At 57.0% G+C, this 57,671-nt stretch carries 51 protein-coding genes and 2 pseudogenes (1 of these 53 cut by a window edge); 22 read left to right on the top strand and 31 right to left on the bottom strand.

All coding sequences use genetic code 11. From position 1 onward, the window contains the following. The first annotated feature begins 17 nt into the window (after positions 1–17). The 5 genes from BLM14_RS30390 to BLM14_RS30410 all read left to right on the top strand — a co-directional run bounded on the left by BLM14_RS30390 (position 18) and on the right by BLM14_RS30410 (position 7,045). A complete protein-coding gene (locus BLM14_RS30390) occupies positions 18–1,229 on the top strand; it encodes a glycosyltransferase family protein (protein WP_100003787.1) in 1,212 nt (403 codons plus the stop codon). Between the two features lie 17 nt (positions 1,230–1,246). Continuing rightward, positions 1,247–2,500 (top strand): glycosyltransferase family 4 protein, encoded by a 1,254-nt coding sequence (locus tag BLM14_RS30395; RefSeq protein WP_100003788.1) that lies wholly within the window; start codon positions 1,247–1,249, stop codon positions 2,498–2,500. Then, entirely contained in the window at positions 2,497–3,630 is a 1,134-nt protein-coding gene (locus BLM14_RS30400) for a glycosyltransferase family protein (RefSeq protein ID WP_100003789.1), read from the top strand. Before BLM14_RS30395 ends, BLM14_RS30400 begins: the two co-directional genes overlap by 4 nt. A gap of 175 nt (positions 3,631–3,805) precedes the next feature. Beyond that, on the top strand, positions 3,806–6,523 hold the full coding sequence (locus BLM14_RS30405; RefSeq protein WP_100003790.1) for an ABC transporter ATP-binding protein: 2,718 nt from the start codon (positions 3,806–3,808) through the stop codon (positions 6,521–6,523). Between the two features lie 57 nt (positions 6,524–6,580). Continuing rightward, a complete protein-coding gene (locus BLM14_RS30410; RefSeq protein WP_100003791.1) occupies positions 6,581–7,045 on the top strand; it encodes a cyclic nucleotide-binding domain-containing protein in 465 nt (154 codons plus the stop codon). A 48-nt stretch (positions 7,046–7,093) separates the two neighbouring features. Here BLM14_RS30410 and BLM14_RS30415 read toward each other — a convergent pair whose 3' ends face one another. Together BLM14_RS30415 and BLM14_RS30420 are read right to left on the bottom strand one after the other, a co-directional pair. Next, positions 7,094–8,293, bottom strand: a complete 1,200-nt coding sequence (locus BLM14_RS30415) for a ZIP family metal transporter (RefSeq protein ID WP_100003869.1) — start codon at positions 8,291–8,293, stop codon at positions 7,094–7,096. Beyond that, on the bottom strand, positions 8,293–9,414 hold the full coding sequence (locus BLM14_RS30420) for a multicopper oxidase domain-containing protein (RefSeq protein WP_100003792.1): 1,122 nt from the start codon (positions 9,412–9,414) through the stop codon (positions 8,293–8,295). The genes BLM14_RS30415 and BLM14_RS30420 overlap by 1 nt, the downstream gene beginning before the upstream one ends. 268 nt (positions 9,415–9,682) lie before the next feature. Between BLM14_RS30420 and mntR the strand changes: the two genes are divergently transcribed. Then, on the top strand, positions 9,683–10,096 hold the full coding sequence (mntR, locus tag BLM14_RS30425; RefSeq protein WP_237143767.1) for a manganese-binding transcriptional regulator MntR: 414 nt from the start codon (positions 9,683–9,685) through the stop codon (positions 10,094–10,096). Here the strand turns inward: mntR and BLM14_RS30430 are convergent. Next, positions 10,050–11,855: a metallophosphoesterase family protein gene (locus tag BLM14_RS30430; RefSeq protein ID WP_100003794.1), complete on the bottom strand. Its 1,806-nt coding sequence runs from the start codon at positions 11,853–11,855 to the stop codon at positions 10,050–10,052. The two genes, mntR and BLM14_RS30430, sit on opposite strands and share 47 nt — an antisense overlap. Positions 11,856–12,069: 214 nt before the next feature. On the opposite strand from BLM14_RS30430, the gene BLM14_RS30435 reads away from it, so the two are divergent. Next, positions 12,070–12,900, top strand: coding sequence for an MBL fold metallo-hydrolase (locus tag BLM14_RS30435; protein WP_100003795.1), 831 nt, complete (start codon positions 12,070–12,072; stop codon positions 12,898–12,900). Here the strand turns inward: BLM14_RS30435 and BLM14_RS30440 are convergent. The 4 genes from BLM14_RS30440 to BLM14_RS30455 are packed head-to-tail and all read right to left on the bottom strand — an operon-like array spanning position 12,897 to position 15,292. After that, entirely contained in the window at positions 12,897–13,658 is a 762-nt protein-coding gene (locus tag BLM14_RS30440; protein WP_100003796.1) for a polysaccharide deacetylase family protein, read from the bottom strand. The genes BLM14_RS30435 and BLM14_RS30440 overlap by 4 nt on opposite strands. Then, a complete protein-coding gene (locus tag BLM14_RS30445) occupies positions 13,655–14,749 on the bottom strand; it encodes a glycosyltransferase family 4 protein (RefSeq protein WP_100003797.1) in 1,095 nt (364 codons plus the stop codon). The genes BLM14_RS30440 and BLM14_RS30445 overlap by 4 nt, the downstream gene beginning before the upstream one ends. Before the next feature lie 19 nt (positions 14,750–14,768). Next, entirely contained in the window at positions 14,769–15,041 is a 273-nt protein-coding gene (locus tag BLM14_RS30450; protein WP_100003798.1) for a Txe/YoeB family addiction module toxin, read from the bottom strand. Beyond that, entirely contained in the window at positions 15,038–15,292 is a 255-nt protein-coding gene (locus BLM14_RS30455; protein WP_100003799.1) for a type II toxin-antitoxin system Phd/YefM family antitoxin, read from the bottom strand. The genes BLM14_RS30450 and BLM14_RS30455 overlap by 4 nt, the downstream gene beginning before the upstream one ends. A 223-nt stretch (positions 15,293–15,515) precedes the next feature. Here BLM14_RS30455 and BLM14_RS30460 point away from each other — a divergent pair. The 3 genes and pseudogenes from BLM14_RS30460 to BLM14_RS30470 all read left to right on the top strand — a co-directional run bounded on the left by BLM14_RS30460 (position 15,516) and on the right by BLM14_RS30470 (position 18,572). Beyond that, positions 15,516–17,221 (top strand): annotated as a pseudogene (locus BLM14_RS30460) (adenylate/guanylate cyclase domain-containing protein). A gap of 50 nt (positions 17,222–17,271) precedes the next feature. Further along, positions 17,272–17,640: pseudogene (locus tag BLM14_RS30465) on the top strand (Bcr/CflA family drug resistance efflux transporter); the annotation flags it as partial. A gap of 59 nt (positions 17,641–17,699) precedes the next feature. Continuing rightward, positions 17,700–18,572, top strand: coding sequence for an FkbM family methyltransferase (locus BLM14_RS30470; RefSeq protein WP_100003800.1), 873 nt, complete (start codon positions 17,700–17,702; stop codon positions 18,570–18,572). On the opposite strand, the gene BLM14_RS30475 is transcribed toward BLM14_RS30470, so the two are convergent. Continuing rightward, positions 18,552–19,034, bottom strand: a complete 483-nt coding sequence (locus tag BLM14_RS30475; protein WP_100003801.1) for a class I SAM-dependent methyltransferase — start codon at positions 19,032–19,034, stop codon at positions 18,552–18,554. The two genes, BLM14_RS30470 and BLM14_RS30475, sit on opposite strands and share 21 nt — an antisense overlap. Before the next feature lie 413 nt (positions 19,035–19,447). Here BLM14_RS30475 and BLM14_RS30480 point away from each other — a divergent pair, with 413 nt between their 5' ends. After that, a complete protein-coding gene (locus BLM14_RS30480; RefSeq protein ID WP_100003802.1) occupies positions 19,448–19,966 on the top strand; it encodes a sigma-70 family RNA polymerase sigma factor in 519 nt (172 codons plus the stop codon). Here the strand turns inward: BLM14_RS30480 and fhuB are convergent. The 8 genes from fhuB to BLM14_RS30515 form a co-directional block, all read right to left on the bottom strand. Next, entirely contained in the window at positions 19,953–21,947 is a 1,995-nt protein-coding gene (gene fhuB / locus BLM14_RS30485; RefSeq protein ID WP_100003803.1) for a Fe(3+)-hydroxamate ABC transporter permease FhuB, read from the bottom strand. The two genes, BLM14_RS30480 and fhuB, sit on opposite strands and share 14 nt — an antisense overlap. After that, positions 21,944–22,765: an ABC transporter substrate-binding protein gene (locus tag BLM14_RS30490; RefSeq protein WP_157929641.1), complete on the bottom strand. Its 822-nt coding sequence runs from the start codon at positions 22,763–22,765 to the stop codon at positions 21,944–21,946. The genes fhuB and BLM14_RS30490 overlap by 4 nt, the downstream gene beginning before the upstream one ends. Positions 22,766–22,808: 43 nt before the next feature. Beyond that, complete coding sequence (locus BLM14_RS30495) at positions 22,809–23,588, bottom strand: ATP-binding cassette domain-containing protein (protein ID WP_100003805.1); 780 nt, start codon at positions 23,586–23,588, stop codon at positions 22,809–22,811. 10 nt (positions 23,589–23,598) lie between these two features. Next, a complete protein-coding gene (locus BLM14_RS30500) occupies positions 23,599–25,752 on the bottom strand; it encodes a TonB-dependent siderophore receptor (protein ID WP_157929642.1) in 2,154 nt (717 codons plus the stop codon). 190 nt (positions 25,753–25,942) lie between these two features. After that, entirely contained in the window at positions 25,943–27,127 is a 1,185-nt protein-coding gene (locus BLM14_RS30505; RefSeq protein WP_100003807.1) for a PLP-dependent transferase, read from the bottom strand. Next, positions 27,124–28,326, bottom strand: a complete 1,203-nt coding sequence (locus tag BLM14_RS30510) for an MATE family efflux transporter (protein WP_237143752.1) — start codon at positions 28,324–28,326, stop codon at positions 27,124–27,126. Before BLM14_RS30510 ends, BLM14_RS30505 begins: the two co-directional genes overlap by 4 nt. Further along, on the bottom strand, positions 28,259–28,537 hold the full coding sequence (locus BLM14_RS32320; RefSeq protein WP_237143753.1) for a hypothetical protein: 279 nt from the start codon (positions 28,535–28,537) through the stop codon (positions 28,259–28,261). The genes BLM14_RS30510 and BLM14_RS32320 overlap by 68 nt, the downstream gene beginning before the upstream one ends. Further along, positions 28,534–29,556, bottom strand: coding sequence for a GNAT family N-acetyltransferase (locus BLM14_RS30515; RefSeq protein WP_100003808.1), 1,023 nt, complete (start codon positions 29,554–29,556; stop codon positions 28,534–28,536). The genes BLM14_RS32320 and BLM14_RS30515 overlap by 4 nt, the downstream gene beginning before the upstream one ends. Before the next feature lie 172 nt (positions 29,557–29,728). Here BLM14_RS30515 and BLM14_RS30520 point away from each other — a divergent pair, with 172 nt between their 5' ends. The 3 genes from BLM14_RS30520 to BLM14_RS30530 are packed head-to-tail and all read left to right on the top strand — an operon-like array spanning position 29,729 to position 35,372. Further along, a complete protein-coding gene (locus tag BLM14_RS30520) occupies positions 29,729–29,947 on the top strand; it encodes an MbtH family protein (RefSeq protein ID WP_237143754.1) in 219 nt (72 codons plus the stop codon). Positions 29,948–29,987: 40 nt separating this feature from the next. Then, entirely contained in the window at positions 29,988–33,983 is a 3,996-nt protein-coding gene (locus tag BLM14_RS30525; protein WP_100003809.1) for a non-ribosomal peptide synthetase, read from the top strand. 42 nt (positions 33,984–34,025) lie between these two features. After that, on the top strand, positions 34,026–35,372 hold the full coding sequence (locus BLM14_RS30530; RefSeq protein WP_418314290.1) for a lysine N(6)-hydroxylase/L-ornithine N(5)-oxygenase family protein: 1,347 nt from the start codon (positions 34,026–34,028) through the stop codon (positions 35,370–35,372). Positions 35,373–35,375: 3 nt separating this feature from the next. Here the strand turns inward: BLM14_RS30530 and BLM14_RS30535 are convergent, their stop codons facing one another. From BLM14_RS30535 to BLM14_RS30560, 6 genes are all read right to left on the bottom strand, one after another. Next, positions 35,376–36,131, bottom strand: a complete 756-nt coding sequence (locus BLM14_RS30535) for a 4'-phosphopantetheinyl transferase family protein (protein WP_100003810.1) — start codon at positions 36,129–36,131, stop codon at positions 35,376–35,378. A 23-nt stretch (positions 36,132–36,154) separates the two neighbouring features. After that, a complete protein-coding gene (locus BLM14_RS30540; protein ID WP_100003811.1) occupies positions 36,155–37,054 on the bottom strand; it encodes an alpha/beta hydrolase in 900 nt (299 codons plus the stop codon). A 130-nt stretch (positions 37,055–37,184) separates the two neighbouring features. After that, positions 37,185–38,465 carry a plasmid replication protein RepC gene (gene repC, locus BLM14_RS30545; protein ID WP_100003812.1) on the bottom strand — a complete coding sequence of 427 codons (1,281 nt, stop codon included), beginning with the start codon at positions 38,463–38,465 and terminating at the stop codon, positions 37,185–37,187. Between the two features lie 158 nt (positions 38,466–38,623). Beyond that, complete coding sequence (gene repB, locus BLM14_RS30550) at positions 38,624–39,631, bottom strand: plasmid partitioning protein RepB (protein ID WP_100003872.1); 1,008 nt, start codon at positions 39,629–39,631, stop codon at positions 38,624–38,626. Continuing rightward, complete coding sequence (repA, locus tag BLM14_RS30555) at positions 39,628–40,851, bottom strand: plasmid partitioning protein RepA (RefSeq protein ID WP_100003813.1); 1,224 nt, start codon at positions 40,849–40,851, stop codon at positions 39,628–39,630. Before repA ends, repB begins: the two co-directional genes overlap by 4 nt. Before the next feature lie 746 nt (positions 40,852–41,597). Then, on the bottom strand, positions 41,598–41,996 hold the full coding sequence (locus tag BLM14_RS30560) for an iron chaperone (RefSeq protein ID WP_100003814.1): 399 nt from the start codon (positions 41,994–41,996) through the stop codon (positions 41,598–41,600). Between the two features lie 424 nt (positions 41,997–42,420). Between BLM14_RS30560 and BLM14_RS30565 the strand changes: the two genes are divergently transcribed. The 3 genes from BLM14_RS30565 to BLM14_RS30575 all read left to right on the top strand — a co-directional run bounded on the left by BLM14_RS30565 (position 42,421) and on the right by BLM14_RS30575 (position 44,158). Continuing rightward, the gene (locus BLM14_RS30565; protein ID WP_100003815.1) at positions 42,421–43,122 is read left to right on the top strand and encodes a hypothetical protein; all 702 of its coding nucleotides are present in this window, start codon (positions 42,421–42,423) and stop codon (positions 43,120–43,122) included. Between the two features lie 157 nt (positions 43,123–43,279). Continuing rightward, the gene (locus tag BLM14_RS30570; protein WP_100003816.1) at positions 43,280–43,705 is read left to right on the top strand and encodes a hypothetical protein; all 426 of its coding nucleotides are present in this window, start codon (positions 43,280–43,282) and stop codon (positions 43,703–43,705) included. A gap of 78 nt (positions 43,706–43,783) precedes the next feature. Beyond that, entirely contained in the window at positions 43,784–44,158 is a 375-nt protein-coding gene (locus BLM14_RS30575; RefSeq protein WP_100003817.1) for a YbaN family protein, read from the top strand. A gap of 17 nt (positions 44,159–44,175) precedes the next feature. Here BLM14_RS30575 and BLM14_RS30580 read toward each other — a convergent pair whose 3' ends face one another. The 7 genes from BLM14_RS30580 to BLM14_RS30610 form a co-directional block, all read right to left on the bottom strand. Then, on the bottom strand, positions 44,176–45,270 hold the full coding sequence (locus BLM14_RS30580; protein ID WP_100003873.1) for a nucleotidyltransferase family protein: 1,095 nt from the start codon (positions 45,268–45,270) through the stop codon (positions 44,176–44,178). A gap of 141 nt (positions 45,271–45,411) precedes the next feature. Beyond that, positions 45,412–46,488: an ABC transporter ATP-binding protein gene (locus BLM14_RS30585; RefSeq protein ID WP_100003818.1), complete on the bottom strand. Its 1,077-nt coding sequence runs from the start codon at positions 46,486–46,488 to the stop codon at positions 45,412–45,414. Then, positions 46,485–47,420, bottom strand: coding sequence for a carbohydrate kinase family protein (locus tag BLM14_RS30590; RefSeq protein ID WP_100003819.1), 936 nt, complete (start codon positions 47,418–47,420; stop codon positions 46,485–46,487). The genes BLM14_RS30585 and BLM14_RS30590 overlap by 4 nt, the downstream gene beginning before the upstream one ends. Then, the gene (locus BLM14_RS30595; protein ID WP_100003820.1) at positions 47,420–48,442 is read right to left on the bottom strand and encodes an SIS domain-containing protein; all 1,023 of its coding nucleotides are present in this window, start codon (positions 48,440–48,442) and stop codon (positions 47,420–47,422) included. The genes BLM14_RS30590 and BLM14_RS30595 overlap by 1 nt, the downstream gene beginning before the upstream one ends. After that, the gene (locus tag BLM14_RS30600; protein ID WP_100003821.1) at positions 48,439–49,284 is read right to left on the bottom strand and encodes a carbohydrate ABC transporter permease; all 846 of its coding nucleotides are present in this window, start codon (positions 49,282–49,284) and stop codon (positions 48,439–48,441) included. Before BLM14_RS30600 ends, BLM14_RS30595 begins: the two co-directional genes overlap by 4 nt. Next, entirely contained in the window at positions 49,284–50,165 is an 882-nt protein-coding gene (locus tag BLM14_RS30605) for a carbohydrate ABC transporter permease (RefSeq protein WP_100003822.1), read from the bottom strand. The genes BLM14_RS30600 and BLM14_RS30605 overlap by 1 nt, the downstream gene beginning before the upstream one ends. 90 nt (positions 50,166–50,255) lie before the next feature. Beyond that, positions 50,256–51,494, bottom strand: coding sequence for an extracellular solute-binding protein (locus BLM14_RS30610; protein WP_100003823.1), 1,239 nt, complete (start codon positions 51,492–51,494; stop codon positions 50,256–50,258). Positions 51,495–51,715: 221 nt separating this feature from the next. Between BLM14_RS30610 and BLM14_RS30615 the strand changes: the two genes are divergently transcribed. Continuing rightward, positions 51,716–52,930: an ROK family transcriptional regulator gene (locus tag BLM14_RS30615; RefSeq protein WP_100003824.1), complete on the top strand. Its 1,215-nt coding sequence runs from the start codon at positions 51,716–51,718 to the stop codon at positions 52,928–52,930. Here the strand turns inward: BLM14_RS30615 and aptA are convergent. Beyond that, entirely contained in the window at positions 52,927–54,255 is a 1,329-nt protein-coding gene (gene aptA, locus BLM14_RS30620) for an omega-aminotransferase AptA (protein WP_100003825.1), read from the bottom strand. The two genes, BLM14_RS30615 and aptA, sit on opposite strands and share 4 nt — an antisense overlap. Positions 54,256–54,403: 148 nt before the next feature. Between aptA and BLM14_RS30625 the strand changes: the two genes are divergently transcribed. Further along, a complete protein-coding gene (locus tag BLM14_RS30625) occupies positions 54,404–54,952 on the top strand; it encodes a cupin domain-containing protein (RefSeq protein WP_100003826.1) in 549 nt (182 codons plus the stop codon). Positions 54,953–54,955: 3 nt separating this feature from the next. On the opposite strand, the gene BLM14_RS30630 is transcribed toward BLM14_RS30625, so the two are convergent. Next, complete coding sequence (locus BLM14_RS30630; RefSeq protein WP_100003874.1) at positions 54,956–55,459, bottom strand: helix-turn-helix transcriptional regulator; 504 nt, start codon at positions 55,457–55,459, stop codon at positions 54,956–54,958. A 221-nt stretch (positions 55,460–55,680) separates the two neighbouring features. On the opposite strand from BLM14_RS30630, the gene BLM14_RS30635 reads away from it, so the two are divergent. The 3 genes from BLM14_RS30635 to BLM14_RS30645 all read left to right on the top strand — a co-directional run. After that, the gene (locus BLM14_RS30635; RefSeq protein ID WP_237143768.1) at positions 55,681–56,346 is read left to right on the top strand and encodes a CoA transferase subunit A; all 666 of its coding nucleotides are present in this window, start codon (positions 55,681–55,683) and stop codon (positions 56,344–56,346) included. 1 nt (position 56,347) lies between these two features. Beyond that, a complete protein-coding gene (locus BLM14_RS30640; RefSeq protein WP_100003828.1) occupies positions 56,348–56,989 on the top strand; it encodes a 3-oxoacid CoA-transferase subunit B in 642 nt (213 codons plus the stop codon). A 496-nt stretch (positions 56,990–57,485) separates the two neighbouring features. Next, positions 57,486–57,671, top strand: the 5' portion of a protein-coding gene (locus BLM14_RS30645) for a helix-turn-helix domain-containing protein (protein ID WP_100003829.1). The gene runs 75 nt beyond the window's last position; only the first 186 of its 261 coding nucleotides appear in the window; it begins with the start codon at positions 57,486–57,488; its stop codon lies beyond the right edge, outside the window.

Below are 57,671 nucleotides of genomic sequence, written 5' to 3' on the forward strand. Positions count from 1 at the left end.
AACAGAGGGTTTTGACCATGATGCGGCGTTTCGAAGATGCTCGGATCCTGATGTACAGCCACGATACGTTTGGCCTTGGTCATTTGCGGCGGTGCAGGACAATTGCCCACTCGCTCGTCGAGGACTATCGCGGGCTGAATATCCTGATTATCTCCGGCGCGACAATCGCCGGCGCCTTTGATTACCGTGCGCGCGTCGATTTCGTGAAGGTGCCGAGCGTAATCAAGCTGCGCAACGGCGAATATACGTCGCTGGCCCGCCATATCGACCTGCACGAAACACTGAAGATGCGCCAGTCGATCATCCGGCACACCGCGGAAACCTTTCAGCCCGACATTTTCATCGTCGACAAGGAACCGATGGGTTTGAAGGGCGAAGTCGAGGAAACCCTTGCCTACCTGAAATCGCGCGGCACGACACTCGTCCTTGGCCTGCGCGAAGTCATGGACGCGCCGCATCTGCTCGAAGCCGAGTGGAAGAACAACAACGTGATGCGGAAGATCGATCAATTCTACGACACCGTGTGGGTCTATGGCCCGCCAGATTTCTACGACCCCCTGGTGGATCTCGACGTACCGGTCACGGTGCGCGACAAGATGAAATTTGTCGGGTTCCTTCAGCGCAGCCTGTCTAATGACCATGCTCCCAGCCATGTTCCGGAGGGCGATTATATTCTGGTGACAACCGGCGGCGGGGGCGATGGTGCCGATCTCGTCCACAATGTCATCCATGCCTATCAGCAGGACCCGACCCTTCAGCACAAGGCATTCATCGTGCTCGGGCCCTATATGCCGGCGAAGCAACGGGCCAAGCTGGTGAAGAAGGGCAGCAAAATTCCCTATATCCAGGTCATCGAGTTCGATAACCGCATGGAAGAACTGATCGCCGGCGCGAAGGCCGTGGTCGCCATGGGTGGGTACAACACCTACTGCGAGATCCTGTCATTCGACAAGCCGGCGCTTATCGTTCCCCGTGTCGCGCCGCGCGAAGAGCAGTTGATCCGCGCGCAGCGCGCCTCCGAACTTGGCCTGATCGAAATGCTCCTGCCTGAGGAGGCCGAGAACCCCTTGCTTCTGGCCGACGTGCTCAAGCGCCTGCCGGACCGCGCACCGCCATCACAAACCGGCAAGGGCGAAGGCATGCGGCTGGAAGGTCTCGTCCATATTTCCGAGATTGTCGGCGACTGGCTCGATGAACGTGAGCAGCCGCTTCCTGCTGTCGCGGAATAAGATCTGGTTTCATTTGCATGCACTCTCCTCTCATACGCCGCAAGACACTGGTCGTTCTCAAGGGATATCCGCGGCTGTCGGAAACCTTCATTGCCCAGGAATTGCTGGGGCTGGAGCGTGCCGGTTTCGACCTGACGCTCATCTCCATGCGCAAGCCGACCGACAAGAAGCGCCATCCTATCCATGACGAGATCAAGGCGCGTGTCGTCTATCTGCCCGAATATCTGCATGAAGAACCGATCCGGGTTTTTCGTGCACTCGTTGGAGGCTGGAAAAAACCGAACTTCAAGCCGCTGCTCAAACAGTTCTGGGCGGATTTGCGCCGCGATGTTTCGCGCAATCGCTTTCGCCGTCTCGGCCAGGCGCTCGTTCTGGCGCATGAATGGCCGGATGGCGGCGAATGGCTCCACGCACATTTCATTCACACGCCCGCTTCGGTCACGGCCTACGCAAGCATCATGACGGGCGTGCCGTGGACCTGTTCCGCCCATGCCAAGGACATATGGACATCGCAGGACTGGGAGCTGACGGAGAAACTCGCGGCGGCGCGATGGAGTGTCACCTGCACGCGTTCGGGTTTCGAGCATATGCGTGAGCTCAAGCACGCCAAGGACAGGGTGCATCTGAGTTATCACGGTCTTGACCTCGCCCGTTTCGGCCACTTCGATACGGCTCGCTCCAACCGCGACGGTTCAGACCCGGCAGATCCCGTGCAGATACTGAGCGTGGGGCGCGCCGTGCCGAAGAAAGGCTATGACATTCTCCTGCACGCCCTCGCCCTTCTGCCTGCCAAGCTCCACTGGCGGTTCACGCATATTGGCGGCGGCGATGAGCTGGTGAAACTCAAGCCACTGGCGGAAAAGCTCGGTCTTTCCGCCAGCATTACCTGGAAAGGCGCCCTCGCCCAGGAAGAGGTGCTTGAGCATTACCGCCGTGCCGATCTTTTTGCACTGGCCTGCCGTGTTGCCGCGGATGGCGATCGCGATGGACTGCCGAATGTCCTGGTCGAGGCATCCAGCCAGAATCTCGTCTGCGTTTCGACCAATATTTCAGGCATTCCGGAACTTCTGACCGGTGGCGAAAATGGTTTCGTCGTTCCACCGGAAGACCCGAGACTGCTTGCCGTCGCGCTTGAACATGCTATTCGCGAGCCTGCCCTTCGGCATCGTCTGGGACAGGCCGCCGAGGCCCGTGTACGCGAGCATTTCGATCACAATTCCAGCATCCGCCAGCTCACCCGTCTGTTCGAAAGCGAGTGGCAAAAGGCATGACCGCACGCTCAGTCTTTTTCTACGTCCAGCACCTTCTCGGGATTGGCCATCTCGCCCGCGCCAGCCGTGTCGCCTCGGCACTGGCCGACGACAATTTCGACGTCACGATTGTCACCGGCGGATCGCAGGTTGCGGGGTTTCCGGGAACTGGAGTCAAATCCGTGGTGTTGCCGGCGGTACTCGCCGGCAATGCCGGTTTTTCCGGACTTGCCGACCAGCATGGAAATCCGGTCAACGATGAATTTCTTGGCCGCCGCCGCGATCTGCTGCTGGAAGCATTCCACAGGGTCCGCCCGGACATCGTCATCATCGAGGCTTTTCCCTTCGGCCGCCGGCAGATGCGATTCGAGCTTCTGCCCTTGCTTGATGCCATCGAGGCTACGTCGCCTCGGCCGAAGCTTGTGACCTCCGTCCGCGATATCCTGCAGGAACGCACCAAACCCGGCCGGGACGAAGAAACCGTCAGCTTGATCAAGGCGCATTTCGACCATGTGCTCGTCCATGGCGATCCGTCCTTCGCCACCCTGCCTGATACATTTCCACTGGCAGCAGAGATTGCCGGCAAGATCGTCTATACCGGCCTTGTGGCAGGTGCCGTCCCCGCGCCACCTGCCGAAGTCTTCGATATTGTCGTCTCCACCGGCGGCGGCGCAGTCGGGCTCGACCTCATCCGCTCGGCACTGGAAACGGCGAGGAAGTCCACCTTCCACGGATCATGGTGCTTGATTACCGGGCCAAACTTGCCGGAAAAGGATTTTGCTGTACTTTCCGCTGAAGCACCGGATAACGTCAGTCTCGTGCGCTTTCGCAAGGATTTTCCGTCCCTTCTCAAAGGGGCGGAACTGTCGATTTCCCAGGCGGGTTACAATACCGTCTGCGATATTCTGCGAGCGCAATGCCGCTCCGTCCTCGTCCCCTTCACCGCCGGCGGCGAAACCGAACAGAGTGTCAGAGCCACACGACTGGAAGCCTTGGGCCTCGCAATCGCCTTGCCGGAAAACGGTCTTGACGCCGACATCCTCGGCAAGGCGGTCGAGACGGCCCTGTCTCAGCCGAAACCACCCGCGCACAGGCTCGATCTCAATGGTGCACAACGCACGGCTGAAGTATTGCGAGAGCTTTTTGATTAGCGGCCGCCTGACGAACCGAAGCGCCATTGACAAGGGAACTTGGGAACCCATGTCATATAGCGTTCATGGTTTGGATGCTGTAGGCTGAACCGATTCAATCATGGAGTCCGTCCATGTGCTCTTCAAACGTTTCGATATTTGAAATTCCTGCTGAATTCACAGCTCACGGTTGTCTATGGAAAAAAGTCTAGGTCGCTATATCTGGTCGAATACACGGCTGCAGCAGATATGGATTCTGTTTGTCGTGGCCGTTTCGATGATCCCATACTTCCTGTCGTTCGATCTGCCGAAACAGATCGTCAATGGTCCCATTCAGGGAACAGGGTTCGAAACGCCCGGCTCCACGCAGACCTTCATGCGCATGGAGCCCGATCTTCCCTATATCGGCAAGGTGGTGTTCTTCGACGGACTCGAGCTCACCCGCTTCCAGATGCTGATGGCGCTCAGTCTGGTGTTCCTGTTCCTCGTCATCATCAACGGTCTTTTCAAGCTCTATATCAACACCTACAAAGGCCGGCTTGGCGAGCGCATGTTGCGACGCATTCGCTTCGAATTGATCGACCGTGTGCTGCGTTTCCCGCCATCCCAGTTCAAGCGGGTGAAATCGGCCGAAATCGCCACGATGATCAAGGATGAGGTCGAGCCGATGGGCGGCTTTACCGGGGATGCCTTCGTCCAGCCGGCACTACTCGGCGGCCAGGCACTGACGGCGCTTGTCTTCATCATCATGCAGAACCTCTGGCTTGGCATGATCGCTGCCGGCATCGTTGCCGTTCAGGGTGTTGTGATCCCGCGCATGCGCAAGAGATTGCTTGATCTTGGCCGCCAGCGCCAGTTGACCGCCCGCGAGCTCTCCGGCCGCGTTGGCGAAATCGTCGATGGCATCGGCACTATTCATGGCAACGATACTTCGAACTACGAACGTGCCGATATCGCCGCTCGCCTCGGCCTGATCTTCTCCATCCGCTACGATCTCTATCAGTGGAAATTCCTGGTCAAATTCATCAACAACTTCCTGGCGCAGGTCACACCCTTCCTGTTCTATTCGATCGGTGGCTTTCTAGCGTTGCAGGGGCGGCTTGATATCGGTCAGCTCGTTGCAGTCATCAATGCCTACAAGGATCTGCCTGGACCATTGAAAGAACTCATCGACTGGGATCAGGCGCGTCAGGATGTGCAGGTGAAATATGCGCAGGTTGTCGAACAGTTCAATGTCGACCGCCTTGTCGATTCGCAAATTCAGGCTTTGGCCCCCGAATCCGTCGGTCCCCTTCAACATTCCCTGAATGCGGTCAATCTGACACTTTCTGACGACAGCGGTGCATCGCTCCTCGAGCACGTGTCACTGGAGATCAAACTTGGCGAGACGGTTGCCATCGTCGGCACCAGCGGCAGCGGCGGCGAAGCCCTCGCTGAAGCCTTCGCGCGGCTGATCTGGCCTGACCAGGGCCGCATTACCATCGATGGCAAGGACATTCTGGAACTGCCGGAATCGATAACCGGGCGACGCATCGCCTATGCCGCTTCCGATACTTATTTCTTCCACGGAACGTTGCGTGACAACCTTCTCTACGGCCTCAAACATGCGCCGCTGACCAAGGTCGAGTATGAAGGAAAAAGCGCAGCGCAGTATAAATGGAATATCAATGAGGCGCGCCGTGCGGGCAATCCCGAACTCGACCTCAACAGTGACTGGGTCGATTACGTTTCGGCTGGGGTCACAGGCCCGCAGGATCTTTTCAAGGTCGTGCGTCCGGTGCTCGATGCCGTGCTGATCTCGCAGGATATTCTCGACATGGCGTTGCGCTCGACCGTGAACACTGCAACCCATAATGACCTTACCGACCGCATCGTTGAATTGCGGCAGGCCCTGCGCAAAAGCCTGAAAAAGGAGGATCTTGACGATCTGGTCGTGCCGTTCAAGCTCGATGCCTATAATCAGCAGGCAACTGTCGGCGAGAATCTGCTGTTCGGCACTATGAAGCGGCCGATGATGACCAACAGGAAACTGGCGGCGAATCCCTATTTCCGTTCCGTTCTCAGGGAGACGGATCTTCATCTTGACCTTTATGCGATGGGTCTTGAGATCGCGGCCAATGCGGTGGAACTGTTCCAGGATTTGCCGCCGGATCACCCCTTCTTCCAGCAGCTCACATTCATGACTGCCGATGATATTCCGCATTATCAGCAGCTTCTGCAAAAACTGCAGGGCCGCGGGTTCGAAGCCGCATCACCGGATGAGCGTTCCAGCATCATCAGGTTGAGTTTTTCCTATATCGAGCCGAGACACCGCTTCGGTCTCTTGACCGATGAACTCATGACAAAGATCGTCGATGCACGCGCCCGGTTCCACAACAACATGCCGGACGACCTCAAGGCCGTTATCGAACGCTATGATCCGGAACGTTTCATCGCTTCGGCGACCCTGATGGATAATGTGCTCTTCGGCAGGATCGGCTTCACGCAGGCCGACGGCACTGAGCGTATCCGCGTCATCTTGCGTGATCTCTTCGACAGGCTCGACCTTTACGAGAGTGTTCTTTCCATCGGGCTGGATTTCGACGTGGGTTCCGGCGGCAAACGCCTGACCAATGTGCAGCGGCAGAAACTCAACGTCGCCCGGGCACTGCTCAAACGGGCAGATTATGTGATTTTCAATCGCCCGCTGCCCGCGCTGGACCAGCGCGTCCAGGATCAGATTACCCGCAGTATCATGCAAGACCTGCACGAGGAGGGCCATGCTCCGGCGATTATTTGGGTATTGGCCAATTCTGCGCTGGCAAATCTGTTCGACCGGATCATAGTATTCGATCGGGGTACTCTGGTCGAAGATGGAACGCACGCGACTCTTCTGGAGAAAAACGGTATATTCAAGGAATTGGTGTCATCATAAGCTGATACTAAAGGTCGGGGACATAGATGGAGCGCTATAAGGGGGTAGTGGACGTTCATGCTTCTGAAAGATGAAGTCGAGATGCTGCGGCGGGTTCCGCTGTTTTCCGGTGTTGCGCCAGCCAAGCTAAAGCTGCTGGCCTTTACGTCCGACCGCGTCAGTTACAAGGCCGGGCAGACCCTGTTCCGGCAAGGTGATCCAGCCGACGCTGCCTATGTCATCCTTACCGGCGCCGCCGATATCCTGTCGGATACTCCGAGCGGTGAAATCAAGGTCGCGGAAATCGAGCATGATTCCATCGTCGGCGAAATTGCCATTCTGTGCGATGTATCGCGTACCGCAACCGTCAGGGCCAATTCAGCTCTTGAAGCTTTGCGCATCAGCAAGGACCATTTTCTCAAGCTCCTGAGCGATTATCCGGAAATGACCATCGAGATCATGCGGGTGCTTGCCGATCGCCTGAGCCATACGACTACCGAGCTCAGCGAAGCGCGCAGCAAGCAGAAACAGGCCGCGAAGTAGTTTCCCGGCGCACGCGTTAGCGGCGCATGGCACTCACGCCATGCCCATTCAGATTTTGACCAGCATTGCCGTGATGTACATGAAGGCCGTTCCAGCAGCCAGCCCACCAAATGTTGCAGGCGCAAGCAAGGCGGAAATGCCGGCACCGCGCGACCGGACGATGAGGGCGCTGACCTCGACGATGACCTGAGCAATAGCTCCTGCGCCGATTGCCAGGGCAATTGCGGTCCATTGCGGCGCGTATGCCAGACTGCCAACCCATATTCCGACAACGGCGGGTCCTCCGGCCAACAGTGCCAAACCTGCGAATGAGGCTAGCGTCGGACTTTTCTTCAATATCGGCGCCGCGATTCCGATACCTTCGGTGATATTGTGCAAGGTAAAACCGAGGACAAGAAACGTTCCTAATCCAGCCGCGCCTGCAGTGAACGCCGCACCGATCGCCAATCCCTCGCCGAAATTGTGCAGACCGATACCAAGAGCGATATATGTCGCCAAAGCGAGGCCCGTCGGCGTTCCGTGCCGGCGTCCTATACTCATCAGCACAAGGAAGCTGGCAACAGCGACGAGCACGACCATGACGCTGCCCTGGAAAATTGCAGCGGACCTTTCTGCAAACTCAAGCGCTTCAACCAGGGTGTCTACCAGCAGGAATGCGAGAAGACCAACGGTCATAGCCAAAAGAAACGTCATCGTTCCGGGACCGGCACCGCGCAGCGCCGGATAACACATCAGGCCGATGGCGACAGGCAGAATTCCAACGAATGCACCGAGAATGGCCTGTGACCAGAGGCTTCCGGACGTGGCGACCGGTGTTGGCACTGCTACGGCGATCTCATGCTCGAACGTCGCTCCGGTATTTGTGACAAAATTGACCTTGTGCGTCTCGCCAAGCACCCACGGGAAAGGCAAGCTGATCCAGGCTGTATCGCCCCTCGCAATCGGGCCCTGCGGGTTTTGCTGGAATTCCCAATAGGCATCATCGACCTGAACCTGGGCAATCATCATCGGGTCGGAGCCCCCGGCACGAACGAGCAACTGCAATCCGTTGTGGTCAAGGATCGTTCGCTCGATGGTCAGGTTTTCGACTGGTGGTGCGCCGTTGTTGAAACTTTGGAGCGGGTTCGCCTGGAATAACCAGACGATTGCCGCTGCCAGAACGGCAACGGGAACGAGCAACCAGAATAAACGCGACAATCCCGACGATGCTGACGCGCGCGACGGGGTACCGTTGACAGGTTCGTGCATCATGACAGCGTCTCCGAGACATCGAACATGCCCATCCAGCCAAGTTCTGTAAATTCTGATTGATGGGCATGGAACATGTAGAGGCCAGGCTCGTGTTCCTTGAAAGTAAACTCGAGGATGCCGCGCTGCGCCTGACACTGCATGATCAAGTCGACGGTCTTCAGCGTAGGCGTCAATGTTGTTCCCTGATCGTAATAGTCGAAGAAATTGGCATGCAGATGGAACGAGTTGATCGGGTCAAACTCGGTGATATTGACCAGATAAATGCGAACGGGACGGTTGCGGTCGATCTTGATTGGTTCCTTGGCATAGCAATGAGCGATCGTATTGCACGCGTAGAATTCATTCTCGCCGTCGAAATTCGTATCGAACGCGTTCATGACCATGGCCAGTTCCTGCCACTGCGCATTTTCAGGCGAACCAAGAAGCCGTGATTGTGCAACGTCAGCGTGTTCCGGATGCCGGGCTGGATCAGGGTCGATCACAAACAGGCCATACATGCCCTTGTGAAGATGCCTGGTCAGCGGCAGGGCATGGCAATGGTAAAGATGGCAGCCGAATGGTTTTGCGTCGAACTCATAGACGAACTCTTCGCCCGGCTCGATAACACCCGCGCCGGGAACACCATCCATCCGCGCCGAATGGATCCCATGGAAATGCAGGGAATGCGGGTGCGATCCATTGTTCTTGAGTGTGATCTTAAGGCGATCGCCCTCAGTTGCCCGGAGTGCAGGCCCAGGTACCCGGCCGTTATAGGTCCAGGCCGGGAACATAACACCTGGCGCAATTTCGATTTCTTTTTCTTCGACCGTGATCTCGAAGCTGCGCTGTTTTCGGCCGTCTGGAAGTTCGCTGACGACGCCAGTGTACCAATCTGTCAGCATTGCCGTCGGATCGAAGCCGTTGCGGACATTATCGACCGAGCCGACAGTGATCATCGCACCATGCGCCGACCTATGCGCCGATGCCGCAGCATCGACGTTCGGTGTTGGACCGCCGTGATTACGATGGACGTCCTGCGCCGTCGAAGTGCTGGAACAGATGGCTGATGCGCCGATCGTCGCAATGCTCCCCTCCAACAGACGCCGCCTGCTCAGTTTCGTCTCTACCCATTTCAGCATTATGCAGTCCCGCTCCGATTAGCAAATTAAATGAATTAAAGCATCGTACTCATATTATAGCAAGTGCTATATTTCACCTGTTCCCGCCTCCCCGATCGGTTCAAAATTTTTCCTCAGTGTAGAAATTTGTCGGATATGATGAAAAAATAGCCAGGGCTATCTTAGGCAATCCGGCGTCAAAAAAGTTTACGGAAGTGAAGACCATATGAATCCCGATGACAGCACGCGCAGCGATTCCGAGAGTTTGCTTGTTGACCCCAGCACCCATATGGAGAGTTTCCGGCGAACCCGTCACAATCGCCGGACTGAGCTGATCGAAGATTATGTCGAACTGATTGCTGATCTTATCGAAGATGGGGGAGAGGCCAGACAGGTCGATATAGCGCTGCGCCTTGGCGTAGCCCAGCCGACGGTGGCGAAAATGCTGAAGCGGCTGGCTGCAGACGGCTATATTCAACAGCGGCGCTATCGGGGCATCTTCCTGACCGATATGGGTAAACAACTTGCAGAACAGAGCCGCGAGCGCCACCACATCGTTGAATCGTTCCTGTGCGCCATCGGTATCAGTGTCGAAACGGCACGAATTGATGCCGAAGGTATCGAACATCACGTGAGCCCGGAAACCCTGGAAGCCTTCAGGCTTTTTGTGGCGAAGACTGGCTCGTTGACCAATCGAGGCTAGCGACAACCTCCCCGCTCGCAAGATCCACCGTGAAATTGCGCGAAGGCAGGCCTGAAAGATAGCAGCCCATCATTCGCAGCATCCGCGCGAAACTTTCCTGGGCACCGCCCATTTCGATTGCAACAGAACCGGCATAGATGCCGATCAGGAAACTGTAGGCCGCAAGCCGCTCCGGTGAAATGCGATCGAGCGCCATTTCACTGCCCATGCGTAAGCGGTACCAGTCCCCGAGCAGGCCGAGTACCGGTATCGCATCCAGCCGTTCGATCGTGATACCGCTCGCTTCGGCCAGAGCCTGCATCGCCGTCATCATATCGTCGCGGGCGCGCTGCGCATGGATTACTGCAACGGCATCGTCAACGGCGACTGGCTGCGCACACAGACTGAGAGCAAGCAGGTCGCCGAGTTTGAGCTGCGGCATGATCCGCGCCATATCCTTCGGCCACTCGCGCCGCAGATACCGGTGCATAACCAGCTGATCGACATGCTCCGACAGGAATTCGCCGTAATCGGCGGCATCCAGCATCCTGCCGACCTTTTTTCCGGTGAGATTGATCTCTATCCGGTACTGATCATTGATGGCCGGGTCGATGGGAAGATGATCCAGGCTCACGGTTTCAACCTGCAGCTTGTCGCCTGGCGTCACAACCTTGAAGGCTGGCGGAAAAGCAACCAGTGATGGCACGCCGATATTGACCAGCGAGCCGCTATCCTTTTGCGCCCGCGCCGTATCGTTGACGTGGAGATGCCCGCTGAAATGGGTACGCAGGCCCGCATCGATAACGGCGCTGGCAACCTCGCCCGAAGGCGTGCGCTCAGTCGAGCTCGTCCTGCCGATCAGCGCACGCTCGTCATCGGCCGTTCCATCCAGCATATCCAGCATCGGGTAGTGCGAGAATGTCAGCAATTGCTTACCCTCGCGCTGCGCCCTCGCTGCAACATCCTTCGCCCAATCGAACACGAAGCGCTTGTGTTTGAGCATGGCGTTCCAGCCGGCATTGGTGCTATCGACGAAGGCGCCGGCATCCCCTTCGGCAAAATCGCCATTGCGTGGCTCGAATACATTGGCGTCGATCATCAGGAGCCAGAGGCCCGCTATGGGCTCGACCAGATAGGACGCGTCCATCAGCTGGTATACGTTCCGCCCGTCGGCCGAGCGAACCGTATAGAGCCGTTTCGCAGGATCTTCATCTGTTCCGAACGGCGTTTCCCAATGCAGATCCGTCTGCCTGCGAAAGAAGCCGATATCCGGCAGCGCCTGCAATCCCGCCGGATAGCCGGGGCAATACATCTTGCTGGTAACGACCATCCCGTCCGCATCGTCATCGACGAATTCACCGTCACTCGCGGTGATCGTATAGGTGCCATCCTGATTGAGCAGGCGCTTGGCATGATGGCGGCCTTTGGGCCCAAAAATATCATGATTTCCGACAGTTGCGGTGAAAACGAGCCCATGGTTTTGGCTGTAGCCATCGAGCAGCTTTCGCAGCGCAGCGAGGGTCGCCACCTGGCCGTCATCGGAATAGTCGCCGAGCAGGACGACATGCCTTATTCCCCGCGCCACCACCGTATCCAATGCCGCCCGCAAGGCTTGATAGCTTTCGTTGAACACACGGGTCGAGCGCACCGTGTCCGTCAGCCGGCGCGCAGTCATCCCGCGGCCGGCTATGTCTATGCCGTCAAAATCATAATCGCCATAGAGATCGTGAAAATGCGCATCGGCAATGACAGCAATCGGCGGGAATTTCGAAGAAGACATGAATCAGGCATTCCGGGTGAACAGGTTCGCGAACTTATACATTTGTACCGATGATTGTCATAAAGCTTAAAAAACAAATCGCTATCGCCTACATATGGTCTGGCGCAGGTTTTTATTGCGCCATTGACAAATAAAACGAAATCCAAGTCTCGCATAACGAATGCAGTTTGGTTACGATGCCCCTAAAAATGGGGAATTGGGTGTAAAGAGCATAATGAACGACGAAATATTTCGGGTGAAATTCTGGGGAACGCGAGGAAGCGTTTCCGTATCGGGGCCCGAATTCACACGATATGGCGGCAGCACCGCCTGCATCGAAGTCCAGTGCGGCAAACACAGGCTGATCTTCGATACAGGTTCCGGTGTGCGACAGGCAGGCGAAGCCTTAACGCAAGAAGGTATCGACCATATCGATATCCTGTTCACCCATTGCCACTATGACCACATTATCGGACTTCCCTATTTTTCACCGTTATACAATCCGATGATGAATGTGCGACTGTGGTCCGGGCATCTGGCCGGGATCATGACCACGCGCGAAATGGTCAAGCAGTTCATGCGTCCGCCATGGTTTCCCGTCGAGCCCGAAATCTGCAAGGCCAGTCTCGGCTTCCGCGATTTCCGCTCCGGCGACGTGCTCACGCCATTTGAAGGCATCAAGATACGCACCGACAGCCTCAATCATCCAGGCGGTTGCATAGGCTATCGCATCGAATGGGCAGGCCGCGTGCTGGCGCTGATCTACGATACCGAGCACGAGGCCGGAAAACTTGATCCTGCCGTGATGAAACTCATCAAGGGTGCCGACCTCGTCGTCTACGACTGCACCTATACGGAAGACGAGATGCCGCGGAGGTTCGGCTACGGCCATTCTACCTGGCAGCACGGCGTATTGCTGGCGGAGGCAGCGAAGATCGGCAAACTTGCGCTGTTCCACCATGCGCCGTCGCGGACTGATGACGAGCTCGACGCGTTCGAACGGCTGGCGAAGAAAAGTTTCTCAGGCGCTTTCGCTGCCCGCGACTTTCAGGTGATCGACCTCTAGAGCAAGTTTTGCGGCTCCCGGATCGAGACCCAGCGGCCACCCGGTGTTTCCCTCGTCACTGCGAAAAGAGCCCGCAGGAACGCCCAAGCCGACTCATCATGCACCAGATGGTGGGTTAGGATGCCAACCGGCTCGTTGCTGCCGTCAAAGCGCTGCTGCAATTCCCTGACAATCGCCGCAACCAGTTCGCCATGATCGCGGCAGCCCCGCGTGCCATGCCAGTCCATCGGATCCACATGCGTGTTGATCAGCGGCAGGAAAGCCGCCTGTTTCGCCTTTGCCGGACCGAACACCGACAAGGCTTCAAAGCCTAGCCCCGGTAACTCGGGCAAGAGCAGCGGATCGATGCGGTTCCACGGCGGCACCAAGACCGGCACAAGCTGTTTTGAAAATTGCTGTTCGAGCAGTCCAAAGCCATCGCGGAGTTGCCCTGTCATCGTAATCAGCGACCGATGCGGTCCAAGTTCCTGCTTTTTCTCGTCCGAAGGCGCGTGGTTTTCGTGCGACCAGCCATGCACGGCCACGGTGACACTGTCTTCTTCCACCAATCGCTCTGAAAGCGCTTGCTCCACATGCGCCGGGATCACCGCCAGCGTCAGCGGCACGGCATAGTCTTTACCCAGCGTCAGCAGCCGCTCCAGCGCATCGGTCGGTTTGACAGCATCGTCATCGCGCAGCCAGAACCGGGCACTGCGGTTCGCATGAATCCAGCGCGCGAGTTCGGCCCGCAGCGGCTGCCATATTTGATCGTCCGTCATCCGCCCCGCCCTGCATAGTCCCGTATCAATTGATCAAGCCGTTTTGCTGCAACCTCCAGCGAACGCTCTTGCAGGATGAAGCGCCGCGCCGCGCGACCCATCACAGCGCGTCGCTCGTCATTATCGAGCATCTGCACGACGGCATCGGCATAGGCTTTTGTATCGCCCGCTACTGTCAGCGTACCCGTCACGCCATCCCTGATCACTTCCGGTACACCGGCCGTCGCCTGCGCAACCACCGGCAGCCCTGCGGCCTGCGCTTCCATATAGGCGATGCCGTAAGCCTCGCCCGTGCCAGGCCAGACATAGGTGCCGCCCTGATAGAGAAGGTCCGCAACCTCGCTGGCCTGCCTCTCACCCAGCCATTCGATCCGGTCATCGCCGAATCTTGCGAACATTGCCCGCACTTCGTCCCGCGCCGGGCCATCGCCAATGACCGACAATCTCCACGGCTTGCCATCGATGAGAGCCAGCGCGCCGGCGAGCATTCTGTAGCTTTCGAGTTTGTCTCCCGGCCGCATCATCGCAATCGTGACCAGCCGCTGCGGATTCTGCTTCGCCGGTTCAGCGCGAAATGCCGAAACGTCGATGAACGGTTGCAGCCGCGCCAGACGTGCCTCCGGAGCACCAGCGGCAAGCCCCGACTCATCCCGCTCTGTAAAACAGATATTCACCGCCGCCTGACGCACGGCGTCGATCACGAGCGACTGCAGTCCGGCCCATCCCCCGTCATTGCGACGCTTGGACCAGGACGCTTCAGCAGTCACATAAGGAATGTTGAGCGCCGCTGCGAGCGACGGCCCGATCAGGTCGGGTGCCTTGTAATAGGGATGGTAGCAGAACCAGAGATCGGGCTTGTTGCCCCCGCGCCAGTGGCTGGCCAACCGCTTCATCTCCTGCTTGGCCATTACCGCCACCTGCTCACGCCCGCCTGCCTCAGGCGTGGCAGTGAAGCTTCGCAGCTCCGAAGCAACCTCAATGCTGTGCCCCGCCAATCGCAGGGCGGCGATCAGCAGCCGCGCCATCTGCCGGTCGCCCGATGGCACCGGATGATTGGGCGATTTGAGGGGTGCGTAGAAGGCAATGTCCATGTATGCGCTTTGTCAGCCCTCAGGTTCCATAATGAAACCGGCAAGCGGTGATTTCCAATGCTTGCGTATCGGCTTTTCCCGAAACGCGATATACCAGACGATGTTCATGGTTGATGCGGCGGGACCACCAGCCCGACATCTCATTGCGAAGAGGCTCTGGTTTCCCAATACCCTGAAATGGATGCCGCTCCGTGTCGCGGATCAACTCATTGATCCGCTTGAGAATCTTGTCACCCATCTGTTGCCAATAAAGGTAATCTTGCCAGCCGCGTTCGGTCCACGTGAGCCTCACGGTTCAATCAAATCCCGTTCCGTAAGCTTGCCGGCATTGGCGTCAGCAATCGATTCCCGCAAATGGCGTGCGTTCGCGGGTGTGCTGAGAAGATAAAGCGTCTCCTTCATGCCCTCCCATTCTGACAATGGAATAATGACCATAGGATCATGATTCTGACGCGTCACCACCATCTCAACGCGATCTGCTTCGATCCTGTCGAAATGCGTTGCAAGATTGTTGCGCAACTCCGTGAATGTAACTTGTGCCATGAAACTCTCCTATGTACAGAAATATGTACGCTATCATTGAAATTTGCAAGGCACCGAATCAAGGCTGAACCGTTCTAACGATTATTTGATACCCCGACGCAATCTTCGCTGCTTAAAAAGCCATCTTTTCGAACGAGCGCTAGCAAGCAATTCAGGACACAGTGTTCATCTCGCCAAATCATTATTCGTCGCTTAAATTGATTCGACATAAATCAAGGTATTCATGACAGCAGCCACATCAGCGCCCCGCTCTTCCGAACGAACCCTGCGCAGGGCACGACTGGTTTCGGGTTTGATTATGCTGGTCTTTGTGACATTGCATCTGAGCAATCACGCGCTGAACCTCATTTCCCTCACGAGGAAGGACGGCTGTGGTTCACAGCAATCTGGCGCAATCCCGTAGGCACTTTTCTTCTCTATGGCGCGGTATTCGTGCACGTTACGCTTGTCATGCGATCGCTCTATTTGCACCGCACCCTCGTCATGCCAATGCGCGAGGCAATGCAGGTCATTCTTGGACTGCTCATCCCCCTCCTCATTATCGATCATGTCATAGCGACGCGTGTGCGCTTCGAAATGATGGGGCTACAGGATAGCTACGAGGCTATCATACGCACGCTATGGATAGAGTCCCCCATGAGTGGTTTGCGTCAGTCAATAGCACTCATCGTCATCTGGGCGCACGGATGTATCGGGGTGCATTTCTGGCTGCGCTATCGTGACTGGTATTACAGGGCGGCGCCAATCCTTCTCACATTCGCCATTCTCCTGCCGGTCCTCGCCCTGCTTGGCTTTGCCGACACCGGACGGATTCTCGAAAGTGAGCCGGTTCAATCCAGCTATGGCAGTGGCTCTACAAGGGCTTCTGGCTCGGCTGGATATAGCCACGGGACGGTCGAAGCGCGGATGCAACGGGTTCAGATGGCCAAATACTCGCTCTATGGCGGATTTGCCGGTGCCTTGATGATCGTCTTTGCCATGCGTACAGGCCGCAGCTGGCGCGAGCGCGCCAACCAGATCGAAATTCGTTATCCTGAAGGCGAAACCGTACGTGTTCCGCGCGGCTTCAGCGTGCTCGAGGCGAGCCGCCTGGGCGGCATCCCGCATTATGCTGTGTGTGGCGGCAAGGGACGTTGTTCCACCTGCCGTGTCCAGGTTGTCGAGGGCGCGGCGGCATTGCCGCCGCCGGAATCGATGGAACAGGCAACCTTGAACCGGATCGGCGCAGATCCTGGTGTGCGGCTAGCCTGCCAACTTCATCCGATGAGTAACATCAGCGTTGTCCCGCTGCTTGCGCCAAGCATCGACACGACTGTTCCGGTTGGCAGTCAGCAAACCAATCCGGGCCGGGAACAGGAGATCGCCATCCTCTTCTGCGATATACGAAGCTTCACCATGCTCACCGAGGCGCGTCTTCCGTACGACATCGTCTTCCTGCTCAATCGCTATTTCGCCATTGTTGGTCAGGCTGTGGAAAGGTCTGGCGGCCGGCTGGACAAATTCATCGGCGATGGTGCCATGGCTCTGTTCGGTCTCAGCGGCTCGCCGGAAGAGGCCTGCCGCAATGCGCTCAAGGCCGCAGCAATAATCATACGCGAAATCGAACGGCTCAATGACGAACTGGCGGGCGAACTTTCCGCACCGCTTCGCGTTGCAATTGGCATCCACAGCGGCCCCGCTATCGTCGGCCGCATGGGCTATGGATCGGTGAAGAACCTTACCGCCATTGGCGACACGGTCAACGTCGCGAGCCGCCTGGAAACCGTCGCCAAGGAACTTGATGCAACAGTTGTCGTGTCGGAACCGACAATCGTTCTGGCAGGTTCGAATACCGACGAACTTGAAAGTCAGGAGATTGCGATCCGCGGGCGGGCGGAGCCTCTGCGGGTCTATATCATTCCCCAGGAATTGAGTGCGCGATTCACTTGAGGATTTACCGATGGTTGGCCACACGTGAATGAATCTTAGCCGCCAGTGCGGTTGTCGCGCGTCTCCTGACTTGCATGGGGCTGTTGGTTGGCCTGAGCTTGCCGATGTTTGGCATCACCCACGTTCTCGCTTCCTTGGACCTTGCATGTTCATCGGCATAGGCAATGGGTTGACCATGCCCGCGGCAAACACGGGCGTGCTCTCCGTGCATGCCGATCTCGCGGGAACCGCTGGGATTGGCAGCCGCGATGAGCATCGCTGGCGCAGCGCTCATAGCTTCGATCGCCGGTCTGTTTCTTGCGCGGTCAGGTACGATCCATGCTTTGTTCATTACGATGCTGATACCGGCGTCGCTCGCATTGTTGGCGGCACTTGTCGACTGGCGTGCTTCCAAGCCTATCGCAACCAACGCGAACTGACTTTACATCGTTTTGATAATGGGATTGAGCTATCTGCGTAGATGGGTAAGGCTCAATCAATGTTCGCAAAAAAGTCGATCCGTCGGCAACTGCACAAATTTAGAAACCGCCTGGCCGGAAAGTTCTTCGACACGCGCTATGGCCGCGAGCTGTTGATCAACGCGATAGGCCCCCGCGTTCTGACCATGACCGTCGATTGCGGCGACCATATGATGAGTTTTTCACCCACCGACTATATCGGCAAGAAAATCTTCCGAAAGGGCAATTTCGAACGGGATCATGTCGATCGGCTGCTCGCCATCCTCCGGGAGCGGCAGCTTTTGCGCGAAGTCAGCACGCTGCTCGAACTGGGCGGCAATATCGGCACGCAGACCGTTTATTTCGCTTTGAGTGCAGCCTTTTCACGCATCGTCAGCGTCGAGCCCGACCCGCGAAATTTTGAACTGCTGCGAACCAATATCGCCCAGAACAAGCTTGAAGATTTGGTGACGCTCGTCAATTCAGCTGCCGGTGAGAGCGAAGGCCAGCTCGATTTTTTTCAGCATCGGAACAATTACGGCAAGAGCAGCGCGTTTCGGCATAGTGCGACCGATCGCAAGATCGTTGTTCCAGTCAGGCCTGTCAGCAATATCCTTGCTGACACCGGCACCACATTGGATGAAGTCGGGCTGGTCTGGATGGATATCGAGGGCTACGAGCCCCTTGCCTGCCGATCGATGGAAAGCCTGCTCGCGCGCAGGGTCCCGCTTTATATGGAATTCTCACCTGTCTTCTACGGTCCGGAGCAAACGGCTAACTTCGTCGACTATCTTTCCCGCTTCTACGAGGACTGCCTGATCTTTCGAGAGGACGACATCACTTCAGCGAAGGTCAAAAACATTCCTGTCACGGAGCAACAGTTCGACCTACTTCTATTCGACACGGCGATATAGGAAGTAACGGCCTTTCTCGACCGTCGGCGGAAGCGGTAGCGGTTCAAGCTGCGGATGCTGCAACTCGAGGCCGCTGACCGCGAAACCATGCGGTGCAACGAGCCCAGCCATGAGTTGCGGTAACCAGGTTAGCGTCATCGCATCCTTTTCGTCATAACCCGTGCCTATATCGACATGGACGAGAGCAGCATTGACGCCGATGAACTTCTGAGCAGTGTCCCTGATCTCACCAACGACCATATTTTCCGGATCAGGCGTCGAGGTCTTGTGCGAGCCAACAGCACGGTCGAAGACAATGATCTTTCGCTCGGGAAAGCATTCGCGCAAATGATCGAAGGTGCGGCCATTGCCGAGACCGAGCTCGAGCACGGGTCCGCCCAGTTCGTTCAACTGGCCGCTGAGGTGATTGAGAATTTCGCGTTGGGCCGTCATGCGGAAGATGAAACTGTCGAGTCGACTCATGAGATTTCGATGTCCAATATTTCGATGCGGGTGGTCCGGCTTAGCATGGCGCTCACCCGGTGGTCGACGGCTGGTATGTCGCAGGGAAAGTTTGGAACAGAAGCCATCTGGGAGAGATTTGAAAGAGATTCGCACCATTCTTGCACATAAATCACCGAATCTCGGACAAAAAATCGTGATTCTCGCATAAGATTCTCTACTCCCGCTTGCACATAGGTTGTTGACGGTTGCATTCCGCCGCGCTGGCGACGGCCTAATTATTTTGATTTAATAACTTGACTCCTTTTATCATATTAAACTATAGCTGACGCCGCAACATTGACGACCCGATTTACTCGCACATTTCGAATAAGAATGTGCGCATTGGGGCTTTTATACCCTCATTGTACTCTATCAGCAAAAAGAATTCCAAAATGGAAAAAGAACAAAATCTTTATGATGGAAATGTTCTTGTCGATGCATTGATGAAGTATAAACCGAAGCTTATAAAAATTGCTGATGGTGTTCTGCATTCCCACGCACAATCGGAAGATATATTTCACGATGCTATCGTCAAGGCATGTACCATGCGATCCGACTGTATCCATTGCCCGGTCGGGTACGCCTGCCGCATGGTCTACAATCTCGCCCTCGACGAAGCCCGCAAACGGTCCCATGAAAAGCTCAATATGATGCCTATCGACGGGGTGGAATCTATCCCCGCCCCAAGCGTCAATGCACTCGATTGCCTGGTGACCACAGAAACGCTGCGGGAAGTGCTTAACTCATTGAGAAGTCTGCCAAAACGCACGCATGACGCCTTTGTCCGCCATCGCATAGACGGCATTCCGCAAAAGGATATTGCTGAAGAATTGGGGGTATCCAGAACTCTCGTTAACTTCATGATCAAGGATGCACACCGCGCCTGTCAGCAAACCCTCAATGCTGCATAAACAGGCGCCTGCTGCGGATAAGTAGTACCGCAAAGACCGGACCGCCGAGCAAAGTCGCGACGAGCCCCGTTGGCAACTGCCACGGGAAATAGATTGTCCGTCCGATGAAGTCCGCAGTTGCCATCAGCAAGGCTCCGAACAGCGCCGAACCTATCAAATTTGACAATCCGCGTGTCAGACCGAGGCGCTGCGCAAGATGCGGTGCCATCAGCCCGACAAAGCTCAGAGGCCCGACGATGAGAGTGGCCACGGCGGTGAGCAGCGCGGCTATGCCGAGGATAACGATACGGAACCTTGCAACATCGACGCCACGCGAATGCGCCGACATTTCGCCAAGCGCAAATTGCTGTAGCGGGCGAACGAGCAGTGTGACCGCTATAACGCCGGCAATTGCAAATGCCAATGCGATCAATGCCATAGGGCTACCTACTCCGTAGGTCGAGCCGGCCATCCAGCTAATCAGCGAGAGCGCACGCGGGTCACCGGAGGCAAGAATCACCGAAATCAATGCGGTCAGGAAAGCGCCTAGCGAGACGCCAAGGATCAAAAATTGATTTCCCGATTGCGTCTTGCGGCTGATTGCGAACAGAACGGCGAGCACCGCCGCCGCACCGGAAAAGCCGCCGATCAGCCTATGGCTATAGGTCGGCTCAGCTACCACGAACAACACGCAAAGCAGTCCGAACGCCGTACCGGCACTGACACCCAGAACCTCCGGGCTTGCCATGGAATTACCCGTCAGGCGCTGCAACATGCTGCCGGCCAGCGCCAGCATGATACCTGCAGAAGTTGCCGCTACAAGCCGCGGCAGACGCCATGGCAGCAACGAATTAAGCGTTGCGCCGGTCTGACTTATCCATGACCCATCCACGTCCCGGCCGACAAATACCGCAATCAGTGCTACCGCCAGAATCAGAGCTGCAAGAGTCGATATTAGCAGCCGGGGACGCTTGCTTGCGGCAATGGCCGTACCGCTTTCAACAGCTGTCTGCAAGGCGCCGCTGCGGTTTACCATCACGATCAGCAGAACCGGCACTCCAATCAGGGCAGTGATGGCGCCTGTTGGCAGGGAAGCCCCTGTTCTTGCAGCATGAATTTGTAGGAGCTGATCGATGATGACCAGTAATGCGGACCCGACGAGCGGCGCCACGATAAGCCGGGTACTGATCCGCCGCGCTCCGATTGCCCGGGCAATTGCCGGTGCAGCAAGGCCGAGAAAACCGATCACTCCGACGGCGCTGACCGGGAATGTTGTCAAGGCAACCGCAACGAAGAGTGCAGCAGCACGGAGAAATTGCAGTTTGATTCCAAGGCTTTGCGCCGCATCACCCAATGTCAGCATGCTCAACTGCCGCACAAGGAGAAATGCCAGAACGGAACAGCCAAGCACTTTCGGGAGAAGTCCCGCAATCTGGCGCCAATCATTCTGGTTCAGCGATCCCCCGCCCCAAATGAACAGACCCGACAGGTAATGATCATTCATCAACATCAGCAGGGTAACGATGGCGGTGCAATAGAGGCCTGCGACCAGTCCGGCGAGGATCACCACGACCGGCTGGAATTTGAAGCGCCAGGCAACCAGAAAGACAATGGCCATGACAGCAAAACCGCCAACAGCCGTTGTCACATCGCGGCTCCAGCCCAGAAGTGCCGGGGACCACAACATAGCTATTGCGAGCGCGAGTTGGGCACCCGCCTCCAAACCGAGGGTTGACGGCGAAGCGAGTGGATTGCGCAGAACATGCTGGAAAAGCGTACCGGACAATCCCAGCGCAAAGCCACAGACACAGGACATGACCAATCGCGACAACAGGCTGTAATGCACGAGAACAGCCTGATTATCGCCGGGCAAAGGCGATGAAAAGGCAGCAATGAAACCGATTTTGCCGATCAATGGTCCAAGGTTTATCGTCGCGACCGCAAGCGCCAAGCACCATAATGCACCGGTCCAGAACAGCGGATGAGAGGACAGGCGCTTCATATGCTGGCTTCGCCAAGCAGTCGGGCAAAGCGAGCCGCTGAAGGTAATGTGCCGAACATGAGGACGCTTGCCATGCGCTGAGCATGCCCTTTCTGCACAAATGGCATGCTCTGCCAGAGCGGACTGCCGGACAGGGTTGCAAGCACATCAGCTGGAACCGGATCCATGTAAAAAACCCGGCTGTCGCCGATATCGATCAAGTCGGCCATGCTGGCATCGCTATAACCCCATTCATTGGTCGGCCGCGTCCAAGCGTTTTGCAGGTCGAGACGGTCGAACACATCCTGGAAAATGCCGCCGGGGCCATAGATGCGAATGTTCCGCGCATCCATGAATGTGATAATCGCCAGCTTGCCCATATCCCGGGTTGCCGCCTTGGCCACGCGCAGTTCTTTTTCCGTACGATCGATCAGTGCTTCCGCCTCTGCCACGCGGCCAAGCAGGCGGCCGAGTTCCTGTGTTGCCTCGACGATATTCGGATAGGGTGCCCTGCCGAGCGCATGGATCGGGAAGGACTTGACCGGCGCGATTTGTTCGAGCTGCGGCCTGACCCATTCGAGATAGGGGGTCGAGATGATCAGATCTGGCTTCAGCAGCTGCAGCAGTTCCATGTTCACTTCATGGGCCGAGCCGATATTCGCAATGCCTTGCGGCAATGGTGGCTCGATGGTCCAGTCCGCCCAACCCGGCGTATCGCTCAAGCCGACAGGCGGTATGCCCAGCTCGATTAGCGTCTGTGCCAGCCCGTAATCCAGCGAAACGACCCTCGGTACAGATGCCCCGGCCCGTGCCGGCGCGAGCGAAGAAGCGAGCAGCATGGAGCCAAACAGAAAATCGCGTCTGCAAAGTGGGGGCATAGGCTTAAAGCACGTAGCTGATGGGCGTCTGTGTTTCGGGATGTCGGAAGATTCCCATGCGTACGCCGTAGATGGCATCCAGCCTGTCTGCTGTTATAAGCGCTTCCGTCTCGTCGTGTGCTACAAGCTTCCCGCCTGACAGTGCAATCAATCGATCGCAATAGCGGGCCGCCATATTGATGTCATGCAACACGATGAGCACGGAGCGGTTGTGTTCGTGCGCCAGCATCTGGATCAGCCGCATCACCTCTATCTGGTGATTGATATCGAGTGCCGAAATCGGCTCATCGAGCAACAGGCACTCCGTATCTTGCGCGATCAGCATGGCAAGAAAGGTGCGCTGACGTTCGCCACCCGACAGCGTATCGACAATGCGATCAGCCATCGCCGTCAGCGACGTCAGCTGCAGCGCCTGCATCACTTTGGCCCTGTCCGTGCTGGAGAAGCGCCCGAGCGCGCCATGCCAGGGATACCGTCCGAGAGCAACAACTTCCTTTACGGTCATTCCGTCTGTATCCGGCGTCTGTTGCGGCAGATAGGCAACCTTGCGGGCGTATTCCTTCGACCGGAATGATTTGAGCTGCTGACCCAGGCATTCCGCGCTTCCGGTCGTGGGTGACTGAAAGCGCGCCAGTATCTTGAGCAATGTCGACTTTCCGGAACCATTGTGGCCCAGGATGCCGACGACCTCGCCACGCGGAACGTCCAGCGTCAACGGATGGAGGAGAACTCTCCCATCGATATCATAACCGACCCCATTGAGCGAAAAGGACGTTCCGTTCATCGCATACCACCTAGAACTTGGCCGAAAGCGTAGCCTTGACAGCACGTCCCTCGCCATAGATGCACATGGGATTGCCGTCATTGTCGCCCGCGCAAGTCGAGTAATAATCCTTGTCGAAGACATTGCTGGCCTTTAGCGATCCCTTCCAGCCATTCTTCTCATAGCTGATCGCCGCGTCGACAAGCGTATAGCTATCGACCCTGATCTGGTTGGCATTGTCGCCAAACGAACTGCCGACATAGCGCACGCCGGATCCGACATTCAGACCCTCGAGAATACCGGTTTCGAAGGTGTACTTGGCCCAAAGCGAGGCCTGGTGCTCCGGCACGAGCGCCGGTCGATTACCAGTTTCGCCTTCGACATTGCTGGATGTGATTTCGGCATCCAGATAGGTATAACTACCCGTCAGGCTGACACCGTGGAACAGGTTTACGACGGTCTCAATCTCGAATCCGCGGTGCCGCACCTCACCCGTCTGAACCTGGAATATTGGGTCATCCGGATCCGGTGTCAGCACATTGGTCTTGGTAATCTCGAAGACCGAACCGGTGACAGTTCCGGGGAAGTAATCCGGTTCATACTTTACGCCCGCTTCATATTGTTGGCCCTCGGATGGCGAGAACGTCGTGCCAGTCGAACCTTGACCGATGGTTGGGGTAAACGATTCGGAGTAGCTGACGTAAGGCGTCAAGCCGTTATCGAACAAATATCCAAGCCCCACCCTTCCAGAAAAGGCGCTGTCGGATTGTTCGCTGGTTGTGTCACTCAGTCGATCATGGGTCTTGTCTTTCACCCAGGACTGGCGTCCGCCTAGTGTAAGCAACCAGTGATCATCGACCTTGGTTTGCGTTTGCGCGTAGAGTCCGACCTGATCGACGGTCTGACGGCGATCGAGATAAATTGGAGGAGAAGGAACATCAATGCCATACACCGGGTCACTGATATCAAGGCTCGGCCCGGTATCGAAGCCGTTCTGCCCATCAACAGTCTGCCGGTCGTATGATAGCCCCATCAACAAGGTGTTCTTGATGCGTTTGCCTTCATAGTCATACTGAACACCATTATCGACGCTGAAGAGTGTTGCCGTTTCGTCAACCGTGAACGCGGTGCGACCCATCGTGTCATCGTCGATCATGCTGGAATAATAAAGATGCCTGTAATCCGTTTCCTGCTGCGAGTAGCGAAGATTCTGCCAGATTTTCCACTCTTCGTTGAAACTGTGCTCGAACTGATAGCCTATAGAGCCATGATCCGCATCAAACCGGTCGAAATTCGGATCGGACGCGGTGAAACTACGCGAGAATTTCGGAATGTTCGGGAAGGCCGGATTGGCGACCGGCAGGAATGTATTGGGCGTCAATTCGTCCCACTGGTAGTTGGCGAGGATTGTCAGTGAGGTATCGGCGCTCGGTGACCAGGTGATTGCAGGTGCGATGAACACCCTATTGTTCCTGGAGAAATCCGTTTCCGTCTGCCCGTCGCGGAAAAGGCCCGTCAGTCGATAGGTCCAGACGCCTTCCTTGTCGAGCGGTCCTCCCGCATCAATCCCGACCTCATAGGTATTGAAGGATCCGTAGCTTGCATAAGCACTGTAAAGAGGGTCCTGCGTCGGCCGCTTGGTCACGAGATTGACTATGCCGCCAACCTCGTTCGAGCCGTATAGGACCGATGCCGGTCCCTTGAGCACCTCTACTCGTTCCAAGCCGTATGGCTCGGCTTTGAAGCCAGAGAAGTCGATGGCTTTTTGCGGCAGGCCGTCGCGATATACGGCGTAGGGGCCAATGTCGAAACCACGGATCAGGAATTGATCAAAGCGGTCATCAACACCCCAAGGCGAGGCCGTCACGCCGGACGTGTAGGCGATTGTATCCTCGATTTGCTCCGAAAACCGGTCATCCATCTGCTCTCGGGTGATAACGGAAATGGATTGGGGTATTTCACGAATCGGCGTGTCGGTCTTGGCACCTGTCATCGTATTCTTGGCGACATATCCCTTGTCGGGACCAACCGGGCTCGTATCGCCGTCAATGACGATCGTGTTAAGCTGGATGCTGGGTGCTTCCTGTGCCGCTGCCAAATCTGCCATCATCAATCCGGCAACCGACGTCGTCATCAGCAACCGGGCGTGACGCTTGCGCCCCACTGAACTGACTTCGTTCCACATCCCCGCCCCGCATCCCCGCATGACCACACCCCTTGTAAAACTTTGACTCTGATTGAGAAAATTACATGAGTTTTGAACTCATGTTTAAAGATGACTACATTTGTCATCTTATGCGAGTCAAGGCGTGTTCGGCAGAATGACGACTTTTTTCCGACGCCCCGCCTGTTCGCCCGTGATTGTGGCTCGAATGCTACAGATGCGCGTTTTGGAGCGCCTGCTGGATATCGTTCCAGATCACTTCCGGCTCCTCCAGACCCACGGCGAAACGGATCGTTTGCGGATTGACACCGAAGCGGACAAAGGACGTCATGCGGTCTGGGATCTGCAAGGCAGCCTTGGCTGGAACAACGAGCGTTTCCGGTCCGCCCCAGCTGACGCCGAGCCTGATGTGGCGGAGCGAATTGACGAACCGCGCTACGTCGATGTCCGGATTGAGATCGAAGGCAAACAGACCGGAGAAACCGGTCAGTGTCTTCTTCCCCGGGTGATCGGAAAAGGCGGGATGGCGGACGAGTGCAATATCCGGATGCTGCTGCAAATGCTTGGCAAGCACGAGCCCGTTACGCATGTGCTCCATCAATCGAACCTTCAATGTCCGCATGCCGCGCAGGAGCAGCCAGGCTTCAAAGGGTGACAGCTTTGCTCCGATATAGGGATAGGTCGAGCTGTTGATCTTGGCGATAAGGTCACGCGGACCGACAACAACACCGGCGACTGTGTCGCTGTGACCGCCGAGATATTTTGACGCCGCATGAATGACGATATCGACACCATGCTGGATCGGTTTCTGGAACAGCGGCGTCGCCCAGGAATTGTCGATAACAGTCGTGACACCATATTCCTTGGCCATTGTGGTCAGCGTCTCGATGTCCTGCAGCTCGAAAACCATCGATGTCGGATTTTCCAGATAAAGCAATTTCGCGCCCGGTAGAGCGGCCCGTACTTCATCGTGGTTGGACGGATCGACGAAGTCCACGGTGACGCCAAAACGGGCAAGCAGTTTGACAAAGAGCCGGTAGATATCATTGTAGAGATGCTGCACGGCGACGACGCGATCACCCGCTTCGACGAGGCTCAGGATCGTCGCGGTAATTGCCGCTGTACCGCTGGAAAAACCGCGTCCGTCCTCGGCACCTTCGAGCCGGGCCGTAAGCAATTCGAACTCACGCACTGTCGGATTGTCACCGCGCGAATAGATGTAGTTGCGCGAGCGTCCGGCGAAGACGTCTTCCATCGCCTCATAGGTGTCATAGGTGAACAGCGATGTCTGGAAGATCGGCGGCGAGACGGCATTGAAGGCTGCGGTATCGACCGGAGAGAACAGATCGTCGGGCATTTCGAGATTGAATTCTTGGGGTGGCATGGCTTTGTTCATGATGCCCTCTCAGACACGGTGCTGTTGAAACTGGTGATTGGAATGGATGGCGAATTGCCCCTGAGCTGGCGCAATATCATGACGAGAATGGCCACCGACATGAGTGCTGTCAGGGCTGGCGCCAGGAAGAGACTCGCGAGAACGCCGTCGAATGCAAACCAATGCGGCAGGATGAACAGTAACGGCAGCAGGAAATAACCATTCTGCGCCACACTGATTGCTCCCGCCAGGCGCGCCCTCCCCTGTGCCTGCAGGAGAACGATGAGGATTTGCCGGACGCCAAAGAAAATGAACGGAACATGCGTGACGACAATGGTCAGCGCGGCAATCGCGGCAATCTCCGCATCATCGGTGAAGATCGTGGCAATCGGATAACGCAAGAGCACCGCCCCGAGACCATAAAGAACGGCAAAGCTCGAGGTCAGTTTTAGAAGCGTGCTTGACGCAGCAAGCAATCGCGCTGGATTCCTTGCCCCCCAAGCGAAACTCAGTACTGCCTGGCCACCAAGTGAAAGGCCGATGATCGGCAGCATACCCAAAGTCAGGACACGCATCGCAATGCCGACGCCGGCAATACCACTATCGCCGCGATAAAGACCGGCGAAGGAGAACAGAACTGCGAAACTTATGCTGCTCAACATGCTGGTCAGCGTTGTCGGCAGGCCGATGAACAGCACGGGGTTGAGGATATCGGCGCGGAAAGCGGTGAAGCGCGCAGCAAGGTGCAATGTCCCCACCTGCTTTCGGAAATAGATCTGATAGGCACCAAGCGCTGCTATCTGCGAAAGAATGGTGGCGACCGCAGCACCGGCGAGCCCGAAACCGAACCAGAAGATCATGATCGGATCGAGCACGATGTTGAGGGCAAAGCAGCCCATCAGTGTCCACATGCTGAAGCGCGTATTGCCTTCTGAAATGGCAATGAAATCTGAAAGTATCTGGAGCATGGTCAGCGTCACCGAGAAGGCAACGATTGAGAGATAATGCTCGGCCAGCGGCAGGATGGCTTCACTGGCGCCAAAAAGGACGAGCAGTTCACGCTTGAACAACAGGATGCCCACAGTCAGCACAAGGCCGAGCGGTATCGCCAGCACGACAAACGTCGAGGCGGTGACATTGGCGCGCTGCGGATCACCGGCACCGAGTGCACGGCCCACTGCCGCGGCAACGCCAACCCCCGAGCCCCTCGCCGATCGCACCGATCATCATCAGGATAGGCAGCACAACCGTGATCGCCGCAATCTCGTGGCTGCCGATCATGCCGACGAAAACCATATTGATCGTATGATGCACGGCGTTGATCGACAGGCCTGCCACCGCAGGCATGCCGAGCCGGAAGATCAGACGGGTGAGCGCCGGATCGCTCAGGTCATCGGGTGCAAAGTAAGCCCGCTTCGCCTTTGCGCTCATGACGCAGGAACCCAAAGGCGATCGCCGAAGAAACGTTCCCGCGTCAGCATCACCAGCATGGCGCGTTTGTGCGGAAAGTCGAAGTGCTTCACCTTGGCAAAACCGGAGCGGTCGAGATTGCGGATTTGCTGCTCGTGGCTGGCGCGCGGCTCCCCGACAATGCGCTGCGTGCGAGGGTCGTCGAGAAAGATGAAGTGCATCAGCGATGGCAACCAGGCGGTAATCCACTGCTTGCCGCGATAGGCCGGCTCGCCAATGGCGACATGCCAGCCTCGATCATAATCCTGCGCATCGTAATAGGGCCCGAGGCGGTTTTCCTTGGCCCAGTAAACCTCGAAGTAACCGAATGGCACGCCATTAAAACAGCCGATCAGCGCCAGCATGTGCGGATCATGCAGGCGTTCCTCGAGGATCGCCAGATGCTTCTGCCGGTCGCCGCCATCCTCCCAAATCACGTTGACCTGCTCATCATTCATCCAGCGATGGAAATCCTCAAGATCGGTCTGAGGATCGGCAACCCGGAATGAAAGCACCTGGCCGAGCCAGGGAATATACCGCTCATAGACGACACCGACCGGCTTTTGCGGCCGCTTCGGATGATACTGGCCATTGCTCAAGACGTGCACCTGCGGATGCGGATAGGCTGGCTTTGCGACCCATGGAGCCGGCCACTGCCAGAAAGCGCGTGGATCGATCATCAGGCGATTGTCTTCAAATGTGCCAAGCGGGAAATCGGAGGCCGGCATATTGCCGATCCCGATCACGCTAGGCTCGTGTGATTGCGCTGTCATGAACTCGACTGCACAAGACAGAACCGTTATTGGATCAGCCTCTGTGAGATCCGGCAAAACCAGTTTCAACCCTTCCGGTGTCGTCTGCACCGATACAGTGTAAGCGCCGCTGGCTGTCGAAACCTGCAACCTGTCTGGCGTTAACAGTGAACCTGTTATCAGGAATCGAGTCGAAACCGGAAACGGCTCAACGCGTGTTTCCCTGGCAAGATTGGATATGAGGGTCATGGCACACTCCGCAGCATCACCGCCGCAACTATTTCGCGTAGGTTTGCTACAGAGACGCCGTGGACCGGCGCCGATTTAGGCCCATCTTTGAAAAATTTTTCTCCTTTTCCGCTTAAATCGTGCGCGACCTCGTCCGTCTCTTGATCATGTTTGTCTTGTTCAGGGAGCCTGCATGATGTCGGCAGCAGAGATATCGCCAGAGACTTGGCCAGAAACCTGGAGCGTTGTTCGGGACTGGGAAGATCGCTATTCCGTTTGGCCCGACGACAAGGCGTTGCCGGTTGGCTGGAGCAAGGAACCGATCAGCGGCACCCGCGACGAGTGCCTGGAAAAGATCAGGCAAATCTGGGTTGATCCGCGGCCGCTGAGCTTGCGGCAGGCCATGGCCTGAATGCCGACCCCTCACTTCAGATATTGGACCCGGTGAAGATATGAACAAGCTATTCGCGCCAGACCAGGCGAACGATCCCGTCGTCGTGGATGACCTCTCTCACAGTGTTTCAGACAGCTTTCCTCTGACGCTGGCGCAAAAGCGCATCTGGTCGCTCGAGCAGATCGGCAACACCACGGTTTTCCCTTTGCAGGTTCTCACATTGCACTGGCATACTACCGTTACATTCGATCAGGTGCAGCATGCCCTGGCGAAACTGGCCGGGCGCCACAGTGCCTTGCGGACGCGCTTCCGCCGTTTTGCGGGCGGGCGCATCGAGCAACTTTCAAACGCAGGCGACGTTCCTTCGATTGAAACCCTTGGAAGCGAAAGCAATCCCCTGAGTACTATCGAGGCAGAGGAACAGCGGGCTGCGTTTGTGTCCCGCCCCTTCGATCTGCTCAATGGTCTTCCTTCGCGCTGCCAGTTGATCGTGACAGCGCAAGGCGCGCTCACATCGACCATTGTCCTGCATCCGATTGTCTGTGACGATGTAGCGCTTGCGATCCTGCAAAGGGATCTGATTGCATTCGTCAATGATGAATCATTAGCGCCGGTTGACGACAATGGCCTGCTGCGCGGTACCCTCGAAGAAGCATGGCTGGAAACGGCCGATTTCATACCGGCTCTCGCGCATTGGCGCAATCTGATTGGCGAGGAATACAACGCGACGACCTTGCCAACACGCTTCAATGCCAGCGGCTATGCGGGCGCCAATAGGTGCCACGTCCCGTTCCAATTGGCTGCAACGCTATGGACCAGCATCAAGGTCTACGCGGAGCAACAAAATCTGAAGGCCGATCTCTTGTTGTCCGCGGCCTTTGCCGTGCTGCTTGCCCGCTATAGCGGCACGTACAGCCTGCAGCACGGTGTACTTCTATCCAACCGCGCCTCTGACATAAGCCGGCAAACCATCTGCCGCACAGAGCAGATTTTGCCCCTGAAGCTTGAGCTCACATCCAGAGCACGCGTTCTGGATGTTTGCCATGCGGTGGCTTCCGCCATTGCAACTGGCACGCACAATCTTGTTCCATTCGAACGGCTGGTACAGGAAATCCAGGCACATGAGGAGCGCGAACAGGATGCGATCGTCAAATCGCTTTTCGAGTTCCGCGAACCCCGTACCCAATCCGGTCTTATTTCCGGCACACTATCCGCCCTCGCCCCACGCTCGGATGTCGAGCTTGCGCTTGTCCTTGCTCCTAATGAATCGGGCGGTCTCGATGGTCTTTTCGACTATGCGGAGGATCTCTATGAACCGGCGTCGATCGAGCGAGCCGCTACCCATTTCGGGCGGATTCTGGCGGAAGCTGTTGCTGGAACGGGTGTTCGCATAAAGGACATTCAACTCATCGCCGAAGGGGAACTCGACATCCTGTCCGCGCCCTATGGGGATGACGGCATCAACGACGACCTTCCCGTGCATGAGCACATTGCCGCCCATGGAGCACGTACGCCGGACAAAACCGCGATCATCTACGCCGATGAAGTCTGGAGCCATTCGAGGCTAGACCAAAGCGCCAATAGGCTTGCGCACCGGCTGATCAAGCTCGGCGTTGGCGCGGACATAAGCGTCGCCATTGCTGTGAAACGCTCGCCGGAAGCCATCGTCGGCATTCTCGCGACGCTGAAGGCGGGCGGGGCCTACATCCCGGTCGAGCCCGATCATCCCACAACACGCAATCATCACATCCTGCGCGACGGCGGCGTGAAAGTAATCCTGACCCATAGCTGGCTGCTCGACCGCATCCCCGAAGGGCTCGATGCCGTCATTCTGGAGCTGGACAAACTCGATCTGTCTGAAGAGGCGGAAACGGCTCCGGATGTTCGTATCCACAAGGACCAACTCGCCTATATCATGTATACATCCGGCTCGACCGGGTTGCCGAAAGGCGTTGCGGTCGAGCATGGCCCGTTGACCCATCACATGCAAAACACGTCCCGTGTCTATGGCATGAGCGAGGCTTCGCGCGAATTGCCTTTCCTGCCGTTCAGTTCCGACGGCGGCCACGAGCGCTGGATGAATCCGCTTATGGAAGGCGGCAGCATCATTCTGCCCGACCAGCCCCTTTGGACACCGGAAGAGACATTGACGGCCATGCGCAAGCACGGCGCCAACAATGCCAGCATCCCGACCACTTATCTGCAGCAGCTGGCCGAATGGGCCGACCTGACCGACAGTGCCCCGCCAATGCGGCTCTACTCATTCGGCGGTGAAGGGCTTGCCCAGCAAACCTTCGACCTCCTGTCGAAAGCCCTGAAATCCGAATGGCTGATCAACGGTTATGGCCCGACGGAAACCATCATGACTCCAATGGTATGGAAAGTGCGGGCCGGGCAGAAGTTCGAAGGCACCTATGCGCCAATCGGAAGGGCAGTCGGCAACCGCCGTGTCTATGTGCTCGATCCGGATCTCAATCCCTGCCCTATCGGCGTGACGGGCGAGCTTTATATAGCCGGCGAAGGCATGGCGCGGGGCTATATCGGCAAGCCGGATACGACAGCCGATCGCTTCATCCCCGATCCGTTCTCAAAGGAAGGCGGACGTCTCTACCGTTCCGGCGACCTGACACTCTGGCGGGAGGACGGCACAGTGGAATTTGTCGGCCGCGTTGATCACCAAGTGAAGCTACGTGGCTATCGCATTGAACTCGGCGAAATCGAAGCTGCTCTCCTGCAGCAGGAGGGTGTCGGCGAAGCGCTTGTTGTCCTGCGGGACGACGAGGCGACAAAACAGAAAATGCTTGTTGCCTATGTCGTGCCCAAACAGGGGCAAGAACTAAACATTGCCAACATCCATTCGGCGCTCGAGCACACCCTGCCAGCCTATATGGTGCCATCTGCCATCGTTCCATTGAAGAGCATGCCGATCAACCCGAACAGCAAGCTCGACCGTTTCGCCCTTCCCGTACCAACACCGATGAAACGGAACATCGTCGAGCCCGAAAACGCGATCGAGCAAGAAGTTCTCGAACTCTGGCAGCAAATCCTGAAGATCAGTCCAATCAGCGTCGAGGATAATTTCTTTGCCATTGGCGGCAACTCACTGGGAGCCATCCGCATACTTTCAGCATTGCGCCAGCGCAAGCCGCAGAACCGCACGACTATTGCCGATCTCTTCAACAACCCGACGATCCGCTCCTTCGCCAAAATCGTCGAAGCCGGCAATGATCAGGCTGGAAGTGAAGTCATCGTATTGCGCGCCTCTGGCACCAAGCCGATGCTCTATTGCTTCCCCGGCCTGCTGGTCAGCACACGGGAATATGTCAAGCTCGTCGATTATCTTGGAGCCGATCAGCCAGCCACCGGCTTCATCTGCTACTCGCTCTCCGAACAAAAGCAGATCGGCGCGTCCGTCGATGAAATCATCGAAAGCTACGTCGACTACATCCGACGCCACAGCAAGGGCCAGCCCTGTTATTTCCTCGGCTGGTCCTGGGGCGGGTTGCTTGCTTATGAGGCCGCACGCAGGCTTGGCGACGAAATCGATCTGCGCCTGATCACAATGGTGGACGTCTGTGATCTCGGTACCGAATTTGCCATCGGCTCGATACCCCGTTTCAAGCATGGCGAACGCGATAAACTGCACGGAATGGTACAGGATTGGTTGTCGCGTACAGCCATGCGGACGGAATGGGACCGGCTGCTTGGCGTCATGGACGCCGATACCTATGACCAGTTCCTGCGCTTCATTGGGGATGAGAAGGACGAGCTGCCGACCGATGGGCCCGACATCAGCAGCCGCGAGCACACATTTTGGATACTCATCGATAATGCGCTGATTTTCCGCCGCCACCAGCTGCACCCTCACAATGTACCCATCCATTCCTGGGCAGCAGACGACAGCCTGAACCGAGGGCTCAATCTCATCGACTGGCGGCGCTACTCTCCACGAGCCAATCCGGCAGAGATCATCTCGGGCACCAACCATCTGCATGTGATCGGGTCGCAAGCCTTCCACAGCCGGATGGCGCATCGGCTGAAAGAAGCGCTCTGAGAGCCTGGGACTGGAATGACGAGTTCACGGAAAGGAATTCTGATGACTGCCATGTTTGCAAACAATGATCGAACCAGTCAGGCGAGCGGAACTCTTGATCTGGCCGGGATTGGTATCGGGCCATCAAATCTGAGCCTGGCGTCGCTCCTTGATAGCGTCGGCAATGTCAGGGCGCATTTCTACGAGAGCCGGCCAGATTTCGACTGGCATCCGGGCATGATGCTGCCGGATGTCGAACTGCAATCGTCCTATCTGAAGGATCTTGTCACGCCGGTCATGCCGACGAGCCCATGGTCCTTCATTTCCTACCTTGTTGCCCACAAGCGGCTCTATGCCTTTCTGAATGCCCACTACGAGGCGGTGCCGCGGCGCGAATTTGCCCAATATCTAGCTTGGGTGGCAAGCCGGCTAAAAAACCTCTCCTTTGGTTCGACCGTGCGCGAGGTCAAGTTCGACAAGGACCAGTTCGTCGTGCAGTTCGATAACGGTGCGATAAGTGCAAGAAATCTCGTACTCGGAACCGGCACCACGCCGTTTGTGCCCTCCTGGGCGTTGCCCTTTCTGGGTGAAAAATGCTTCCACAATTCCGAGGCCAAGCGCCGTTTGTCCAGCCTAAATGCCTCGCGCATTGCGGTCATCGGCGGTGGCCAGAGCGGCGGTGAGGTGGTGGAGGCCCTGCTCAATTCGAAATCGACACTGAAAGAGCTCAACTGGTTTAGCCGCCGGCACAATTTCGAACCGATCAATGATACGGCCTTTTCCAACCAGGTCTTTTCACCGGAATATGTCTACGCCTATCTCAATCTCAACAATGACCAGAAGCTGGAAGCGCTGAAAGCCTCGATTCTGACCAGCGACGGGCTCTCCATTTCGACCATCAACGCCATCTACCGGCGGCTTTACAGCTTGCGCTACCTGGAACATCGCAACATCGATGCGAAGCTTTCACCCAACCGCGATGTCATCCAGGTGGAAGCGGACAAGGATGGCTATCGCCTGATCGTGCGCAACCGTTTCGACGGTGGTGTCGAGGTGGCCCATGCCGACGCGATCGTCCTGGCAACCGGCTATCAGTTCAGGCTCCCGGACGCGCTGGCCGGTTTGCAGGACCGCATTCAGTTCGACCGCAATAACCGGCCAGTACTGAACGACGATTATTGTCTTAACTGGAATGGCCCGAAGCAGAACCGGATTTTCGCGCAGAACGCCGGAAGGTACAGCCACGGAATTGCAGACTCGCAGCTCAGCCTCATGGCCTGGCGCAGCGCGCACATCATCAATTCACTCCTGGGGCAGGATCACTTCGATCTGGAGCCGCACGACTCGCAGGTGAACTGGTTGTCGAGTGGGCATGACACGATGGGCCAATCCATTGCCGTCGACTATTGACGATCATTCGGGATCAGGCATTTTCCGCTGACGCAGGATCAAATTGGTCTGACCCAATTGCGCCGATATGGCAATCAGATGGCCGGATGGTGCGTGAAGCAGGCGATGATGCCAACAGATGTCATCGCGAGTTAGGGCACTGTCGATAAGGATCGTAGCTGTCAAACGATCCAATCGAATGTTCAGTTCGTTGGGCGCTGCGGCAAGTCCGGTACTCACTGCTTTCAGAAGACTTTCCTTTAGGGTCCAATAGTTCAGAAGCAGCGCCTGACGCTCATTGCCCTGAAGCGTCGACAAAATCTCCAGTTCCGAGGGCGAACAAAACAACGATGAGGTCGCGAGCTCAAACCCAGTTTCCATTGGTTCGGCGTCGATGCCCAGTAACGTGCATTGACGGCTGATCGCAAAAACGGCCAATCCCTCCGCGTTGGACAGATTGAAGGTCACACCGCCCGCGTTGGCAAGATAGGGCTTGCCATATAATCCAGCTGCAATGTTCAAATCAGCTGCCGGAATATCCGTATAGAGCGACAGAACCGAGCGCTGCAGATGGCGCCCGGCCATAAAGGCTATGGCATCCTTTTCAAACGCAAAAGTCGCTGCCCGCGCCTGCTCATCTGATGAAAGCACGGAGCTTACCTTGCTCCAGTCCATCTCACCTCTATAGGGCCACCACCAAATATCGACATAGGCATCGTCGTGGCTCATCGTTGAAACCGACACATCCGGTAACCCGGTTAGAGGGTAGCACGGCAGCATCAGACTCCCTCCGTTGATTCATTTCATCCCGCCTGGGCTTGCTTCCTGATGGCAAAGGCATTTTGGATCGCGCGATTGACCGCGACCGGCAGCAACGACATGTGGTTCTCACCGGGGTGGATCTCGAACTGCGCACGTATCGGCCGACCGGGCAGATCATTCAGGCGGTCCACAAGTTCGACAGAATAGATATCATTCAGCGTGATCTTTCTCTGCGCTAGCCGCTCTGCCTCATCTGCAGCACCGACCTGGAACGGCGCCAGCCTGTCAGTCTCGTATTCCCCGCAGGAGAGGAACAGTTCGGCATTCTCTCTCGTCTGGTGTGCGGTGACAAACCTTGAATAGAATTGATCGATAGCGCGATTTTCCCAATAGATCGACGGACTGGCGGCAATCCATGTCGTAAATGCCGAAGGCCGGGTGAAAAGGCTGTAAAGCACAAAAAGACCGCCAAAGGAGTGGCCGAAAAGCGATTGACGATTGCGATCGACAGGAAGGGCAGCCTCGACCACGGGTTTGATCTGATCCTCGATAAAAGTCAGGAACTCTTCTGCGCCGCCGGTTTTCACTTCCGGGCTGTTTTCAAAAAAGGGGGGGTAGGTTTGGCCGGGCGGCGGACCCAGATCCCACGAGCGGCGCAAGGGATCATAGGCAGCATCGAGTGGATAGCCGATGGTCACGATGACACCGGGTCCAACATTGGTACCGCTCGGATAATTCGCCTGCGCCCGCATGACATCAACCGCCGTGCCGATCACCGCATTTCCATCGGTCATGTAAAGCACTGGCCAGCCCTGCTCCGGCGCTTCACCCTCCGGGCGATAGATGAAAACCCGGTAGGTCTGGCCATTCTGATCAGAAGCCACATCGTGAAACGTTGTATTGCCGACCATGGCGGGCGATGAATTGGGAAACACTGTCATGGGTCCGTATTCTCAAAGGACGGGTAACAAGCCCCCTCCCCTATCCTGTTACCGGCTCACAACTGGCGAGCCGGATTAAGCAGTTATTAAACATGACAGTAGAGGTCAATATTTAATTTTGTACCGGTCCTTATCCAGCCTGCGCCTCATGCTTGATCTGGTTCACTCGCAACAAGCCCATCAACAACGGACCAGTAGAGAACGCCCCCGCTCGAGCCTTGTCGGTGAGCGCCCGCAAGTATCCGCCGGGACTCGTGATCGTTTCGCCCTTTTGCAATATTGCCGCAACGACGATTGCCGCCTCATTGGCGCCTAGGGTTTCAATCGCCTGATTCCAGGCATCGGGACTTATCCCAAGCGTCACCCGGACCAGATTGGCCGTCTGCACCAGGTCGGGCCAGTTTTCGATGCCTTTCAAGGTGTAATCGACGATATCCGGGCAGGCCTTGAGGATGAGGCCCAGTGGAAAGGCTTTCGGGGGCAATTTGCTGGTGGAACGCCGAAGTCGATCACTCTCATCAATAGCTATTTCCTCACTGGTTCCCGTTTCTTCTTCCTTGTTCCAGCCTGTCTCGGCATTTGCCCCCTGGTCTTTTCTAAAGCCGGGTTCAAAATCAGATGAGGAGTCTGGGTTTTGATTCTGTATGTGCCGTTCAGTTTGAACGTCACTGGCGGTTGATTTATTGAAATTAGCGTGGATTTCCAAGAGCTTCTCTACATCCAGACGCAAATCATCAAGAGCGGCAGCCAATGTACCGAGCCCCAGGCGGTCAAAGCCACGCAACAAGGGTCGCGCCAAAGGCATGAAACGCTCGCTGATGGCGTCCCAAGGTCCGTCCAATTCCTGCTCTTCGGCGAAAATGACCATCTTCGCAATGTCACGGCGATGGAGGCTGACGCGCTCCCTTAATAGGCGCTTCGCCAGATCTTCGGCGCGTATCGAAGCAGCGAATTGTTCCAGTTCCCCTGCCCGCACTACCAGCGGCGTCAGATCGAAGCCGAATGCCGTCTTGACGTCTCCTTCCTGGTCGCGGCGTACGTAGCGCTTGCCGTTGGGACTGTCACGCCGGATGATGAGGCCAGCCTCCACCAAGGCCGCCAGATGACGGCGCAGGGTCACCGGCGCCATGCCGTGCGCCCGCATTGACAGTTCGCGGTTAGACGGAAAGACGATAAGATTAGTTTCACTGTCCAGTTCCGCCTGCTTGTGAAAGCTGAGCAGCGCATGCAGAACTGCAAGCGCACGATCGGACACGCCGAGCATCGGCCGCGCCTCGGTAATTGTGCGGAACAATTTCCACTTATCGGCGACCTGAGTGGCCGGACAATCGCGTGCAGATGCTTGTGCTTCCAGCATGGCATGCGACATCGGCCGCCGCCCAAAAGGCGTCGTTGTCATTTCCCTGTTCATTGCTTCCACCTTCAATCAGGCAAAAGAAATCTGCTCGCCGAAACGACGCTTAATGCTTGACAGTGATTCTCGGAAATGCGATTCTCAAGCTGCTTAGACTTTGAGAGGGCTTCCGGGACGCAGTTTCGGGGGCCTTTTCTTTTGTGATCTCTCTCCAGTTAGAGTTGTCTAATACGCGGCTCACTCGTCTCGCGGCGAACGAACGCCGCATAGATTTCCGGCAAGTGCTCGATGAGGTAATGTCCAAATTCTGGCGTGATCGCTTCATCTATGATCACCCGGGTCTTGCCGTCATTCTGCTCAATCTTAGCGAAGGATTGGCCCTCTTTCGATTTGAGCGGATATATGTAGGGTCCGGACTTCTTCTTGGGTGTCAGGCTTTTCAAGAGCAGCGCAAACCGCGCATCGCTGTCGAGGCGGAAGAAGCGCTCCATATCTACCCCTTCCTTCCAGTATTCGTTCCTTGCTTGCAGCAATTGCGATAGTTGCTCCCAGCGTGGTCGGCCAATCTTCGGAGCAGGGCCAACAGCCCTGATAAGGTCTTCCGGCAGTGAATTGGCGAGGGCAATCATGGTCGACAGATTGCCCTTGTGTACCGAGAGGGCCGCCATCAAAGCATGCCGCTCGATGCCGTGAGCTTCCAGCCGCGCCGCAAACAGAGCCCGTTCAATGAAGGACAGATCCTTGCGCTCAAGGTTCTCCTTGCCCTGCGCAACGATCAGATCCTCGTCCGAGAGGTCGCGCGCAATCGCCTTGACCGGGCGGCCAATGGCTTTCAGTGCAGCCAGACGGCGGTGGCCATAGGCAACCTGGTAGCGGTTATCATTGCGCGGATTGGGGCGTACCAGGATAGGCACCTGCTGACCATGTTCCTCAATGCTGGTCTTCAGCTCTTCAAAATCCACGGTATCCGTATCATCGAGACGATCGCGGATAAACGACGCATCAATCAGATCGGGATCGATGTCGATCACATGTTCGCCGGACGCGAGCTTTTCGCGCAGCGCCTGTGCCTCGTCCGCATCATCCGAAAGACTTTGCAGCGACAAGCCCATGGCTTTCAGCGAACCCGACTTCTGTGCGGGTTTCGCCAGCCGGTGTTCGGTCTGCGACCCCTCGTTGATCGGCGTCATCATGGCTTTCAAAGCGTCTCTGCGTTTGTTCATGGCGACCTGCCCCATGCTTCGCGCACCAGATCCTCAATCTCTAAATTGACCGCATCGAGCGCTTCGATAGCCCGGTCATAGGTAGCGCGTGTGAAATATTCGCGGCCGACTTCATAGAGCGTCTGCTTGGTCAGGCCAGCATCGGAAATGGCAGTGGACTTCAGTAAGGCATTGGTCAGGACGCGTTCGCCGAACAGGCTTTTCATCAGCCCGACGATCTGCCCCTGCGGGCCATCACTTGGCTCATACCGGGTAATGACGTAGCGGAAGAAATCATAATCCGCATCGCCGCCTGCCTGTTCGACGACATCAAGCAATCCTGCGGTCATATGCAGGAACTGCGACATGGACGCAACGTCAAGCATTTGCGGGTGTATGGTGACAAGCACACTGCGTGCTGCACACAGTGCCGACAGCGTCAAGAAACCCAGCGATGGTGGGCAATCGAGGACGACCACGTCATAACGATCATCAACGGTCTGCAGAGCGCTGGCGATACGCGAAAAAAACAGTCGCTCAGTACCGCGACGCTTTTCAGCAAGGATGCGGGGCGTATCGTGCTCGAATTCCTGCAGTTCCAGATTGCCTGGAATAATGTCGAGTCCGGCAAAATAGGTCTTGCGGATGATGTCGGCGAGGGGCCGCTGCTGATCGTCATAGCGGATCGCGCCGTAGATCGTGTCGTTCTCTTCAAGGTCAAATTCCGGCTGAATGCCGAACAGCGCCGATAGCGACGCCTGCGGATCAAGATCAATCGCCAGAGTGCGATAGCCGCGCATGGCGAAATACTGGGCCACGTGAGCCGCAGTGGTCGTTTTTCCGGAGCCTCCTTTGAAGTTCGTGACGGCGATGACTTGCATATGCTCGTTGCCATGCCGAACCGGCAGATAGCTCTTTTTCGATTTCGCCAGGTAATTGCGGATTTCATGCACCTGATCGAGCGAGTAAAGCCTGCGGCCACCGGAAGTCTTTTCCGCTTCCGGACCCTCGCCGGCAAGCGACAGGTGCCGTATATAGGCATCGGTAATGCCGATCAGCTTGGCGGCCTCACCGGACGTGAATTTGCGCAGTTCCTTTTCCGCCGTCGGCGGGAAGGCGCGGGAGCGCAACTCCTGCAGCTGAGCGCTCAACAGGTTGGCATCCGCCTCAACCAGACGCGTCAAAGAGCGCACCTTCTTACCGGTACGGTGGCTCTGGTCTTTTTCAGTTGGAGACAACATAAACGCTCTAAATCCAATTTTTGAGATTAAAGCGTAAATTCAACTGAGTCTGCATGAGTCGTCAAGCGCTTTAAAGTTAACGACCTGCCGGTCTCCAGGCCGGGTGAACCCCTTGAAAAGTTCTCAGCTGAGAACTTTTCACCAACTTCGCCCCATCGGACATTCAAATGGGATTCGCAGGAGGCGCATCCCGTAAAAGTTCTCAGCTGAGAACTTTTATGCAGAAAAACTTTGGAACCCGACAAATTCACATCTCAAGTTGACAGTATACGTCTTTGGATTTTACGCATTTTGACACGATTCTTGTATGGTTTTTGATGTTTCCCATACCATATTTTTCTCCAGGAATCGCCGCAAGCAACCTGGTGCGCCGCTCGGTACGGGTAAGACCAATAGACTGATCAAGGCGAGGTAGCGCCCCCCAGACGGACGCAGGGGAGGGCTCCGGACGACCGGAGCTTTATAAATTTCCTGCCGGAAAGTTGACGACTCTTCTGTCTCGTGCCATCGTTTGCAAATCGATCAGGGCAGGGAACGACGTATCTCGATGCCGCCGCGCTCGGGCGCAACTGGACCCATCCTGATGGTTTTCAGCAAATACAAAATACCGTGCATCGGAAGTCATGATGACTTTCGTTTCCGTTTGGCGTTATAGTTAATGAATTGTCAACACCTTGCCGCAAGACGACTTATCCATATGAAGCGACGCTTCAAGGCAGAACTCGGCAGATATTTTCTAATCGAACCTAGCGCTTCTTGAGCGCTGCCGCTTTGATCCTGTCGAGTTCGGCAACTTCCTTTGCGCGGAACTTCGCGATGCGCTCGATCAGTTTTAAAGGTATGGGCCGAGAGAGAGGAAAACGGATCGTACCCTTGTTGTTGACTTCATAAGGAGCAAGGTCGTTCTTGAAGAAGGCCACCAGCTGCTCATTGGCGGGGTAGAGCGAGTAGTGTTTCTTCCAACCTGCGAAATAGAGAATGGCGGCGCCACGCAATTTGTAAGCGGGTATCTGGTACGAGATCACTTCTTCAGCGGTAGGCAGTGCCTTTCGGATGGTATTTCGCACACGCTCGAGTATGTCCTTCGCGGCCTCGGGCTGGGTGGCGATATACTCGTCCACGGATTTGAAGTCGGTCTTGGCCATCTTGTCCTCCCTTGAATCCAAACCTTCGCTTCGACTTCAACGCCCAACCGGTACTGAACGAGCGGCGGGAGAGGCTATTCTATCACAGGGGATTACATCGAAAAGCGCTGAACGCATGCCCCGCAGATCGCTGGGTTGTATCACCTGCACCCTTGCAATCAAAAGATGAACAAGTCATGCTGCCGATGCAATGCCATCGATCGCTGACAATGGTTAGATTCATGCGCCATTCATACGCAACATTTCTGAACCCACGTCATTTTCGGCCACAATCCACGCGCAACTTCCAACCGATGACTTCGAAGGGATGCCTTGACCTGGCCTTTCATTCAAAGGGACGGAAGCCATCGTGGCATTGTTAAACCGGAACGCATGGTGCGCTCCCGGGGGAAACGCGAAACACTATCGCAAGGAACACACGACGATGAACCAGTTTCGTTTCAATATTCTCGCCGCGACGGTGATTGCCGGTGCAGGCATGGCATTCTTCACGCTCCCAGCGGCTGCGCAATCCGTAACAAAACAATGCAGCACGCAATATAACGCAGCCAAGGAAGCGGGTACGCTCAATGGCCAGAAGTGGCCACAGTTCCTCTCAGAGTGCAGTGCCAAGCTGAAGGAGGATCAGCCGGATGCAGACGCCGCGGCGCCCGCAGCCAAGACCCCGGCGAAGAAACAGGCAAAGGAAACAACGACAACAAAGGCCAAAAAGACCGAGACGGCAGCCGCAGCTCCCGCAGGCGGCATGTCAGCCAAGGCAGTGACCAAGGAATGCAGCACGCAATACCAGGCGGCCAAGGAAGCAGGTACACTCAATGGTCAGAAGTGGCCACAGTTCCTCTCCGCCTGCAGTGACAGCCTGAAGTCCGACGACTCGGACGCAACAGTACCAGATGAGCCGAAGCCTGCTGCAACGAAAACCACTGCAGCCAAGACCACCACGAAAACAACTGCAGCAGCGACTACCGCCGATGGCAAGCCGCTGTCACCCGGTCAGGTTGCGTTCCGCGCACGCATCAGTGAGTGCGGCGAGCAATGGCAAAAAGCCAAAGCCTCCAACAAGACCGGCGGTAAGACCTGGCCGCAGTACTGGAGCGCCTGCAATACGCGCCTGAAGGCCGAATAAACTTGTCGTCTCGTGACGGTAAACATCCTTTACAGCGCCCGGACCGGATCCATCCAGTTCGGGCGTTTTCCTTGTAAGTGCAATGTGCTCCTGGCGTCATCCAGACATCATCACTGACGTCTAAAACTTGTACAAACTCAACCACGAGGAGGTCACCATGCCAATCCAGGATCTCGTTGATTCAATCGCCACCCAAGCCAACCTTGACCCGCAGGTGGCGGAGAAGGCAGCCGGTACCGTCCTTTCCGTTCTTCAGCATGAGGCTCCGGAGCAGGCGGCATCGCTGTTCGCAAAGATTCCCGGTGCCACCGAGCTCGCACAAAGTTTTGACGTCATGGCAAGCGGAGCCCAGTCCGGCGGCTTCCTGTCGAGTGTCACCAGCATGCTCGGAGGCGCCGCAGGTGAAAAGGTGGGCGCACTTATCAATGGCGTGGCGGCGCTCAAGGAAAGCGGGTTGACAGTCGACCAGATCAGGGAAGCTGGCGCGGCAGTCCTTGCCCATGCCAAGGAATCGGCCGATCCTAACCTTGTCGACCAGCTTCTGGATTCGGTTCCGGGGCTGAGGGGTCATTTCGGGCTTTGAACCGAGCGGCCCGTCACGGGCTGACATTTCGCGCTCAACCATATAAACCGTTTTGCAACGCCATGGGGAACGGTGGGCATGAACGGAACGAAGCGGACGGTCTATTTCGCGCTTGGATGGGTGATGGTAGCACTTGGCTTCATCGGAGCCTTGCTGCCGGTCATGCCGACAACGATCTTCCTCATCATCGCCGCCTGGTGTTTCAGCCGTTCCTCACCACGCTTTGAAAAATGGCTGCTCGAACATCCGGTCTTTGGTCCAACCCTGGTGCAGTGGCGCAATCACGGAGCCGTACCAAAACGCGTGAAATGGATAGCCTGCGGTGGCATGGTTTTCGGCTATGGGACGTTCTTTTATTTCGCCCGGCCAGCACCCATTCTTGGTGGTGTCGTTGCGCTGTTCTTCATCGCTTGTGCCGCTTATGTCGTTACCCGTCCAAGCATAGCCGTATAGGGACGGAAACGTCGCGCCTAAGCCAGTCCATAGTCATTTGGTTCGCCACCCAATCGTGCGACACCCTTTGCCAAGCAATCCTTCAAAAGACGTTGGGTGTTTTCGTCGTATGAACGCATGCTCTCGATTATTGCTTCTTTCCAGGCGACCCCTCTATCCCATGCTTCCATGTATGCGTCGGCCAATGCTTCGTCCTGGCGAGATTCGATCATCGCCTCCATAAGGATTCTGGATTGTAGGCGGTCTTTGCGGCTCTTGGCGGTGCCATCCGCATCGTTTCGGCGCCGCGATCCCACGATGAGTTTGTGGACGGCGTAGCGCTCGGGTGCAGGGACGAGAATTGGGACGCCCGAGGCATAGAGCATAACTGCGCGCACCGGTTGGTGGATAAGGAAATCCAGAAACCGCAGCGGCTGAGCCGACGCGCCACCAAGAGCCGGCATCGATGCGGGATGGTTGCCATAATCAACGGAACCGGTGTTTGGGGTCAGGAACTCCACTGCGTATCCAGAACGATTTATGAATTTCGTCGATTGCCGGCTGTCGGTTTGATGCGGAACTACGCGAAAGGTCGGATCAACTTTCCGTAACACATCCAGAACGGGCGGGAGGGCGTCTCCAACTGCGGCTGAAATTGAGTGGAACTGGGCAAAATCCGCGTCCGCTGTCTGCAGTGCGGCATTCGGCAAACGCATCCCCAGAATCGCGGGATAGCATTGAAATGCAACTGTTCCTACCAGGACACCGCGCAAGCGGAAAAAACCGGCAATAGCCAGAGTTTGAACGATTTCACCCACAAATGGCTCTGGCCGCGGGAGATAGGCCTCCCGTACGAGCGTCGATACGATCTTGCGGCGGGCCCGGGCGTCTGACTTCAGGTCCTTGAAATTCTCGACCCTTCGCGTGATCTCCTCATCGTCAACCGGGCCGACATAGCGGCGATTTTTGCCGCCACCCTCTTTCGCCGTATCGAAATACCAATATCGTCGGCCGCGGCTTTCCATGGTTATGAACCGGCCGCTTATGGGAAAATCACTCGTAAACGAAGCATCGAGTGTCCGCTGGGCAAGTTCAGAATAAAGTACCTGATATGTGTGATCGATGCGTTGCATAATCATTATTACCAATTGCGCAAGAATGGTAATAGCACGAATCGACACAAGAATCTATTACCATTTTCGCAAAAATGGTAATAGCATGAGTGCGGGGGGCCATAGTGAAGCCGCAACCATTTATAGAAAAATCCCGCAGTTCTAAATCCGCTTTTCGGTCACCTTGTCGAAGACATGCAACGCACTGGCATCGATGCTGAAGCGTTGCAACATGCCGACGGTCACCTGTGATCTCGGCGGCAGGCTTGCCGTCAGCCGCTGACTTCCTATCGTCGAGGTAACCACCAGCTCCGGACCGGTTAGTTCCACCACCACGACCTTCGCCTCAATCGCAAGACCTATGTCGTCGCCTGACGCCAGCGTCAGGTTCTCCGGGCGGATGCCGACAATGACATTGCGTGCTTTTCCGGCGCTCTCCTGCAACTCGCGGGGGAGGGGGATGCTACTGAGCGAGCCGTCAATATGGGCGATGCCATCGGCGACTGTCGCATCGAGCATGTTCATCGGCGGCGAGCCGACAAAACTTGCAACGTAACGCGTCGCCGGACGGTTATAGATTTCGTCGGGTGCGGCGAGCTGTTCGATCTGGCCATCGCGCATCACGGCAATGCGCGTCGCCAAGGTCATCGCCTCGATCTGGTCATGCGTCACATAGACGATCGTGGTGCCTAGCATCTGGTGCAGCCGCTTCAGTTCGGTTCGCATCTCCATGCGCAATTTGGCATCGAGATTGGACAGAGGCTCGTCGAACAGGAAAATCTGGGGATCGCGCACCAGCGCCCGGCCGATGGCGACGCGCTGGCGCTGGCCACCGGAAAGCTCCGATGGCTTGCGGCCAAGAAGATTCTCGATCTGCAGGATTCTGGCGGCCTTCTGCACAGCCTGCGTGCGCTCTGCCGCGGCGACATTGCGCATCTCAAGACCAAAGCCGATGTTGCGGGCCACCGACATGTTCGGATAGAGCGCGTAGGACTGAAACACCATGGCGATATCGCGGTCTTTGGGATGAACCCCGGTAACCGACCGATCGCCGATGTGCACATCACCGTCGGTCGCTTCCGCGAGACCCGCAATGATATTGAGCAAGGTCGACTTGCCGCAACCAGAAGAGCCGAGCAGGACGAGGAACTCGCCGCTGGCGAGAGAAAGATCAATGCCCTTCAGCGTTTCGACAGTGCCGTAGCGTTTGCGGATGTTGACAAGCTCAAGGGCGCTCATGGAGCCTCCTCCGGTATTGTTTGCAAGGCCTGGCCGTCATAGCGGCGCGGAACGGTGGATATGGCCATCGAAGCGACGCGCACGCCGGACGCCAGACTGTGTTCGAGTGTCTGGCCGCCCGCCAGGGCAGCGAGAAAAGCAGCGTTGAACACATCGCCGGCGCCGATTGTATCGGCAACTGTCACGAGGGGAGCGGGGACTGAGACCAATTGATCGTCCGAGCCCACAGCCAGGGCACCGTCAGGGCCCCGCTTGACGACGACAATCGCATCCTTTGGCATCAGCGCCTTGAGCTTACGTGCGGCTTCGGCCGGTTCGACACTAGTGGCGAGGCGGGTCGTTTCGACCTCGTTGAACAAGGCAAGATGACAACGCGACAGCCATTTTCGCGCCTTCGCGCGGTTGGCATCGGTCCAGCCATCGATCGGCCAGCCGGTGTCGAGCGCTACCTGGATATCATTTGCGGCGGCCCAGTCGAACAGTGCGTCATATTGCGCAATCAGGGCATCGGTAAGGAAGGACCCGCACAGAATCACGATGCCGCCCTTCAACCGCTCAGTGTCGAGCGTCGCAACGACCTCGGGCCAGGACAGCGCCCCGATATGCCCGCGCGTGGTGAAAAATGTGCGCTCGCCACTGGGATGGGTAATGCCGACGGAAAGCGTGGTTCCCATCGGTGAAACAGGCCAGCGCCTTGCGTGTGCTCCGAAACCTTGCCGCAGCCATTCGCCGAACTGGTCATTGCCGATATTGGCGGCGATCTGGAAATCGAGGCCGAGCCCTTCCCAGGTCAATGCGGCGTTGCCAGCCGAACCGCCGACGCGCAATTCGTCATAATCGACCATGATCTCGGTTCCGGGCGTCGGCCAGGGATCGGCGGGGCCGAGAATGAGATCGACATTGACGTTTCCAATGACGGCGAGGGGACGCATCATTCGCTCCGTGTGATCTTGGTCGTGCGGACAGGCGTTCCGAGATCGGCAACACGTGCGCCGGCAAAGCCCAGCATGAAGTGCTGCGCTGCCGGCAGGAGCGCGAAGACAGCAGCGATTCCACTCGCTGCGCCGGTATCGATCGTTGCAACACCGTCGATAGCGGGTTCACCCGATGCGTCAAACATCACGACAGGCGATCCTGCCTCCAATGCAGAGAGCGTCATGCGGGCGACGAGTTCGGACGTAGCGTCCTTGGCACGGAAGAGGACAACGCCGACCTTGGGCCCGAGCATTTCCATCGGACCGTGGCGCAACTGCCCGCCTTCCAGCGAGAAGCAGGGGATGCGGGAGAGTTCGGTGAGGCCGAGGGCGATCGCTTCGGCAACACCCTGCATGCGGCGGCCGGATGTGACGACAGCCGATACGCCGGAAAGCGCGGCGACAGCGGCAGCGACCTCAGGCTTGCGCTGCCAATTGAGGATCGCAAGCGCTGCGGCTGGGTCATTGCCAAGCGCGGAGAGCACCGCAAGGTGCAGGGCAAAACTGACGGTAAGGCTGCGCGTCGCGGCGAAAGCATTTTCCGTCCCGCCGGCGCCGATCAGAGAAGGTACGGTACGGGCGAGAGTGGAGCCACCTTCCAGCGTCAGGCCGAACGTATCCGAAGGAACGCCGGCTTCAGCGAACCACCGCAACACCTCGGCACTTTCGCCTGACTGAGAGGTAACAAGAACGGTCTTTCCGGAGAGAGACAATGGCTGGCCAAGCTGTTCGGAGAGCGGCAGGGCGATGGCATCGATACCGAGGCTGCGATAGAGCGGCTCGACGGCGCGGCCGACCGCATGTGAACCGCCCATGCCGAGCAGCAGAAGCCGCCCGGTCTTACGCAGGGACTGAGCGATGGTCACGGCCAGGGGTGCCGCTGCCTCGAAAGAGGCAATAGCATCGGCATTCTGCCGCGCCATTTCCTTTTCGATTGCGACAAGGCCGGCGGGTTTGCTGGTTTGCGAAGTCATGCTCATCCTTTAACGCCGCCGCTGGTCAGACCCGAGATCAGGGCACGTTGCATGAAGAGACCGATCAGCAGCGGGGGGAGGGCGGCAAGCACACCCGCTGTGGCTATCAGTCCGTAGTCCGAGACGCGTCCACCTGCCAGGTCGGCGATCGCCACCGTCAAGGTTTTGGCCCGCTGGTCAGACGTGAAGAGCAGGGCATAGAAGAATTCGTCCCAGGCGAGCAGGAAAGCAAAGAGTGCTGCCGTCGCCATGACCGGTGCGGCCAGCGGCAGCGTGATCAGCCGCAATATCTGGTCAAGCCGCGCACCATCCATGGTGGCGGCACTTTCGATTTCGCGCGGAATCGAGTCGAAGCCGGATTTCAGCAGCCAGGTGGTGAACGGCGCGAGAATGGTGAGATAGACCAGCGCCAGACCGAAAACGTTGTTCAGGAGGCCGATCCACGAAAGCGCCATGTAGAGCGGTACGGCGAGTGCCACCGGCGGCAGCATATAGGTGGCGATGACCGCATAGAGCGACCAGCCGACCGAAGGTGTACGCGACACCGCCCAGGCAGAGGGAATAGCGACGATAAGCGCTGCCACTGTTGCCATGCCTGCCACTTTCAGGCTGTTGAACAGCGAGGCAACGAAAGCCTGGCCGGCGCTGTTGACTACCGATGAAAGCAGAACGCCGTAGCGCGACAGATCGATCGTATCCGGCCACCAGTGTAGCGGCTTGGCAATGAGATCAGGCGTCGAGGAAATGCTCATGATGAACAGCCAGACGACCGGCGCCAGGATGACGACAAGCAAAAGCAAGGCTGCGAGATGAACGAGTATCGCTGCGGTGAGACTGCGCCGTTCCATTACGAGGCTCCTGCGCTTTTACGGATCAGGGCGGCATAGGCAACGGCAAGCACGGTCACCAGCAGCGTGACGATCAGCGCGAGCGACGCGCCGGAGCCCGCGCGCTGGAAGGAGAAGGCCTCCTGATAAACGAGGATCGACAATGTCCGTGTGCTGTTGGCCGGACCGCCCCGGGTCATGACCCAGATGATATCGAAGACCTTGAACGCCTCGATGGTGCGCAGCACCAGCGCCACCATCAAGGGACCGGCAAGATAGGGCATGATGACGAAGCGGAAACGCGACCACGCACCGGCACCGTCCACCATCGAGGCAGCAGTGATATCACGCGGCACCGCCTGCAAGGCTGCTAGCGCGATTAGGGCCACCAATGGGAAATTCTTCCAGCAATCGGCGAGGATCAGCGAAGCGAGTGCCGTGTTGGGTTCACCCAGCCAGGAACGATAGGCATCGATAAAACCCATCTGAGTCAGCGCTGCGTTGAGCGCGCCATATTCCGGATTGTAGATCAGACGCCAAAGCGTGGCATTGACCACCGTCGGCAGCGCCCAGGGCAGGATCATCAGGGCGCGCAAAACCGAACGGCCATAGAATTGCTGGTTGAGAAGCAGTGCCGCCAGAACGCCGATCACCATCTCCAAAGCAACAGACAACACCGCAAACCAGAAGGTGGTGACAAGCGTACGTTGAAAATTTGTGCCGGACAGGATCTTCACGTAATTGTCGAAACCGACAAAACTGCCCTCGGTGCCTACGAGCTTGGCATCGGTGAAGGAGAGGCGCACCGTATCGATGAGCGGCCATCCGATAACCGCGACCATGACGATCAGCAGGGGCAGCATCAAGAACCATGCGCGGGTCGTAATCCAGTTGCTCGTCATGAAAAGGTGCCTGTCACAATATCGATCCCGCAATATCAATCATTGAGAAAGACGCAGGCGGAAGGATGAGCCCACCGCCTGCGTGTCACATCAAAGGCCGCTGTTTTCAGCTGCGGTCTTGAGCGCGTCTTCGGGTTTTGCCTGACCAAGCAGCGATTCCTGGACGGCCTGCTGGAGCGCCGTTGACAGCTCCTGATATTTTGGTGTCGTTGGGCGCGGATACATCGCGGCAAGACCAACCTTGGCGGCGGCGATCAGCTCTTCCTGGCCCTTGGATACGGCCGGATCGTCATAGGAGGAAGCCCAGATCGGCAGACTAAGCTTGGCATACTGGTTCTGCGTTGGCTGCGAGGTCATGAAGGTAATGTATTTCCACGCTTCGTCCGGATGCCTGCTGGTCGAGGTGATGCCGAGGCCCATCGAACCGTTGACGGCGGAAACGGTGCTCTTACCCTCAACACCCGGAGCCGGGACAACGCCGACCTTGCCGGCAACCTTGCTGTCCTTCGGATCATTAGCCATGTTGTACATGTAGGTCCAGTTGAGGGCGAAGGCAGCTTCACCATTCTGGAACACGCGGCGGACGTCCTCTTCGAGGAATTCCTTGGAATTCGGATTGGTGAGACCGGATTTGTAGCTGTCGACCATGTAGTTCAGCGCATCGAGACCGCCCCCGGTCTGGAACGCCGGCTTGCCGTCCTTGATGAAGCTGCCGCCATAAGCGCTGACCAGCGTCGTGTAATCGCAGATCGCGGCTTCCGCCTGTGACCAGCTCCACGCGATGGGCGTTGCAAGCAGGCCCTTGTCCTTGATGGTCTTGGCCTGTTCGGAGAGTTCCGCCCAGGTCTTCGGCGGGGTCTTGATACCGGCCTTTTCCAGGATTTCCTTGTTGTAGAACAGATATTTGGTATCAAGGATCCACGGCATGCCATAACGCTTGCCGTCATATTCCACCGTGGTCCAGGCGCCGGGAAGAACGCCCGATTTCATCTCGGGAGTGACCTTATCGCTTACATCCACAAGGACCTTGTTGGTTGCATATTCGGCGGGCCAGATCACGTCGAAGAGGACAACGTCATAGCCGCCGCCCGACCCCTGAGCGAGAACCGTCTTGTCATGCAAGCCCTCGTAGGGAACGAATTCCAGGTTGACCGTCACGTCCGGATTGGCCTTGGTAAAGGCGTCTGTCATTGCGCGGACATCGGCCTCGCTATAGGCGGCCTGGGCCATGAACAGCGCATTGATCTTGGTTTCAGCATGGGCAGGTGAAGCGAGCGCCGCTCCCAGAAGTGTCGCGCCGAGAAGCGCCGTCTGCATGGATTTCAACATTATTACCTCCTATTTGGCCTTGGCAGTTTGCGGCGCTGACCATCATGGGCAGAAACCGGTTCGTCGTTTCAGTCCGAGAGCTTCAACCAGGACCAGCCTGCGACGTATTTGTGTCCAGCCAGTGCTCACGTTCCCCTAAAGACTCTTGTGGTCTTTTATTAAATCAATTCTCTTGACTTATTTCTCAATGAATATTCTTCTGGAGTCAAGAGGGGTCGTGAATGGACAGCAAAAGATCGATACGGGCCAAGAGCGGAACCAATCTCGGCGGTGCGAGCGCGCATAACCGTCGCATCATGATCGATGCGCTGCGGGTTAATGGCGCACTCTCGCGAGCCGACCTTGCACGCGCAACCGGACTGACCCCACAGGCCGTTTCCAACATCATCGAGGAACTGGCCCTGGACGGACTGGTGCGTTCGCAAGCGACCATACGCAAGGGACGCGGCCAGCCAGCGACACCCTATCAGTTGGTACCAGAAGGGGCCTTCGCCATTGGTCTACAGATCGATCGCCACGTGACGCGCACGGTCATCGTCAACCTCGTCGGAGAGGTACTGGTCCAGATGGAAGCCAAGCTGCCACCAGGGGGACCGGCAGAGGGCGTGGTGGTCATTCTCGATCTGATCAGGAAGGCGCGCAAAGCATTGCAGGCGCAGTCACCGGAGGCAGAAAAACGGCTCGTCGGCCTCGGTGTCGCCATGCCGGGTCCGTTTGGCATCAACACGCTCTACGACGATCCCTGGATGATGACGGCGTGGCAGAATTTCCCGCTCATCGACACGATCGCCGAGGGGACCGGGCTTGAAGTCGCGCTGCAGAACGACGCTGCGGCGGCAGCAACAGCCGAACGCCTGCTTGGCGCGGCACATGGACTCGACCACGCGATCTGCATCTATTTCGGTTACGGTCTCGGAACCGGATTGATCCTCAACGGCGAACTCTACGGCGGCGCCCATTCCAATGCCGGCGAAATCGGCATGATCCTCGCCCTTGTGCCGGGTGACGGCCCCGATGTCGAACCGTTGGAGCACTATGCTTCCATGGCTGCGCTGTGCAAACTGCTTGAACTCGATCCATCCGAGCCCGAGCTCTTCGCCATGGTCACGGAAGCTGTAACCCGCGGTGGTCCGAAGGTGGAACAGTGGATCAGCAACGTCGCCCAAAGACTGCGCCGGACGGTGCAGGCACTGGAATCGATCTTCGATCCGCAAACGATCATTTTGTGTGGCGGCGCCCCACGCGCACTGATCGACCGCCTTGTCGCAGAAATAGGGCCATTGCTCCCATCAATCGCCGACCGCGCAAGTCGCTATCCCGAAGCGAGGCTTCAGGCGGGGCTCGCCGATCCCTGGTCGGTTGCTCTCGGCGCCGCAGCCGAGCCGATCGCGCGGACTTTTGATCCGCGCTTTTCGGCCATTCTCAAGACTGCCTAGGCAGCGCTTTTGATCGCGTCTCCCAGCATGGAGACCATGGTGCCGATCTGTTCCTTCTCCACAATCAATGGCGGGGAGAGGGCAATGGTATCGCCAGTAACGCGGACCAGCAGGCCCTTGTTGAAGCAATCGACGAAAATGTCATAGCCCCGCGCGCCTGCTGCATCGGGCCGCGATGACAATTCAATACCTGCGACCAGACCGATGGTGCGGATATCGACGATATTCGGAAGATCTTTCAGGCTGTGCATCGCATCCTGCCAATGATCGGCAAGTTCTGCCGCACGGGTCAGCAGGCTCTCCTCCTCGTAGATTTCTAGCGTTGCCAGACCCGCAGCACACGCTGCAGGATGCCCCGAATAGGTGTAACCGTGGAAGAGTTCGATCTGACTTTCCGGACCGTTCATCATCGCTTCATAGATGGCTTCGCTGGCGAAAACCGCACCCATGGGCAGAGCGCCATTGGTCAGGCCCTTGGCAGTGGTGACAAGGTCCGGCACGACGCCGAAATAATCGACGGCAAAGGGCGTGCCGAGACGTCCGAAACCGGTGATGACCTCATCGAAAATCAGCAGAATGCCGTGCTTCTTGCTGATGGCGCGCAGACGCTCGAGATAACCCTTTGGCGGCAGAAGCACGCCGGTCGAACCGGCGACGGGCTCGACAATCACCGCAGCGATGGTCTCGGCACCATGCAGGGCGACCAAACTTTCAAGATCATCGGCGAGGTCGGCGCCGTGTTCAGGCAATCCCTTGACGAAGGAATTGCGCACCGGATCATGCGTATGGCGCAAATGATCGACGCCGGGAAGGAGCGGAAAAACGCGGCGGTTATTGACAAGACCACCAACCGAAATGCCGCCAAAGCCGACGCCATGATAACCACGCTCACGGCCAATGACGCGGGTGCGAGTGCCCTGTCCTATGGAGCGCTGGTAGGCGATGGCGATTTTCAGCGCCGTATCGACTGATTCCGATCCGGAACCGGTGAAGAATATCTTGGTGAGACCGGCTACTTTGCCGCCCGGCGCACGCGCTGCCAGCTTCTCGGCAAAATCGAAGACGATCGGATGACCCATTTGGAACGACGGCGCATAGTCCATGGTCATCAACTGGCGTGCCACGGCATCGGCAATCTTCTCGCGGCCGTGGCCGGCATTGACGCACCAGAGACCCGCGGTGCCATCGAGCACCTGACCACCATCGACATCGGTGTAGTACATGCCTTTGGCAGCGGCGAGCAGGCGCGGGGCGGCCTTGAACTGGCGGTTCGCCGTGAACGGCATCCAGTAGTTTTCGAGTGACGGCGTGTTGGACATCAGCATAGGGGGGACTCCTCTTCTCGCGCAAGAGAGCCATGCTTTGCATTGCCCAACAAGTCCTTTTCTATGAGCATTCAAGCTATTGATATTGTTGTATCGATGTAGAAAATTTTCTTTATATGAAACATATGAAACAGCGGGGAAGCGGACCATGAGCATCGATCTTGGCGGACGATTGCGTTTTCTGCGCGAACGGCACGGATTGTCCCAGCGAGAACTCGCCAAGCGCGCCGGTGTGACAAACTCCACGATCTCGCTGATTGAATCCAACCAGACGAACCCTTCTGTGGGTGCGCTGAAACGCATTCTCGATGGGATACCCATCGGGCTTGCCGAGTTTTTTGCCCTGGAACCCGATCGCAGGCAGAAGGTGTTCTACGAGTCACGCGAACTGGTTGAGATCGGCAAGGGTAATATTTCCTACCGCCAGATCGGGGAGAACCTGTTCGGCCGGGCGCTGCAAATATTGAAGGAACGCTACGAGCCCGGCGGCGATACCGGCAAGGTACCGCTGGTACATGAGGGCGAGGAGGGTGGCGTCGTCATTAGCGGGCGGATCGAGGTAACCGTCGATGATGAGCGGCGCATTCTCGGCCCGGGCGATGCCTATTACTTCGAAAGCCGCCGTCCGCATCGCTTTCGCTGCATTGGTCCGAACCCATGCGAAGTGATCAGCGCCTGCACGCCGCCAACGTTCTGATTCCTATCGCAGCGACGAGAACCAGGCGATGAGTTCCGCACTGTTGCGCAGGCCATAAGCGCGCATGAGACGGGCACGGTGCGCTTCGATGGTGCGCTTCGACAAGCCTATCTCCTCCGCAATCTGCGCATTGGTCTTGCCTTGGGAGACCAGGGTCAGCACCTGTTTTTGCCGATCGGAGATGAGACTGGCATTCCCAGCAACGGCGCGGTTCATCGGCTCGAAACAATAGAGCGCTTCGGCAAACGGGGCGGCCTGGTTGCGGCTGCGCCCGCGCACCCGGCACCAGAAGCTTGAACCGTCGCGGCGGCGCATGATGCGCTCGTCATAATAGACGTGCCCGCCGGCAAAATTCGTCCGCCACATCTCACCGGTACGCACGAAGTCCCGGATCTTCGGATACAGCCTGCTGAAACTCTGGTCGATCAGTTCATCGCGTTCGTAACCAAACTCTTCCGCGAATTCGAAATTGCAATCGCGTATGATACGGTGCGTAGCATAGACCATCGGCACCGGCAGGTCGGTCAGCCAGAAGCGTCTAGCGCTTCCAGAACTTGGAATGTCGGACTTGGGAAACTCCGGTGCTGTCATGCAGTATTAATACGACTACCTGTGCTGCCAAGACAAGCCATACCGTTGATGGCAGAGGATGGAGAAATGGGAGACTATTCTTGAGAAAAGTTCATTCAAAAGTAAGCGCCGCGCTTGACGGTCTGCTGTTCGACGGCATGACCATCATGGCCGGCGGTTTCGGCCTGTGCGGCATTCCCGAGGCGCTGATCTATGCGATCCGCGACTCAGGCGTCAAGGATTTGACCGTGATCTCGAATAATGCGGGCGTCGATGGCATTGGCCTGGGCGTCCTCTTGGAAACACGGCAGATCCGGAAGATGGTCTCGTCCTATGTCGGCGAGAACAAGCTGTTCGCCCAGCAATACCTGTCGGGCGAGCTGGAGCTGGAATTCAATCCGCAGGGCACGCTCGCCGAGCGCATCCGCGCCGGCGGTGCGGGCATTCCGGCCTTCTATACCAAGACCGGCGTCGGTACCATCATTGCCGACGGGAAGGACGTGCGTGAGTTCGACGGCGAGTCCTATGTGATGGAGCGTGGCCTGTTTGCCGATCTTTCCATCGTCCACGCCTTCAAGGGCGATACGGAAGGCAATCTCGTCTACCGGAAGACGGCGCGCAATTTCAATCCGATCATGGCGACGGCTGCCAAGATCACCGTGGCCGAGGTCGAACACCTGGTTGACGCGGGCAAGATCGATCCAGACCATGTCCACACGCCCGGCATCTTCGTCAAGCGCATCGTGCATGTGCCAAATCCCGTCAAACATATCGAACAGCGGACCACCCGCCCACGTATCATTGCTGCAAGTGAGGTGAAATAAGATGGCCTGGACACGCGATCAGATGGCCGAACGGGCCGCACAGGAATTGCAGGACGGCTTCTACGTCAATCTCGGCATTGGCATTCCGACCCTCGTGGCGAATTACATTCCGACGGGCATGAGCGTTCAATTGCAGAGCGAGAACGGTATGCTCGGCATGGGGCCTTTTCCCTATGAGGGCGAGGAAGACGCCGACCTCATCAATGCCGGCAAGCAGACGATCACCGAACTGCCGACCACCAGCTATTTCTCCGGTGCCGACAGCTTCGGCATGATCCGCGGCGGCCATATCGACCTGTCCATTCTGGGTGCGATGCAGGTTGCCCGCAATGGTGACCTCGCCAACTGGATGGTGCCGGGCAAGATGGTCAAGGGCATGGGCGGCGCCATGGATCTCGTCGCCGGCGTCAAAAAGGTCGTTGTCGTCATGGAACATGAGGCCAAGGGCGAAGCAAAGCTGCTGGAGCAATGCACGCTGCCGCTGACCGGCCAGCGCGTCACCGATCTGGTGATCACCGACCTCGGCGTCTTCACCATCGAACGGCGCGGCGAACCAAAAATGACGCTAATCGAAATCGCGCCGGGTGTCACGGTCGACGAGATCAAGGCCAAGACGCAGGCGACATTCGACGTTGCGGTCTAAAGAGACAAAAACATTGACGGCTGGCGAACTCGAAAACTCGCCAGTCGATTACCTGGTTCTCTCAACAACACAATCCGGGCTCTTGCCGGGGAAACGGGGGTCGTGGTCGACGCAGGCTGCGTCATAGCGGAAACTGCCATAATAGACGCGGGCACAGCCGGAGAGCAGCGAAGCAAATGTTACAAGTACCAGAAATAGGGCTGTGGAATATTTTCTGGGAAGAGGGTTCATTTTCTTCGCATCGCTCCTATATATAGCCAGTTGCAAATGACACAGTGGCGTAACAATCCACTGATATTCTTCAGCAATTGGTCGAGTTAACAGTCGGCAATTTAAACATTCTACCGAAATCTGGTGCCACAATAAGGCAGGTTCCACTCGGGCTTTCCGTTCACGTTTTTTGTGAAGCGTCATAAAAGGCTTGATCGAGCGCGATGGACGTATAAGTTCGGCCTTCCGATTTGTTAACCAAACCTTTCACGTTAGGAGCAAAGCGATGAACAACAGCGACTATTCATTGCCAGAAGCAATTTCCACTGCGCTAGCCAATGGTACAAATATTGTCAGGGCATTTCGCGAACAATTCGGATATTCCGTCGAGGATCTGGCCGTTGCGTGCGGTCTGACCAACCTTGAAATCGAAACAATTGAAAGCGGTCAGAATTCCGACCCAAGCAAGCTG

This window comes from Phyllobacterium zundukense, assembly GCF_002764115.1.
Lineage (GTDB): Bacteria > Pseudomonadota > Alphaproteobacteria > Rhizobiales > Rhizobiaceae > Phyllobacterium > Phyllobacterium zundukense.

What these genes read in the sequence shown, in the direction of transcription:
- BLM14_RS30495 (WP_100003805.1), bottom strand. Translation starts at nt 23,588, where the DNA reads ATGAACGGAACGTCCTTTTCGCTCAATGGGGTCGGTTATGATATCGAT.
- BLM14_RS30640 (WP_100003828.1), top strand. Translation starts at nt 56,348, where the DNA reads ATGGCCTGGACACGCGATCAGATGGCCGAACGGGCCGCACAGGAATTG.
- BLM14_RS30395 (WP_100003788.1), top strand. Translation starts at nt 1,247, where the DNA reads ATGCACTCTCCTCTCATACGCCGCAAGACACTGGTCGTTCTCAAGGGA.
- BLM14_RS30575 (WP_100003817.1), top strand. Translation starts at nt 43,784, where the DNA reads ATGAACGGAACGAAGCGGACGGTCTATTTCGCGCTTGGATGGGTGATG.
- BLM14_RS30410 (WP_100003791.1), top strand. Translation starts at nt 6,581, where the DNA reads ATGCTTCTGAAAGATGAAGTCGAGATGCTGCGGCGGGTTCCGCTGTTT.
- BLM14_RS30625 (WP_100003826.1), top strand. Translation starts at nt 54,404, where the DNA reads ATGAGCATCGATCTTGGCGGACGATTGCGTTTTCTGCGCGAACGGCAC.
- BLM14_RS30515 (WP_100003808.1), bottom strand. Translation starts at nt 29,556, where the DNA reads ATGACCCTCATATCCAATCTTGCCAGGGAAACACGCGTTGAGCCGTTT.
- BLM14_RS30455 (WP_100003799.1), bottom strand. Translation starts at nt 15,292, where the DNA reads ATGGCACAAGTTACATTCACGGAGTTGCGCAACAATCTTGCAACGCAT.
- BLM14_RS30565 (WP_100003815.1), top strand. Translation starts at nt 42,421, where the DNA reads ATGAACCAGTTTCGTTTCAATATTCTCGCCGCGACGGTGATTGCCGGT.
- BLM14_RS30420 (WP_100003792.1), bottom strand. Translation starts at nt 9,414, where the DNA reads ATGCTGAAATGGGTAGAGACGAAACTGAGCAGGCGGCGTCTGTTGGAG.
- BLM14_RS30520 (WP_237143754.1), top strand. Translation starts at nt 29,729, where the DNA reads ATGATGTCGGCAGCAGAGATATCGCCAGAGACTTGGCCAGAAACCTGG.
- BLM14_RS30525 (WP_100003809.1), top strand. Translation starts at nt 29,988, where the DNA reads ATGAACAAGCTATTCGCGCCAGACCAGGCGAACGATCCCGTCGTCGTG.
- BLM14_RS30585 (WP_100003818.1), bottom strand. Translation starts at nt 46,488, where the DNA reads ATGAGCGCCCTTGAGCTTGTCAACATCCGCAAACGCTACGGCACTGTC.
- BLM14_RS30560 (WP_100003814.1), bottom strand. Translation starts at nt 41,996, where the DNA reads ATGGCCAAGACCGACTTCAAATCCGTGGACGAGTATATCGCCACCCAG.
- BLM14_RS30595 (WP_100003820.1), bottom strand. Translation starts at nt 48,442, where the DNA reads ATGAGCATGACTTCGCAAACCAGCAAACCCGCCGGCCTTGTCGCAATC.
- BLM14_RS30505 (WP_100003807.1), bottom strand. Translation starts at nt 27,127, where the DNA reads ATGAACAAAGCCATGCCACCCCAAGAATTCAATCTCGAAATGCCCGAC.
- BLM14_RS30570 (WP_100003816.1), top strand. Translation starts at nt 43,280, where the DNA reads ATGCCAATCCAGGATCTCGTTGATTCAATCGCCACCCAAGCCAACCTT.
- BLM14_RS30400 (WP_100003789.1), top strand. Translation starts at nt 2,497, where the DNA reads ATGACCGCACGCTCAGTCTTTTTCTACGTCCAGCACCTTCTCGGGATT.
- BLM14_RS30615 (WP_100003824.1), top strand. Translation starts at nt 51,716, where the DNA reads ATGGACAGCAAAAGATCGATACGGGCCAAGAGCGGAACCAATCTCGGC.
- BLM14_RS30390 (WP_100003787.1), top strand. Translation starts at nt 18, where the DNA reads ATGATGCGGCGTTTCGAAGATGCTCGGATCCTGATGTACAGCCACGAT.
- BLM14_RS30605 (WP_100003822.1), bottom strand. Translation starts at nt 50,165, where the DNA reads ATGACGAGCAACTGGATTACGACCCGCGCATGGTTCTTGATGCTGCCC.
- BLM14_RS30415 (WP_100003869.1), bottom strand. Translation starts at nt 8,293, where the DNA reads ATGCACGAACCTGTCAACGGTACCCCGTCGCGCGCGTCAGCATCGTCG.
- BLM14_RS30430 (WP_100003794.1), bottom strand. Translation starts at nt 11,855, where the DNA reads ATGTCTTCTTCGAAATTCCCGCCGATTGCTGTCATTGCCGATGCGCAT.
- BLM14_RS30600 (WP_100003821.1), bottom strand. Translation starts at nt 49,284, where the DNA reads ATGGAACGGCGCAGTCTCACCGCAGCGATACTCGTTCATCTCGCAGCC.
- BLM14_RS30635 (WP_237143768.1), top strand. Translation starts at nt 55,681, where the DNA reads ATGACCATCATGGCCGGCGGTTTCGGCCTGTGCGGCATTCCCGAGGCG.
- BLM14_RS30470 (WP_100003800.1), top strand. Translation starts at nt 17,700, where the DNA reads ATGTTCGCAAAAAAGTCGATCCGTCGGCAACTGCACAAATTTAGAAAC.
- BLM14_RS30580 (WP_100003873.1), bottom strand. Translation starts at nt 45,270, where the DNA reads ATGCAACGCATCGATCACACATATCAGGTACTTTATTCTGAACTTGCC.
- BLM14_RS30440 (WP_100003796.1), bottom strand. Translation starts at nt 13,658, where the DNA reads ATGACGGACGATCAAATATGGCAGCCGCTGCGGGCCGAACTCGCGCGC.
- BLM14_RS30540 (WP_100003811.1), bottom strand. Translation starts at nt 37,054, where the DNA reads ATGACAGTGTTTCCCAATTCATCGCCCGCCATGGTCGGCAATACAACG.
- BLM14_RS30405 (WP_100003790.1), top strand. Translation starts at nt 3,806, where the DNA reads ATGGAAAAAAGTCTAGGTCGCTATATCTGGTCGAATACACGGCTGCAG.
- BLM14_RS30535 (WP_100003810.1), bottom strand. Translation starts at nt 36,131, where the DNA reads ATGCTGCCGTGCTACCCTCTAACCGGGTTACCGGATGTGTCGGTTTCA.
- aptA (WP_100003825.1), bottom strand. Translation starts at nt 54,255, where the DNA reads ATGCTGATGTCCAACACGCCGTCACTCGAAAACTACTGGATGCCGTTC.
- BLM14_RS30630 (WP_100003874.1), bottom strand. Translation starts at nt 55,459, where the DNA reads ATGGTCTATGCTACGCACCGTATCATACGCGATTGCAATTTCGAATTC.
- BLM14_RS30475 (WP_100003801.1), bottom strand. Translation starts at nt 19,034, where the DNA reads ATGAGTCGACTCGACAGTTTCATCTTCCGCATGACGGCCCAACGCGAA.
- BLM14_RS30490 (WP_157929641.1), bottom strand. Translation starts at nt 22,765, where the DNA reads ATGCTGCTCGCTTCTTCGCTCGCGCCGGCACGGGCCGGGGCATCTGTA.
- BLM14_RS30435 (WP_100003795.1), top strand. Translation starts at nt 12,070, where the DNA reads ATGAACGACGAAATATTTCGGGTGAAATTCTGGGGAACGCGAGGAAGC.
- BLM14_RS30445 (WP_100003797.1), bottom strand. Translation starts at nt 14,749, where the DNA reads ATGGACATTGCCTTCTACGCACCCCTCAAATCGCCCAATCATCCGGTG.
- fhuB (WP_100003803.1), bottom strand. Translation starts at nt 21,947, where the DNA reads ATGAAGCGCCTGTCCTCTCATCCGCTGTTCTGGACCGGTGCATTATGG.
- BLM14_RS30610 (WP_100003823.1), bottom strand. Translation starts at nt 51,494, where the DNA reads ATGTTGAAATCCATGCAGACGGCGCTTCTCGGCGCGACACTTCTGGGA.
- BLM14_RS30530 (WP_418314290.1), top strand. Translation starts at nt 34,026, where the DNA reads ATGACTGCCATGTTTGCAAACAATGATCGAACCAGTCAGGCGAGCGGA.
- BLM14_RS30480 (WP_100003802.1), top strand. Translation starts at nt 19,448, where the DNA reads ATGGAAAAAGAACAAAATCTTTATGATGGAAATGTTCTTGTCGATGCA.
- repC (WP_100003812.1), bottom strand. Translation starts at nt 38,465, where the DNA reads ATGAACAGGGAAATGACAACGACGCCTTTTGGGCGGCGGCCGATGTCG.
- repA (WP_100003813.1), bottom strand. Translation starts at nt 40,851, where the DNA reads ATGTTGTCTCCAACTGAAAAAGACCAGAGCCACCGTACCGGTAAGAAG.
- BLM14_RS32320 (WP_237143753.1), bottom strand. Translation starts at nt 28,537, where the DNA reads ATGAGCGCAAAGGCGAAGCGGGCTTACTTTGCACCCGATGACCTGAGC.
- mntR (WP_237143767.1), top strand. Translation starts at nt 9,683, where the DNA reads ATGGAGAGTTTCCGGCGAACCCGTCACAATCGCCGGACTGAGCTGATC.
- repB (WP_100003872.1), bottom strand. Translation starts at nt 39,631, where the DNA reads ATGAACAAACGCAGAGACGCTTTGAAAGCCATGATGACGCCGATCAAC.
- BLM14_RS30500 (WP_157929642.1), bottom strand. Translation starts at nt 25,752, where the DNA reads ATGTGGAACGAAGTCAGTTCAGTGGGGCGCAAGCGTCACGCCCGGTTG.
- BLM14_RS30590 (WP_100003819.1), bottom strand. Translation starts at nt 47,420, where the DNA reads ATGCGTCCCCTCGCCGTCATTGGAAACGTCAATGTCGATCTCATTCTC.